The 57,671-nt window shown below is 70.5% G+C and carries 45 protein-coding genes; 27 read left to right on the top strand and 18 right to left on the bottom strand.

Annotated elements, in window-relative coordinates:
• The 4 genes from ACIGXP_RS30835 to ACIGXP_RS30820 all read left to right on the top strand — a co-directional run bounded on the left by ACIGXP_RS30835 (position 1) and on the right by ACIGXP_RS30820 (position 2,708).
• The gene (locus ACIGXP_RS30835; protein WP_363215422.1) at positions 1 to 234 is read left to right on the top strand and encodes a hypothetical protein; all 234 of its coding nucleotides are present in this window, start codon (positions 1 to 3) and stop codon (positions 232 to 234) included.
• Positions 235 to 332: 98 nt separating this feature from the next.
• The gene (locus tag ACIGXP_RS30830; RefSeq protein WP_363215421.1) at positions 333 to 551 is read left to right on the top strand and encodes an MbtH family protein; all 219 of its coding nucleotides are present in this window, start codon (positions 333 to 335) and stop codon (positions 549 to 551) included.
• 43 nt (positions 552 to 594) lie between these two features.
• Entirely contained in the window at positions 595 to 1,527 is a 933-nt protein-coding gene (locus tag ACIGXP_RS30825; RefSeq protein ID WP_363215420.1) for an ATP-binding cassette domain-containing protein, read from the top strand.
• Positions 1,528 to 1,676: 149 nt separating this feature from the next.
• Positions 1,677 to 2,708, top strand: coding sequence for an ArsR/SmtB family transcription factor (locus ACIGXP_RS30820; RefSeq protein WP_399773866.1), 1,032 nt, complete (start codon positions 1,677 to 1,679; stop codon positions 2,706 to 2,708).
• An 84-nt stretch (positions 2,709 to 2,792) separates the two neighbouring features.
• On the opposite strand, the gene ACIGXP_RS30815 is transcribed toward ACIGXP_RS30820, so the two are convergent.
• From ACIGXP_RS30815 to ACIGXP_RS30780, 8 genes are all read right to left on the bottom strand, one after another.
• Positions 2,793 to 5,342 carry an FtsX-like permease family protein gene (locus ACIGXP_RS30815; RefSeq protein WP_399773863.1) on the bottom strand — a complete coding sequence of 850 codons (2,550 nt, stop codon included), beginning with the start codon at positions 5,340 to 5,342 and terminating at the stop codon, positions 2,793 to 2,795.
• Positions 5,339 to 6,136 carry an ABC transporter ATP-binding protein gene (locus ACIGXP_RS30810; protein ID WP_399773861.1) on the bottom strand — a complete coding sequence of 266 codons (798 nt, stop codon included), beginning with the start codon at positions 6,134 to 6,136 and terminating at the stop codon, positions 5,339 to 5,341. Before ACIGXP_RS30810 ends, ACIGXP_RS30815 begins: the two co-directional genes overlap by 4 nt.
• Complete coding sequence (locus tag ACIGXP_RS30805; RefSeq protein ID WP_399773858.1) at positions 6,133 to 6,921, bottom strand: sensor domain-containing protein; 789 nt, start codon at positions 6,919 to 6,921, stop codon at positions 6,133 to 6,135. The genes ACIGXP_RS30810 and ACIGXP_RS30805 overlap by 4 nt, the downstream gene beginning before the upstream one ends.
• Positions 6,918 to 7,151 carry a hypothetical protein gene (locus ACIGXP_RS30800; protein WP_363215415.1) on the bottom strand — a complete coding sequence of 78 codons (234 nt, stop codon included), beginning with the start codon at positions 7,149 to 7,151 and terminating at the stop codon, positions 6,918 to 6,920. The genes ACIGXP_RS30805 and ACIGXP_RS30800 overlap by 4 nt, the downstream gene beginning before the upstream one ends.
• Positions 7,148 to 7,474, bottom strand: a complete 327-nt coding sequence (locus ACIGXP_RS30795) for a winged helix-turn-helix domain-containing protein (protein ID WP_363215414.1) — start codon at positions 7,472 to 7,474, stop codon at positions 7,148 to 7,150. The genes ACIGXP_RS30800 and ACIGXP_RS30795 overlap by 4 nt, the downstream gene beginning before the upstream one ends.
• A gap of 144 nt (positions 7,475 to 7,618) precedes the next feature.
• Entirely contained in the window at positions 7,619 to 8,143 is a 525-nt protein-coding gene (locus ACIGXP_RS30790) for a flavin reductase family protein (protein WP_363215413.1), read from the bottom strand.
• On the bottom strand, positions 8,140 to 9,441 hold the full coding sequence (locus ACIGXP_RS30785) for a cation:proton antiporter (protein ID WP_399773855.1): 1,302 nt from the start codon (positions 9,439 to 9,441) through the stop codon (positions 8,140 to 8,142). Before ACIGXP_RS30785 ends, ACIGXP_RS30790 begins: the two co-directional genes overlap by 4 nt.
• Positions 9,442 to 9,460: 19 nt before the next feature.
• Positions 9,461 to 11,011 (bottom strand): tryptophan halogenase family protein, encoded by a 1,551-nt coding sequence (locus ACIGXP_RS30780; RefSeq protein WP_363215411.1) that lies wholly within the window; start codon positions 11,009 to 11,011, stop codon positions 9,461 to 9,463.
• 292 nt (positions 11,012 to 11,303) lie between these two features.
• Between ACIGXP_RS30780 and sbnB the strand changes: the two genes are divergently transcribed.
• The 21 genes from sbnB (at position 11,304) to trpC (ending at position 44,604) form a co-directional block, all read left to right on the top strand.
• The gene (gene sbnB, locus ACIGXP_RS30775; RefSeq protein WP_399773852.1) at positions 11,304 to 12,368 is read left to right on the top strand and encodes a 2,3-diaminopropionate biosynthesis protein SbnB; all 1,065 of its coding nucleotides are present in this window, start codon (positions 11,304 to 11,306) and stop codon (positions 12,366 to 12,368) included.
• 15 nt (positions 12,369 to 12,383) lie between these two features.
• Positions 12,384 to 13,361, top strand: a complete 978-nt coding sequence (gene sbnA, locus ACIGXP_RS30770; RefSeq protein WP_363215409.1) for a 2,3-diaminopropionate biosynthesis protein SbnA — start codon at positions 12,384 to 12,386, stop codon at positions 13,359 to 13,361.
• A 223-nt stretch (positions 13,362 to 13,584) separates the two neighbouring features.
• The gene (locus tag ACIGXP_RS30765) at positions 13,585 to 15,801 is read left to right on the top strand and encodes an MMPL family transporter (protein ID WP_363215408.1); all 2,217 of its coding nucleotides are present in this window, start codon (positions 13,585 to 13,587) and stop codon (positions 15,799 to 15,801) included.
• A gap of 182 nt (positions 15,802 to 15,983) precedes the next feature.
• Entirely contained in the window at positions 15,984 to 16,814 is an 831-nt protein-coding gene (locus ACIGXP_RS30760) for an AfsR/SARP family transcriptional regulator (RefSeq protein ID WP_363215407.1), read from the top strand.
• A 104-nt stretch (positions 16,815 to 16,918) separates the two neighbouring features.
• Positions 16,919 to 19,489: an amino acid adenylation domain-containing protein gene (locus ACIGXP_RS30755; RefSeq protein WP_399773847.1), complete on the top strand. Its 2,571-nt coding sequence runs from the start codon at positions 16,919 to 16,921 to the stop codon at positions 19,487 to 19,489.
• 195 nt (positions 19,490 to 19,684) lie between these two features.
• The gene (locus tag ACIGXP_RS30750) at positions 19,685 to 20,575 is read left to right on the top strand and encodes a TauD/TfdA family dioxygenase (protein WP_399773845.1); all 891 of its coding nucleotides are present in this window, start codon (positions 19,685 to 19,687) and stop codon (positions 20,573 to 20,575) included.
• 132 nt (positions 20,576 to 20,707) lie between these two features.
• Positions 20,708 to 21,682, top strand: coding sequence for a LysR family transcriptional regulator (locus ACIGXP_RS30745; RefSeq protein ID WP_399773842.1), 975 nt, complete (start codon positions 20,708 to 20,710; stop codon positions 21,680 to 21,682).
• 45 nt (positions 21,683 to 21,727) lie between these two features.
• The gene (locus tag ACIGXP_RS30740; protein WP_363215403.1) at positions 21,728 to 22,000 is read left to right on the top strand and encodes an acyl carrier protein; all 273 of its coding nucleotides are present in this window, start codon (positions 21,728 to 21,730) and stop codon (positions 21,998 to 22,000) included.
• A 25-nt stretch (positions 22,001 to 22,025) separates the two neighbouring features.
• Positions 22,026 to 23,261, top strand: a complete 1,236-nt coding sequence (locus ACIGXP_RS30735) for a beta-ketoacyl-[acyl-carrier-protein] synthase family protein (RefSeq protein ID WP_399773839.1) — start codon at positions 22,026 to 22,028, stop codon at positions 23,259 to 23,261.
• A complete protein-coding gene (locus ACIGXP_RS30730) occupies positions 23,261 to 24,355 on the top strand; it encodes a beta-ketoacyl synthase N-terminal-like domain-containing protein (RefSeq protein WP_399773838.1) in 1,095 nt (364 codons plus the stop codon). The genes ACIGXP_RS30735 and ACIGXP_RS30730 overlap by 1 nt, the downstream gene beginning before the upstream one ends.
• A 105-nt stretch (positions 24,356 to 24,460) precedes the next feature.
• Complete coding sequence (gene fabG / locus ACIGXP_RS30725; RefSeq protein WP_363215400.1) at positions 24,461 to 25,207, top strand: 3-oxoacyl-[acyl-carrier-protein] reductase; 747 nt, start codon at positions 24,461 to 24,463, stop codon at positions 25,205 to 25,207.
• Between the two features lie 69 nt (positions 25,208 to 25,276).
• Positions 25,277 to 25,990 carry a 2-hydroxychromene-2-carboxylate isomerase gene (locus ACIGXP_RS30720; RefSeq protein ID WP_399773835.1) on the top strand — a complete coding sequence of 238 codons (714 nt, stop codon included), beginning with the start codon at positions 25,277 to 25,279 and terminating at the stop codon, positions 25,988 to 25,990.
• A 95-nt stretch (positions 25,991 to 26,085) separates the two neighbouring features.
• Complete coding sequence (locus tag ACIGXP_RS30715) at positions 26,086 to 37,368, top strand: amino acid adenylation domain-containing protein (RefSeq protein WP_399773833.1); 11,283 nt, start codon at positions 26,086 to 26,088, stop codon at positions 37,366 to 37,368.
• Positions 37,365 to 38,216 (top strand): ABC transporter permease, encoded by an 852-nt coding sequence (locus ACIGXP_RS30710; protein WP_363215397.1) that lies wholly within the window; start codon positions 37,365 to 37,367, stop codon positions 38,214 to 38,216. The genes ACIGXP_RS30715 and ACIGXP_RS30710 overlap by 4 nt, the downstream gene beginning before the upstream one ends.
• A gap of 24 nt (positions 38,217 to 38,240) precedes the next feature.
• The gene (locus ACIGXP_RS30705) at positions 38,241 to 39,509 is read left to right on the top strand and encodes a cytochrome P450 (RefSeq protein WP_399773830.1); all 1,269 of its coding nucleotides are present in this window, start codon (positions 38,241 to 38,243) and stop codon (positions 39,507 to 39,509) included.
• Positions 39,510 to 39,568: 59 nt separating this feature from the next.
• Entirely contained in the window at positions 39,569 to 41,320 is a 1,752-nt protein-coding gene (locus tag ACIGXP_RS30700) for a fatty acyl-AMP ligase (protein ID WP_399773827.1), read from the top strand.
• A 17-nt stretch (positions 41,321 to 41,337) separates the two neighbouring features.
• Complete coding sequence (locus tag ACIGXP_RS30695; RefSeq protein WP_363215394.1) at positions 41,338 to 41,637, top strand: acyl carrier protein; 300 nt, start codon at positions 41,338 to 41,340, stop codon at positions 41,635 to 41,637.
• Between the two features lie 31 nt (positions 41,638 to 41,668).
• Positions 41,669 to 42,328 (top strand): 4'-phosphopantetheinyl transferase, encoded by a 660-nt coding sequence (locus ACIGXP_RS30690; RefSeq protein WP_399773825.1) that lies wholly within the window; start codon positions 41,669 to 41,671, stop codon positions 42,326 to 42,328.
• Positions 42,329 to 42,388: 60 nt separating this feature from the next.
• Positions 42,389 to 42,727, top strand: coding sequence for a winged helix-turn-helix domain-containing protein (locus ACIGXP_RS30685; protein ID WP_363215392.1), 339 nt, complete (start codon positions 42,389 to 42,391; stop codon positions 42,725 to 42,727).
• Between the two features lie 168 nt (positions 42,728 to 42,895).
• Positions 42,896 to 43,726: an ArsR/SmtB family transcription factor gene (locus ACIGXP_RS30680; RefSeq protein WP_399773821.1), complete on the top strand. Its 831-nt coding sequence runs from the start codon at positions 42,896 to 42,898 to the stop codon at positions 43,724 to 43,726.
• A gap of 71 nt (positions 43,727 to 43,797) precedes the next feature.
• A complete protein-coding gene (trpC, locus tag ACIGXP_RS30675; protein ID WP_399773818.1) occupies positions 43,798 to 44,604 on the top strand; it encodes an indole-3-glycerol phosphate synthase TrpC in 807 nt (268 codons plus the stop codon).
• On the opposite strand, the gene trpD is transcribed toward trpC, so the two are convergent.
• A complete protein-coding gene (gene trpD, locus ACIGXP_RS30670; RefSeq protein WP_399773816.1) occupies positions 44,582 to 45,640 on the bottom strand; it encodes an anthranilate phosphoribosyltransferase in 1,059 nt (352 codons plus the stop codon). The genes trpC and trpD overlap by 23 nt on opposite strands.
• 132 nt (positions 45,641 to 45,772) lie before the next feature.
• Between trpD and ACIGXP_RS30665 the strand changes: the two genes are divergently transcribed.
• Entirely contained in the window at positions 45,773 to 47,149 is a 1,377-nt protein-coding gene (locus ACIGXP_RS30665) for a PLP-dependent aminotransferase family protein (RefSeq protein WP_399773812.1), read from the top strand.
• On the opposite strand, the gene ACIGXP_RS30660 is transcribed toward ACIGXP_RS30665, so the two are convergent.
• Both ACIGXP_RS30660 and ACIGXP_RS30655 read right to left on the bottom strand, forming a co-directional pair.
• Positions 47,136 to 47,732 (bottom strand): anthranilate synthase component II, encoded by a 597-nt coding sequence (locus ACIGXP_RS30660; protein WP_399773912.1) that lies wholly within the window; start codon positions 47,730 to 47,732, stop codon positions 47,136 to 47,138. The genes ACIGXP_RS30665 and ACIGXP_RS30660 overlap by 14 nt on opposite strands.
• Before the next feature lie 29 nt (positions 47,733 to 47,761).
• Positions 47,762 to 49,276 (bottom strand): anthranilate synthase component I family protein, encoded by a 1,515-nt coding sequence (locus ACIGXP_RS30655; RefSeq protein WP_399773810.1) that lies wholly within the window; start codon positions 49,274 to 49,276, stop codon positions 47,762 to 47,764.
• Positions 49,277 to 49,494: 218 nt separating this feature from the next.
• On the opposite strand from ACIGXP_RS30655, the gene ACIGXP_RS30650 reads away from it, so the two are divergent.
• Complete coding sequence (locus tag ACIGXP_RS30650; protein WP_399773807.1) at positions 49,495 to 50,868, top strand: class II 3-deoxy-7-phosphoheptulonate synthase; 1,374 nt, start codon at positions 49,495 to 49,497, stop codon at positions 50,866 to 50,868.
• Here the strand turns inward: ACIGXP_RS30650 and ACIGXP_RS30645 are convergent.
• The 7 genes from ACIGXP_RS30645 to ACIGXP_RS30615 all read right to left on the bottom strand — a co-directional run bounded on the left by ACIGXP_RS30645 (position 50,848) and on the right by ACIGXP_RS30615 (position 57,633).
• Positions 50,848 to 51,576: a thioesterase II family protein gene (locus tag ACIGXP_RS30645; RefSeq protein ID WP_399773804.1), complete on the bottom strand. Its 729-nt coding sequence runs from the start codon at positions 51,574 to 51,576 to the stop codon at positions 50,848 to 50,850. The genes ACIGXP_RS30650 and ACIGXP_RS30645 overlap by 21 nt on opposite strands.
• A gap of 103 nt (positions 51,577 to 51,679) precedes the next feature.
• On the bottom strand, positions 51,680 to 52,651 hold the full coding sequence (locus ACIGXP_RS30640) for a carbohydrate kinase family protein (protein ID WP_363218922.1): 972 nt from the start codon (positions 52,649 to 52,651) through the stop codon (positions 51,680 to 51,682).
• A gap of 31 nt (positions 52,652 to 52,682) precedes the next feature.
• Positions 52,683 to 53,846 (bottom strand): methionine adenosyltransferase, encoded by a 1,164-nt coding sequence (gene metK, locus ACIGXP_RS30635; protein WP_399773800.1) that lies wholly within the window; start codon positions 53,844 to 53,846, stop codon positions 52,683 to 52,685.
• A 101-nt stretch (positions 53,847 to 53,947) separates the two neighbouring features.
• Positions 53,948 to 54,280, bottom strand: a complete 333-nt coding sequence (locus ACIGXP_RS30630) for an antibiotic biosynthesis monooxygenase family protein (protein WP_363216354.1) — start codon at positions 54,278 to 54,280, stop codon at positions 53,948 to 53,950.
• A gap of 97 nt (positions 54,281 to 54,377) precedes the next feature.
• The gene (locus tag ACIGXP_RS30625) at positions 54,378 to 55,577 is read right to left on the bottom strand and encodes a 3-deoxy-7-phosphoheptulonate synthase (RefSeq protein WP_399773909.1); all 1,200 of its coding nucleotides are present in this window, start codon (positions 55,575 to 55,577) and stop codon (positions 54,378 to 54,380) included.
• A 154-nt stretch (positions 55,578 to 55,731) separates the two neighbouring features.
• Positions 55,732 to 56,427: an O-methyltransferase gene (locus ACIGXP_RS30620; protein ID WP_399773797.1), complete on the bottom strand. Its 696-nt coding sequence runs from the start codon at positions 56,425 to 56,427 to the stop codon at positions 55,732 to 55,734.
• Between the two features lie 468 nt (positions 56,428 to 56,895).
• Positions 56,896 to 57,633 carry a hypothetical protein gene (locus tag ACIGXP_RS30615; protein ID WP_399773795.1) on the bottom strand — a complete coding sequence of 246 codons (738 nt, stop codon included), beginning with the start codon at positions 57,631 to 57,633 and terminating at the stop codon, positions 56,896 to 56,898.
• Positions 57,634 to 57,671: the final 38 nt, after the last annotated feature.

The raw sequence follows: 57,671 nt of genomic DNA, 5'->3' as shown, positions 1-57,671 counted from the left end.
ATGACCGGCGCTGTCATCACCATCGCCATCGTCCTGATCGTCATCGGGGGCATCACGGCGAGTGTGGTCGCGTACTTCAGACTGCAGCGCCACCGTGCCGACGCCGTCGCCATGGCCGAGTACCGCAGGCTCGCCACCGAAGCGGTGGCCAACCAGCAGGAGCTGCAGGGGCAGTTGGCCCAACTGCACGACCGGGTCAAGTCCGTCGAGAGCCTGCTGCGCAGCGTCGACTGAGCCCGGGACAGTCAGCGCCGTGTCAGCGTGCGCCGGGAGCATGAGGGACCGGGCCAGGCGCCCGGACCTCATACGACTCGGACACCGGAGTGCATGACGTGTCGAACCCCTTTGATGACCAGGACGGAACCTTCCTCGTGCTGGTGAACGACGAAGGCCAGCACTCTCTCTGGCCCGCATTCGCCCAGCGGCCGCAGGGCTGGCAGGTGGCCCTCGACGAAAGCCCGCGGGACACCGCACTGGCTTTCATCGAGGAGCACTGGACCGATATGCGCCCGCGCAGTCTGCGCGAGGCCTCCGGCACACAGGTCTCTTGAGTATCCGTCGATTCGCCTGGATGTCGGAGGACCAACTGTGAGCATGGCGATTCAGGCGGACGGGCTGCGCAAGCGCTACCGGCAGCACGAGGCCCTCACGGGAGTCGACCTCGCCGTTGCCGGCGGTACGGTGCTCGGCCTGCTCGGCCCCAATGGGGCAGGCAAGACGACCACGGTGCGTACGTTGGCGACTCTGGTCGAACCGGACGAGGGGCGCGCCGAAGTGGCCGGGTTCGACGTGGTGCGCCAGCCGCACGAAGTACGTCGACGGATAGGCCTGGCCGGCCAGTACGCGGCGGTGGACGAACTCCTCACGGGCCGCGAAAACCTCGTTCTCATCGGTTCACTGCTCCATCTCGGCAGGCGCGCCGCGCGGGGGCGTGCGTCGCAGCTCCTCGACCGGTTCGATCTGGCGGATGCGGCGGACCGGCCCGTGGGGACCTACTCGGGTGGCATGCGGCGGCGCCTGGACCTGGCGGTGTGCCTGGTCACGACACCGTCGGTGCTCTTCCTCGACGAGCCCACCACAGGGCTCGACCCGGTCAGCCGGATGGCGCTGTGGAGCGCGGTCCGGGCCTTGGTGGCGGACGGGGTGACCGTGCTCCTGACGACCCAGTATCTGGACGAGGCCGATGCCCTCGCCGACCGGATCGCCGTCGTCGACTCGGGCCGGGTGATCGCCGAAGGCACCCCGGACGAGCTCAAGCGGAAGGTCGGCGAGGAACGCCTGGAGATCGTGGTGGCGCGCCCGGACGAGGTGTCCGCCGCGGTCACCGCGCTGCGCCGGATCTCGGCGGACGAACCGTCCGTGGACCCGGACAGTCGCAGCGTTTCCATCGTGCTGGGCGACGGCATGACCGGTATCGCGAACGCCGCCTCCGCGTTGCGGCAGGAGGGTGTGGAAGCGGTCGACTTCGCGCTGCGCAGACCGACCCTCGACGACGTCTTCGTGACGCTCACCGGCCAGTCCGCCTGAACACGCCTTGGTGCCGAGGTTCGCTGAATCCCCCACCGCCCCGCTCCGGGGGCGGACGAGCGACCAGGGAACCAGGCGCAGCCCTGGCCGGGTTCAGTTGATCCTCATAGCCTGAGGATCAACTGAAAACGGGTACGGGGGAGTTCTTCATGCAGAGAATTCATTTCACCGCGGCCGACATCGCCAGGACCCGGCTGGAGACGACCGCCGGGCCGCTCGTCGAAGCCGCCTTCGCGTCCGGCCTGTTCGGACGGCCGGTGGGACCGCCGTACGTCCGATGGAGCCGGCAGGTCGCTGAACAGCTGCCCTCCGGGTCACCGTTGCGCTCCAGGGGCAGGGGCGTCGAGAGTGATCCCGAGGCGCTGCTGCGGCTGATCGAGCGTGCCGAGGACCGCGCGGCCCGCGGGGCGGCACACCAGATGCCCCTGATGGCGCAGATGCCGCCCCACCGCGACACCACGGGTCTGTCGGCGGTCTGGCGCGTGGCGGTCGCGCCGTACTGGGACCGGATGCTGGCCTATCTGGAGGCCGAATGCGAAGCGCGCCGCCGGGTGGTGATGGGTGGCGGGGTGGAGCTGCTGCTGGCCACTTTGCACCCCGGGACCAAGTGGCGTTCCCAGCGGCTGGAGATTCCCGGCGGCCCGGATGAGGACGTCCATCTCGAACGACGCGGCATCGTGCTCGTCCCCTCCGTGTTCCTCAACCACCGCCCGGCCCAGCTCACCGGGAAGCATTGCGAGCGCGGGGAATTCGTTCTGGCGTTCGCCGCGCCGCCGGACGCCCGACGGGCCGCGGGCCTGTGGGACGCGCCCGACGACCGCACCCAGTCGCTGGGCGCTCTGGTCGGCCAGACCAGGGCGGCCGCCCTGCGGGTGCTGCGGACCACCTGCACGACCAGCCAGCTCGCGGACCGGCTCGGCATCTCCGCGGCCGGCGCCAGCCAGCACGCCACGGTGCTGCGCCAGACGGGCCTGATCACCACCCGCCGTATCCGCAACACCGCACTGCACACGGTGAGCCCGCTGGGCCTGGCCCTGCTGGACGGTCTGCCGTCGCGCTCCACGTCGAGGGCGGGCGCGGTGGCCGAGGCGCCCCGTCCCGCCCTGGCCGCCCGAACCGGCCGACAGGTCATCCAGCATGCCTCGTCATCCGCACGCCTGCGACGTACCTGTGGCATGTAGGGAGAAGACCACGGGGAGAAGACCACGGGGAGAAGACCACGGGGCGCTCGGCCGGGGATTCCCTGCCGAGCGCCCCGCGCCGCGTCACTCGCGGATGCCCACCATCCCGCTCGGCCGGTTGCGCAGGACGAGCATCGCCGACAGCAGCGTGGTGCTCAGCGTCAGGGCGAAGGCAGCCGTCACGACCGTGGCGAAGATCCACGGCGAGCCGTCCGGCACGGGCGAGCCCAGCACGCTGAGGCTCAGCGGCACCAGCGTCAGCACCGCGACCAGTACCCCGAGCACGATGCCGGCGACCGCGACCAGGGCCGCCTCCACGGTCATCATGCGCAGCACCTGCCGCCGGGTGGCCCCGATGAGCCGCTGCAGCATGAACTCGCGCCGTCGCTCGGTGGTCGCGAGGACCTGGGTGTTGACGAGAGCGATCGTGGAATAGGCGATCACCACACCGAGCACCATGTACGCCATCCAGGCCTGCGTGTCGTCCTCGTCCTGGTGCACCGCGCTGACCGCGGCCCGGGGAAGCACGTCCAGACCGGGGTGCGCGTCGGCCAGTGCCGACAGGGTCCGCGTCAGCCGGGCGGGATCGGTCCCGGGGGCGGCACTCACCGTGATCTGCGGAACGAGACCGGAATCGGTATGCGGAACGAGGAGGGAGGCGGGCACCAGCGCGGTCTCGTAGCCGCGGCGCGCGCCGACGGTGGCGACCAGCTCCAGACGGACCTCCGTACCGTCGCCCAGCCGCATCGGTACCTCGTCGCCGAGCTTGTGCCCGTCGGTCTTCGACGCGGGCAGCGCGACGGTGTTGCCGTGCAGCGCGGTGAGAGTGCCGGTCCTGGCACGGAAGGCCGTGGTGCCGGCCACTCCTTCGGAGGTGACACCCTGCAACGGCATCTCAGTGGGCTCGAAGTCCCCCTCGTCGATCTCGGACTGTGTGGGCGGCGTCCTCGGCTCCAGGTATCCGAGGCTGGAGACCTGGGCGGAGGCGGCCGCCACCCCGGGCTGCTTCCTGACCGTGTCCACCAGGGACAGCGGCAGGCCACCGGAGACGGAGGTGACCGCGAGATCAGCCCGCATGTTGTCGTCGAACGCCTGTTGCGCCCCCCTGGACTGGGTGGTCTGCAGGTAGATCAGCGCGGTGGCCAGGCCGGTGGCCAGCATGACCGGCATCACGGCTCCGGCCATACGGCTCGTGCGTGCCTTCGCGTTGAGTGTGGCGAGGCGGCCGGACAGTCCCGTCACCACGCGCACAGGCCAGTGGAGCACCGCTGCGATCACCTTGGCGAGGCCGGGACCGAGCAGTCCGAACCCGACCGTCCACAGCATCGCCGCCGGGGTCGCGGTGCTGCCGGCCATGGGGCCGTCCAGGTGCGCGGTGACCAGGGCGAGCGCGGTGCCACCGCCGAGGAAGAGCAGCGCGAAGACCAGTCGGGGGATGCTGAACCACCTGCGCTGCAGAGAGGCCTCGGCGAGTGCCTCGGTGGGCCGGGTACGTGTCGCGCCCCGCGCCGAGATGAAGGCTGCGCCGAGCGCGGTGAGCAGCGCTGCGCCCACGCCGGTCACCATCGGTATCCAGCCGGCCCGGTACGCCAGTGTGTCGGGCACCACGCCGCCGTCGGCGAAGGCGGTGAGCAGCCGGCGTCCGACGCGGGGACCGGGGTAGCAGGCCGGCGCGGTGGCGATGAGGGCGACGAACAGCGTCTCGCCGAGGATCATCCTGCGCAGTTGGCCGGGCGTGGTGCCGATCGCCCGGAGCAGGGCCATCTCACGCTGCCGTTGCTGGATCGACAGACCCATGGTGCTGGACACCACGAAGACGGTGACCATCGCGGACAGGCCGCCGAACACCGAGGCGAGGGTGACCAGTTTGGTGCCGTCGGTGATGATGGAGGGGTTCTCCGCCCAGCCGCGCTTGTCCCCGGTGAGTACGGTGACGGGCTTGCCCTCCACCGCCTTCTCGATGTCCTGTACGACGCGGCCGAGGTCGGCGCCGGGCTCGGTGAGCACGCCGAGGTTGTCGACCCTGCCGGGGCGTCCGCCGGCCTGTGCGGCCGCCCGGTCGGAGAGGAAGACGGCGTTGTCCGCGCCGGAGCCGCCGACCAGGCCGGTGACCTTCAACCGCTCGACGCCACCGCCGGCCAGGAGTTCGACCCGTCCGCCGGGGTTCAGACCGGCCCGCGCGGCGAACCGCGCGTCGAGCGCGATCTGGCCGGGCCCGGACGGCGCGGTGCCGTCGGTGATCCGGTACGGGGCGAGCAGGGCGGAGGACCAGCCGTGGCCCGTGACCCGGGCGGCGGACCCCTTGCCGCCGTCCCGCAGCACGGTCGCGTCGAACGACACGTCGGGCAGGACGCGGGAGACCCCGGGCACCGCACCGATCGTGCCGGCGAGTCCGGCGTCCAGGCGGAGGCGTTCGGAGAAGACGTACTCCCCGTGGGTGCCGGGGTGGCTCTGGTCGCCGGTGACCACGATCGGGGCGCCGCCCAGCCGCCGTGGGGGCGCGTCGCTGCGCAGACCGGTCTCGAACAGCCCGCCGCAGCCGATCACGATCGTGGCGCCGAAGAACAGCGCGATGAAGGAGGCGATGAATCCGCCCTTGTGGAACCGCAGGGTGCGAAGCGCGACTCCGATCACCGGGACACCCCGTGTCCGGCCCGCACCGCGGCCGAGTCCAGGCCCCAGGCGCCGAGGTGTGTCATGCGCTCGGCCACCTGGTCGGCGGTCGGGCGGTCCAGTTGGCTGACGAACTGTCCGTCGGCGAGGAACAGCACGCGGTCGGCATGCGACGCGGCCACCGGGTCGTGGGTGACCATCACGATGGTCTGCCCCGCGTGCCGGACCGCCTCCCGCAGCAGCGTCAGCACCTCGCGGGCGGCGTAGGTGTCGAGGGCGCCGGTCGGTTCGTCACCGAAGATCACCGCGGGTTTCGTGATCAGCGCCCGGGCGATGGCGACCCGCTGCTGCTGCCCGCCGGAGAGCTCGCCGGGACGGTTGGTGCGCCGCGCCGCCAGGCCGACGCGCTCCAGTACCTCGTCCACCGCGGCCTTCTTGGGCCGGCGGCCTGCGAGCCTGAGCGGCATGGTGACGTTGTCCACCACGTTCAGCGCGGGAAGCAGGTTGAACGCCTGGAAGATGAAGCCGATCCGCTCGCGACGTAACTCGGTCAACTCGCGCTCCTTGAGCGGCGAGAGGTCGATGCCGTCGAGAACCACCGACCCGGAGGTGGGGCGGTCCAGTCCGGCCGCGCAGTGCAGGAAGGTGCTCTTGCCGGACCCGGAGGGCCCCATCACCGCGGTGAAGGTGCCCCGCTTGAGGCTGATGGTCACGCCGTCGAGGGCGGCCACCTGGTTCTTCGATCTGCCGTAGATCCTGCGTACGGATTGAAGGTGTACGACGTCCTCGGTGAGCACGCTCGGCGTCGCTTTCATGGGCAGTGTCCTTCGCTCGTGGTGAGGGCGTGCCGCGGGTCGGCCGCCGCGCGCGCAAGAGGACCGGGCTCGGCGAGGATCCGCTTGATCTGTGCCAGAGGGTCGGGGGGCGGGCGGAGCAGACGGTGGGTGACGGTCAGATGCAGCCGGGCGGCGGCGACGACGAGGTAGGAGGCGCACAGGGCGAGGGCGAGGCAGATCACCGCCGTGGTCAGGGCGGCGGGCCAGCTGTCGATCCACAGGCCGGGGTCGCCGTCGTCGGGCCCGCCGATCCATACACCGTTGATCAGGCTGCCGTCCGGCTGACGGGAGGTGATGGTCCAGAACCACAGCGGCAGGGAGACACCGGCGAGGAGCGGCAGCCACACCACCAGGGTGAGGAGATCGAGGAGCAGGAGGAACGGGAACAGGACGACCAGGCAGACGCAGTCCCGGAAGAACGCGGGGTCGCCGCAGCGGGCCTTGAGCTGCTCCACCAGGCCCGGCTTCGGGGGCTCCTGATAGGCGTACGGAATCGGCCGGTCGACCAGTACCGCCCGGCCCCGCTCGACCTGGGCGCAACAGCGTACGACCCAGGCCGAGCCGACGGTCAGTGCCACGGTGAGGGTGAACTGCATGAACACCACCCCGAGGAGGACGGCGGCCGTCGCGACGGCGAACAGCGCGGGGCCGGTCACCAGATAGCTGGCCAGATAGCCCGTGGCGTGCCAGGGGGCGGCCGAGAGCAGCATCCGCAACGGGTGGCGCCGCACCGGCAGCCGCCGGCCGGGTTCCAGCGCGATCATCCGACGCTCCGCAGCAGACCCTCGACCGCCTGGATCCGCTTGTCGAGCGCCCCCAACTGCCCCTGCAGAGCCAGTTGGGCGGCGGTCACCTCCTCGGCCAGCTTCCGGTATCCGGCCATGGCGGCGGCGTCGGCACGGTGTCGCAGCAGCCTGAAGTAGGCGACGACGCTTCCTGTGATGCCACCGACGACAAGCAGAATGATGGCGATGGTGATGACAGCGCCGATCATGTGGCGGTCCCCTCTGTTCGGTCGTGCTCTGCCGTGTCCTCTGCGACGGCCCTGACGATCAGATCGATGTTCAAGTGCAGGTCGAACGATGCCAGTTCGAAGTACTTCAGCGCCTTGCCCTCCTGGGACAGCTCCAGGTTCCCGACGACGAGACCGGCCTTCTCCAGACGCTCCAGATGCATGTAGAGCAGCGGCCGGGACATCTCCAGGCGCCTGGCCAACTCGCTGACGTACAACCGGCCGTCAGCGAGTTCCGCGACGGCGCGGAGGCGTTGCCGGTGCCCGATGGCAGCGAGAACTGCCAGCAGATCCTCGCTTGTCATGGCTCACCCTCTCCGAGCGTCCGGGTGTGTAAGTCGAAACTTACACATGACGGTACGCGCCGTCAAAGGTGTGCAGCCGTACGAAAGCCCGCCCCTCGGGGGAAGGGGCGGGCCGGGCGGCGCTGTTCGTTCGGTGACGCGGTGTCAGATACGGGGCCAGGAGTGGAACTGCCGCAGCCCGTAGAGAAGCGGCGGACGGCCGTGCCGGTGGGTGATCAGGCGAGCCTCGCCGAAGACGGTGACATGATCGCCGGTCGGCTGGCTCATGACCACGTCACAGTCCGCGACGGTGTGCGAGTCGCCGACCAGATGCGGTCCTGCCGCGTCCGCCGCCTGCTCCCACGCGACCCGGTGGAATCGGTCGGGGGCGCCGGAGGCGAACAGCTCCGCCACCTCGCGTGCGCCTTCGTGCAGCAGATTCACCGCGAAGCCGCCCCGCTCGATGATCGCTTCGAGGGTGGGGCTGCCCTTGCGCAGGCACACCAGCAGGGTCGGGGGGTCGAGCGAGACGCTGCACACCGAGGAACACGTCATACCCCGCGGCGCTCCGTCGCCGCCCGTGGTGGTCACCACGCTGACGCCGCTGGGAAAGCCGCTCATCATCGTCCGGAAGCCGTCGGGTGTCGCCTTGTCGGCCTCCGCACCGAGGTTCAGGGTGCGATCGGTCATCGGACACTGCTTTCTGTTGCCACGGCAACCGTTTCGGACGTCAGGTGGACGGCTTCCCGCTGGTCGAGAAGGCTCAGCAGCGGCCCCGTCAGGGCTGTTGTCGTCAGCGCCATCACGATCAGGGCCAGGACCATCGGCGCCGTCAGAATCCCGGCGCTGAAACCCGCCTGCAGGACGATCAGCTCGGTGAGTCCTCGGGTGTTCATGAGGACGGCGATCCGGCGTGCCGCACTCCCGGGCTGGCCGCCGCGACGCGCCCCCAGATACCCGCCGAGCCCCTTGCCCAGACAGCCGAGCACGACGGCAGAGACCGGCAGCTGCCATGACATGTCGGCGAACGAGCCGGTGAGCACGGTGATCCCGGTGACCACGAAGAACGCCGGCGCGAGGGCGCTGCCCACGTGCGAGACCATGGCCACCGTCCGTTCCCAGGGGGCCTGTTCGTCCGCCGGGATCGACAGGCCGACCAGGGCGGCACCGAGAATCGCTGTCATGCCGAGGTGCTCCATCGTGAGAGCGACCCCCAGGGTCGTGGCGCCGAGCAGCACCGCCACCGTACGGGGCCGCCGCACACAGGCGCGCCGGGCGACCCGGCTGCGCAGTGTGTGACGGACGGCCAGTGCGCACACCGCACCGAACGCGAGTGCCCGGACGGAGTGCAGCGAACCCGTGAGGTTGCCGTTGCCGAGACCGATGGCCACCGTGAGCAGCAGCCAGCCCACCGCGTCGATGAGGATGGCTGCGGCCAGCGCCGTGCGGCCCGCGGCCGATTGCGTCATCCCCCGGTCGTGCAGGATCCGGGCCATGACGGGAACGGCCGTGATGGACATCGACACCGCGACCATCAGGACGAACGCGGGCAAGGGGGCGCTGCCGCGCGCCGCGGTGTCGTCGAAGAGCAGGACCAGTGCGGCCAGGACCATGCCCGTCAGCAGCGGTGGCACAAGGGCGCCGGCCGCCACCCACGCCGTGCTCCGGCGCGGAGGCCTGCCGGGACCGGATCCCAGCTTGTGGGCCAGGCCGACCAGAAAGAGCACCACCGCGGCCTTGGAGACAAGTTTGAGCAGGTCGAGCACGGAGCCCGGCAGTACCGTCCCGAAGGTGTCCCGCCCGAGCAGGGCGATCGCGGCGGGACCGGCGAGCAGCCCCGTCACGATCTCCCCGATGACCTCGGGCTGGCGCAGCATCCGGGCAGCGGCCCTGCCCGCCATGGCGATCAGCAGGATGAAGGCGAGTGCCACTGCGGCGTGGACGACGTCCGGCGCGAGGTCCAGGGCATGCCTTCCCAGCGTTTCCATTTCTCGGTCTGCCGTCCGCTCAGCGCTGGTGGGCGAAGTATTCGTACGCCTTGGGCAGCACCTCGATCAGCCGCTGCGTCTTTGCGCTGATCTCCGAGAACTCCCGCTCGGCGGCCGAGCCGTCGCACAGCGCGAGCGCCTTGGACGGCTGCAGGTCGATACCCCCCATGCCGAGCAGAATGCACATGTACGAGTACGCGGGCAGACCGTGGTAGTAAGGGAAGATCGTCTCGGAGTCCGGGAGCTGGGTCTTCCAGGTCTCGATGCGTTCGGCGAGCGCGTCGGGAATCACCCGGGTCTTGGTGTCCCGCCAGTACTGGTTGTCCGCTCGCTTCGCCGCGACGTAGTGCAGGACCAGGAACTCCCGTACGCCGTCCATGACATGGGCGACCGACTTGTTGTAGAGATCGCGCTGCGTGGGATTCCAGTCCGCGCCGGGGAAGTTCTTGACGAGCTGTTCGATGGCGTGGTGGATGAAGAAGATGCCGGTCGACTCCAGCGGTTCCACGAATCCGCTGGCAAGACCGATGGCCACACAGTTCTTGACCCACGAATTCCGGCTGCGGCCGATCCGCATCTTGATGTGGTTGGCCTCGGCGTCCGCCGCCGCGGGACCGACGAACTCCCGCAGCCTCCGCTCGGCGTCGTCGGGGGAGAGGTAGTCCTTCGCGTAGACGTACCCGGTGCCGATCCGGCCCATCAGCGGGATCGTCCAGATCCAGCCGGCGTCCTGTGCCGTGGCGGTGGTGCACGGCAGGATGCCGCGCTGCTCCATGTCCATCGGGACCTGCAGGGCCACCGCGCTGTCGTTGGGCAGCGTGTCCTTGTAGGAGACGAACGGTTCCTCCAGCGCCTTGTTCAGCAGCAGGCCGCGGAAGCCGGTGCAGTCGATGAACACGTCGCCGGTGATGTCGCCGTGCTCGGCCGTGGTGACGCCGCTGATCCAGCCGCGGTCGTCCAGGTTCACCTGCTGGACGTCGTCGACGATGTGCTGGACGCCGCGTTCCACCGAATACTTCGTCAGATACTTGGCGAGCAGCGCGGCCTCGAAGTGATAGGCGTAGGGGAATTGGGTCTTCCCCTGGTGCTCGGACATCGTCAGGCCCTGCATTTCGTCCGCGCCCTCGTCGAAGGGCTGGTCGATGAGCGTGCCGTCGAGCCGGCGCGGGCTGCGGCCGGCATCGATGACCGAGGCCATGACGAAGCAGTCCTTGTCGAACCGGTCCGTCGGTCCCTGCTGCAGCCACCAGTCCGTCAGGGGGAAGCCGTTGACGGAGCGCATCTGCTCGAAGGGGTGGTAGAAGTAGTGCCCCTGCTCGCGCCAGTTCTCGAACCTGACGGCGAGCTTGTATGTGGCGTTGCAGGCCGGCATCCAGTCCTTCTCCTTGAGCCCGAGGAACTCGAAGAAGTGACGGATGTCGCTGAAGGTGGCCTCGCCGACTCCGACGGCACCGACCTTGCCCGACTCGACGAGGGTGACCTGTATTCGCTCTCCGAACGCGGCCTTGAGGTACGAGGCCGTCATCCATCCCGCTGTTCCGCCGCCCACGATCACGACTTTGTTCAGCATTGACGACTCCTTCGATAGCTCCACGAGTTGCGGAATTCGATGGCTTTCCCGGTGCGTTGAAACACTTTGGGTGGCGCCACCAAGTACTGAGCCTAGGAGTTGGCCAAATCGCCGGGTAGATGATTAAGTGATGACTGAAGGGCGCAGGTGGGGCCCCTTGGAGGGGGTCGAGCGACCGTCGGATCCGGGTTCCCTGCAGAGACGTCAGTCCGCTGTCAGCGGCAATGGGCACCATGCGAACAGGGTTATCGGGTGGGAATCGCTCCGCCCTCCCATTGCAATGGAGTTGTGGATGACGAAGGAAGAACTTGTTCCGCCGTTCGCTGTGATCCCTGGCTCGCAGGTGCACAGCATTCTGACCGGTCATGAGCAGCGCACCATTGATCTGGTGGAGGCGGCTTATCGGGTGCACGGCGAAGGTGACACGGTGAACCCGCCGTCGTATTTCCTGCGATTCCCGGACCGCCCCTCCGCCCGCATCATTGCGCTGCCGGCCTCCCTCGGCGGTGGGACGCGGGTCGACGGGCTGAAGTGGATCTCCAGCTTCCCGGAGAACGTGAAAGCGGGGATCCCGCGGGCCTCCGCGGTACTGGTGCTGAACGACTACGACACGGGCTACCCCCTGGCGTGTCTGGAGAGCTCGATCATCAGCGCCGCTCGTACGGCGGCCTCCGCGGCGCTCGCCGCGGACCGGCTCTCCCGTGCCTCGGGGCGTGCCCGGCCGAAGAAGGTCGGGTTCATCGGTACGGGGTTCATCTCCCGCCACATACACACCTATCTCTCCGGCGCCGGCTGGCAGTTCGACGAGGTGGGTGTGCACGATCTGTCCGCCGCGTACGCGGGGGACTTCCGCGCATATCTGGAGGGCTCGGGTGAGAGCGGCCGGATCACGGTCCACGACAGCGCCGAGGATCTGATCCGCTCCTCGGACCTGGTGGTCTTCGCGACCGTCGCGGCGGCTCCGCATGTGCACGAGCCCGGCTGGTTCGCACACAACCCGCTGGTCCTCAACGTCTCGTTGCGCGATCTGGCCCCCGAGATCCTGCTGGCCTCGGCGAATGTGCTCGATGACGTCGAGCACTGCCTGAAGGCCGACACGTCGCCCCACCTGACCGAGAAGCTCACCGGGAACCGGGAGTTCATCGACGGAACGCTGTACGACGTGCTGGCCGGGAAGGTGGAGATCCCGGCGGACCGCCCGGTGATCTTCTCGCCGTTCGGGCTCGGGGTCCTCGATCTCGCGGTCGGCAAGCACGTGTACGACGAGGTGCTGAGGCGTGGCGAGGCCCAGGTGATCGAGGGCTTCTTCCACGAGGTGGACAGGTATGGGCGAGGCACGACCAGCGGTCGTTCCTGAGGGCAGGAGGCCCAAGTGCCAGTGATCTCCGTGCCTGAGGACTTCCATGTGGACGACCTCTATGTGGACCTGCGCAGTGTGTTCGACGCGCCGCTCTACCTGAAGTGCGAGGGCTTCAACTTCGCCGGATCGATCAAGCTGAAGGCGGCGTCGGAGATGATTGCCGACGCCGAACGCAAGGGCGTCCTGACACCGGACTCGATCCTCGTCGAGTCGTCGTCGGGGAACCTCGGTGTCGCCCTGAGCATGATCGCGGCGAGCCGGGGCTACCAGTTCCTGTGTGTGACGGACACCCGCTGCAACCTGAACACCAGACGGCTGATGGAAGCCATGGGCGCTCGGGTGCACATGATCACCGACCCCGACCCCGAGGGCGGGTTCCTCGGCGCCAGGATCGACTACGTCCGGCAGCTGTGCGCGTCCGACAGCCGCTGTCTGTGGCTCAACCAGTACGCCAACCCGTGCAACTGGCGCGCCCACTACCGCACCACGGCGCCGGCCATCGCCGAACGCTTCCCGGATCTCGACGTGCTGTTCGTCGGTGCGGGCACCACCGGGACGCTGATGGGCTGCGCCAGATACTTCAAGGATTCGGGGCGTCCGGTCACCGTGGTCGCCATCGATGCCGTCGGTTCCGTCACCTTCGGCGGACCGCCCGCGCCTCGGATGATCCCGGGCCTGGGGTCCGGTGTGCGGCCGCAGTTGCTGGACCTTTCGTACGTGGACGATGTGGTCCATGTGCCGGAGATCGACGCGATCCGTGTCGCCCACCGGCTGGCCGGAGGCGGCTTCCTGCTCGGTGGATCGACCGGAACCGTCATCTCGGGCGCGCTCGGCTGGCTGGCCGAGCACCGGGAGGGCAGGGCTCCCACGGCAGTGGCGATCTCTCCGGACCTCGGTGAGCGCTATCTCGATTCCCTGTACCAGAGCAACTGGGTGAGCGACATCTACGGAGCTCACGCACTGGACCTTGGTTCGATCCGGGCGCACTGATGCCCCGCGATCAGGCCCGGTCCTGCTCGCTCTTCGCGCGGCCCCTGTCGCCTGCCCCGCAGGTGACAGGGGCCGCGTCGTGTCCGGCGGACGACTCGGTGGACGACTCGGCGGGAGCTTACGGTTGACGGTCCAGAGCTGCACCTGTAATTTCTGACTTACACCCGTTGGGTAAGAGTGACTACCGCTAAGGAGTTGGGCAGTGAGGAAACGGCCACTTACCGTGAGGGTGGCGACCTGGAGTGCGCTGCACCCCTGGCGGGCCATCGTCGGATGGTTCGTCTTTGTCGCTCTCTGTCTTGTCCTGGGAGGCGCCGTCGGCACGCACAACGCCGGCGACAAGGACTTCTGGGTCGGCGAGGCCGGCAAGGCCGAAGCCATCGCGGCGGAGGGGAAGCTGCAGCACAAAGCTGCCGAACGGATCATGATCACTGATCCGTCCGGCGGGCAGGTCGGCGCAGCGGCCCGGAGCGCCGCACAGGACGTCGCAGCCCGGATGAAGCGGTTACCGCAAGTCCTCAAGGTCGCCGATCCGGTGCGGTCGAAGAACGGCCGGATGCTCATGGTCGAAGTGACCGTCAACGGCCCCCGGCTGGAGGCTCCGCAGCACATCGATCCGCTGCTGGAGCAGACCGCCGAGGTTCAGAAGGGGCACCCGGACCTGCGGGTCGAGGAGACCGGAGACGCCTCGGTCGACCGGGCCCTGGACAAGTCGCGTGACGACGACCTCGCCACCTCGGAGAAGTGGACCTTCCCGGTCACCCTGATCACCCTGCTGGTCGTGTTCGGGTCGCTGATCATGGTCGGTGTGCCGCTGCTGCTCGCGGTCTCCTCGATCGGCGCCTCCATGGGTCTGTCCCAGCTGATCTCCCATCTGGTGCCCGACGCCGGCGTCGGCAAGAGCGTCATCATGCTGATCGGCATGGCGGTCGGCGTCGACTACACGCTCTTCTATCTCAAGCGGGAACGGGAGGAGAGGGCCCTTGCCGACGGCCGGCTCACCCCGAGGGCCCTGGTGGGAATCGCCGCCGCGACCTCGGGCCGGGCGATCACGGTCTCCGGCCTCGCGGTGGCACTGTCCACCGCCACCCTCTTCCTCGCCACCGATGTCATCTTCTCGTCGCTGGCCATCGGTACGATCGTGGTCGTCCTGGTCGCGGTCCTCAGCTCGATGACCGTGCTGCCGGCCCTGCTGGTCAAGATCGGTCAGCGCCTGGACAACAAGGCCGCCCGCGCGGCCCGGCGCGGCAAGCGGGTCAAGCGGCCCAAGACCGACCAGGCCGGGCGGTTCTCGTCCGCGCTGCTGAGCCCTGCCAGGAACCATCCGGTGCGCACCCTCGTGGTGTCGGTGCTGGTCATGATCGGCCTCGCGCTGCCCGCGTTCGGCATGCATCTGCGCGTGCTGAACGTCGCCACCCACTCCCGGTCGATCCCGGAGATGAAGGTCTTCGACCGGCTCAACGCGGCATTCCCCGACCTGCTCGCCGAGCACTGGGTCGTCGTGAAGACCGACGCCGGACACACGGCGCAGGTGCGCTCGGCACTGACCGACCTGGCCGAACGGGCCAAGGCCGACCCGATGTTCTCCAAGAAGCAGCCCGAAGTGGTGTCGACCGCGGACCACCGGATCAGCGTGATGAACCTGTCCGTGCCCTTCAACCTGAGCTCCAAGCAGGCCTCGGGATCGCTGAAGGAACTGCGCGAGAACTATCTCCCGGCCACGCTCGGCAAGGTGCCGGACACCGAGTTCCACGTCAGTGGGCCCGTCGCCCAGGACGCCGACTATCTGGCACACCAGAACAGCAAGCTGCCCGTGGTCGTCGGATTCCTGCTGCTGCTGACCTTCGTGCTGACCCTGTTCGTGTTCGGCTCGGCGGCCATCGCCCTGCTCGGCGTGCTGCTCAATGTGCTGTCCGTCGGGGCGTCGTTCGGCCTGGTGGTCGCCTTCTTCCAGTGGGGCTGGGCGTCCACGGTGTTCGGTTTCGAGAGCAGCGCGACGCACGCGATCGGTTCCAGGGTGCCGCTGTTCCTGTTCGTGATCCTCTTCGGGCTCTCGATGGACTACCAGGTCTTCGTCGTCAGCCGGATCAAGGAGGCAGCGCTGCGGGGGGTGCCCACCCGGCAGGCGGTGATCGAAGGGATCAGCAAGTCCGCCAAGGTGGTCACCAGCGCTGCGGTCGTGATGGTCACGGTGTTCGCCAGCTTCATGCTCCTGCACTTGGCCGAGATGAAGCAGATCGGTTTCAGCCTCGCGGTGGCGGTCCTGCTCGACGCCTTCGTCATCCGGGTCATGATCCTGCCGAGCGCCCTGATCCTGCTCGGCAACGCGAGCTGGTGGCCTTCCCGCAAGGTGCGGCGGGCGCAGCGCAACGCCGTACCCGCACCGGCCGGCACTGCGCCGGCCACCGTCCCGACGGCTCAGATGCACCAGCAGTACTAGCCGTCGGGCCCCCGAGCGGACGCCGGACCGGAAATCCCCCGCCGGTCCGGCGTCCTGGATATGCGGTACCTCCGCCGTGGGCGGCAGAGACGGGCGCCGGCCGGCCGAGCCATACCATCCGCCTCCGTGGCGGCCGGGCAAGTGATATTTCCCCGCTGGGGTTACCTGGCGAAAACTGGTCCATGCCAGTCTCGCCGATTACGGGGGTTATCGCCGTGGACATCAACGTTCTGGGAGCGCTCACTCTGTCCTGCGGAGAACGACGGTCCGCTGTGGCGTCGAAGCGAGCGAGCACTGTTCTGACGCTCCTCGCCATGTCTCCCCGGGTTCCGGTCTCGTTCGATCAACTCGTGGACGAGCTGTGGGGTGACCAGCCGATGGTCAATTCCCGTAATGCCCTGCAGGCCGTCGTCAGCAGGCTGCGCCGGCTGCTGGGTTCGGTGACCGGCCGGACGGGCGACAGGATCGTCCGCACCGACAGCCATGGATACGTCCTGGACGTATCACCCGAGGCGGTGGACGCGCACCGGTTCCTCGTCCTTGCCGACGCCGGCGCCGACCTGTTGCAGCACCATCCCGTCGCGGCGATTGCGAAGCTGGAAGAGGGACTCGCCCTGTGGCGCGGGCCCGCGCTGATGGAGACCAGGGACTCGGCACGCTGCCGGATCCAGGCGGTTCACCTGGAGGAACGCCGTATCACCGCGTTCGAGGACCTGACCGCGGCGAAGCTGGCTGTCGACGCGGAGAGGATCTCCATGTCCGAACTGCGCCAGTTGGCCAACGAGCACTCCGAGCGGGAGCGGCTGAGCGAGCTGCTGATGCTGGCGCTCTACCGCCACGGGCGGCAGCGGGAGGCCCTGGAGGTGTTCCACGGAGCCCGCCGACGCCTCGCCGACGATCTGGCCCTGGAACCCGGCCCCGCCCTGCACTTCACCTACCAGGCGATCCTGAAGCAGGACGTGGTGCTCGGCCGCCCCAGGCGGGTCCCCGCCTCCTCCGGTCTGCCCTCCTGACGTCACGGAAGCGCACCGGGCTGAATTCTTCGGCGTACACCCGGCTCGGCCGGGCATCCACTCATGTCCGGCGGAGCCGGACTCCCACCAGGAGGGCAAGGCTCGTGACGGACAGGCAGGACGGACCCGCGGACCAGTCAGTGCGGTCGGCGGCTTCCGAGGAGCAGGCACAGGCGTTCTGGCGTGCAGTTCTCGACGGGAACCACTTCACCCCCCTGCCGCAGTGGTGCGCCGACGAACGTCCGCAGAACCGGATCGGGCAACGCCGTACCCTGCTGCCGCCCAGCACGACGGCTGCCCTGCTCGAACTCGCCCGTCGTACCGGTGTCCCCCTGGACGCGCTGCTGATCGCCGCCTGTGCCCGGGTGTTCGCTTCCGTCACCGGAGATCCGACGGTGGTCATGGGATACCTGCCGGAGGGCACCGCGGACACGGCCGCCGAGCCGCTGCCCTGTCCCGTCCACGTGGGGCAGGGGCCTTGGCGGGAACTCCTCGCCGAAGCCGCTGTCGTGCGAGCCGCCGCCGAAGAGCACCAGACGGTGTCGCTGAACCGGATACGGGCCGAACTGCGCCGTGCCGGAGCGCTGTTCGACACCGTCGTGGTGGCCGGTCGCGCGGTCGACGCGGGGGACCTCGACAGCGACACGGTCCTCGCCGTGAGCCTGGTGCTGCGAAGCGACCGGCTCGAACTGTCACTGAATCACCGTGTTCAGGCGTTGGACGCCGACGCGGCAGGCCGGATCGCCGGCTATCTGCTCTCGGCCCTGGAAGCGCTCGGCACCGGGCCGGAGACGGCTCAGCATCTGTGGCACCCCGTTCCGGAGACCGAGGAGGCCTTCCAGCGGGAGGGCCTGGCAGGCCCCCGGCGCGTGCTGCCCGACCTGCGGTTCCACGAACTCTTCGAGGAGCAGGCGCGGGTGCGCCCCGACGCGGTGGCAGCCGTGCACGAGGGCCGGTCCTGGACCTACGGGGAACTGAACCGGCGGGCCAACCGGGTCGCCCGCATGCTGCGCAGCAACGGCCTGCGTGACGAGGACGTGGTCGCGGTCGTGACCGAACGCGACCTGGAGTGGCTGACCGCGGTGCTCGCGGTCTTCAAGGCCGGCGGCGTCTATCTCCCCGTGGAGCCGCAGTTCCCGGCCGACCGGATCACCGACATGGTCTCGCGCAGCGGCTGCCGCCAGGTGCTGACCCAGAAGGGGGTGAGTCCGAGCCTGGACGTGGCCCTTTCCCAGCTGGGAGACGTCCGGTCAGAGGTACTCGCCGACCTGATCGGTCAGGACACGGGCCCGGAGTCCGGTGCGGACCTGGCCCTGCCGGTGGCCGCCGACCAGCTCGCCTACATCTACTTCACCTCCGGTTCGACGGGGCGGCCCAAGGGCGCGATGTGCGAGCACGAGGGCTTCCTCAACCACCTTCTGGCCAAGATCGAGGACCTCGGGGTCGAGGCCGGCACCGTGGTGGCGCAGACCGCCCCGCAGTGCTTCGACATCTCCTTGTGGCAGCTCGTCGCGGCTCTCGCCGTGGGGGGCCGTACGCTCATCGTCGGGCAGCGGGACGTCCTCGACGTCGCGCGCTTCGTGACGCTGATCGCCGAGAACGACGTGGAAGTGGCCCAACTCGTGCCCTCGTACGTCGAGGTGGTCCTCGATCACCTGCGCCGCCGGCCGCGGCCGCTGCCCAGCCTTCGCTGCGTCTCGGTGACCGGTGAGGCGCTCAAGAAGGAGTTGACGCAGCGGTGGTTCGACACGCTGCCCGACGTCACCCTGGTCAACGCCTACGGTCTGACCGAGACGTCGGACGACACCAATCACGAAGTGCTGCACCGTCCCCCGGCCGGAGCCTCCGTGCCGCTCGGCCGGCCGGTGCGGAATGTGCGCGTGACGGTGGTCGACGAGAGGCTGAGGCCGGTGCCCCTGGGGTCGCCGGGAGAGCTGGTCTTCTCCGGGGTCTGCGTCGGCCGGGGCTACATCAACGACGAGGAGCGCACGCGGGCCGCCTACCTTCCCGATCCGCACCGCCCCGGCGGGCGCCGTTACCGCTCGGGGGACTTCGGGAGGTGGCTGCCCGACGGCCGCCTGGAGTTCCTCGGCCGCCGTGACGCGCAGGTGAAGATCCGGGGGTTCCGGATCGAGATCGGCGAGGTGGAGAACCAGCTGCTGCGGGTCGACGGCGTCCGCGATGCCGCCGTCGTGGTCGCGGGCAGCCACGGCGCCCAGCGCCTGATCGCCTTCTACGCGGCGGCGGAGGGCATCTCGCCCGAGGAGGTGCGCGCGGTCCTCGCCCGTTCCCTGCCGGCCTACATGCTGCCGAGCCGGTTCGACCGGTTGGAGACGCTGCCGCTCACACCCAACGGCAAGGTCGACCGCAAGCTGCTCACCCTGCAGGCCGACGCCGGTTCCGACCCGGCGGACGAGACGGCCGGCGGACCGCTGGAACCCTTGCGCACTCCCACCGAGCACCGGCTCGCCGAACTGTGGGCCAAGGCCCTCAAGGTTCCCGTCGGGAGCATCGGCCGCGCGACGCACTTCTTCGAGGCCGGGGGGACCTCGCTCGCCCTGCTGCGGGTGGTGATCGCTCTGGACAACACGGTGAGTGCGGCGGAGCTGGCCAAGGCCCCGGTCCTCAGCGAGGCCGCGAACCTGCTGGATCTCAGAACACATCAGATGGCCTGACCTCGGCGGTCGAGCCGGACGCCCCGCGCCCGGCTCGTCGTCGCCGCGGCCGGCCCGTACATCACTGGAGGCATCGGGATGACAATCACCAGCGGACCGGCAGCCGTCGAGGCCGGTCCGGAGGGATGGCACCTTACGCTGGCAGAGGGGCGCATACCGACGCTCCGGCTGCCCGGCCTTGAGGACCTGGGATTCATGGCTGCCTCGGATCTGCCGGGGGCCGAGATCCGGGCCCTGGTCGCCCGGCACGGGGCACTCCTGATACGTGGCCTGGACATGGCATCGCCGGCCGATCTGGCCGCGGCGGCGCGAGCGATCGGCGTGACGGGTGTGGCCGAGCGCGAGGGGTTCACCAGCAGGGTCGCCCACCCCGACTTCGTCTACTCCGCATCGGAGTGGCCGTCCGAGGACCAGCTCTGCATGCACCATGAACTGAGCTACGCCGCCGTGGTGCCCTCGATCGCCCTGTTCGGCTGCCTCGTCGCACCGAAGCAGGGCGGCGGATGGTCCGTGGCCGACGGGGAACGCGTCCTGGAGCTCCTGCCGGACGCCCTGGTCGCGCGCTTCGAGCGCGAGGGCTGGCAACTGGCCCGTCACTACCTGGAGTTCGGCCATACCTGGAACGAAGCCTTCGGCACCGACGACAGGGAGGCGGTGTCGGGCTACTGCGCCGGCAACGCCATCGACCACACCTGGACCGAGGGCGGTGGCCTGCGGACCCGCCAGCGTCGCGCGGCGATCCTCCGCCATCCCGTGACCGGACGGCGAGTCTGGTTCAACCAGGCGGCCTTCCTGCACGAGTCGGCTCTCGACCCGGTCGTCCGGGAGCACCTGGAGGAGATCTACGGAGTGGAGGGCCTGCCGTTCCGGACGACGTACGGAGAGGGAGGGAGCATCCCCGTCGAGGTGGTCGACACCATCAACGAGGTCTACCGGATCGCCTGTATGAAGGAACCGTGGCAGGACGGAGACCTGCTGATGCTCGACAACCTGCGGATGGCGCACGGCCGCGACGCCTATGAGGGCGAGCGTCACATGGCCGCCTTGTTCGGTGAGCCGGTGCGGTTGGTCGAGTCGACTGCGTGATCGCGAGCGGCGTTCATATTCAGCCGCCCCATGTCTGGATTTCAGACAAGCGGTATGACTTCCTCCGCTCATCGTTTCCCGACTTGTATCTCTGTGCCTGCGGCATCGATCAAGTCATGAGATAACAGGGGTATGGAACTCGAACTGAGGCACGCCCGGATCGTGTCCACAATCGCCGAAACCGGCAGTATATCCCGGGCTGCTGGATGGTTGAATCTTCCACAGCCCAGCCTCACCACCCAGTTACGGCGGATCGAGAAGATGCTCGGCGGCGACCTCTTCGTCCGTTCAAGGGCCGGCGTCGTTCCGACCTCTCTGGGCAACGTCCTGATTCCCATGATGGCGCGGCTCGTCGAGCAGGCGGACGAGGTGAGGGGGGCGGCCGCTACATACGCCGAGAGCACGTTGCGTTTCGGGAACACCGAATGGACTCCGCCGACCCTGCTCGGGGCGATCCGGGACGCCGTACCGTCGGCGGACGTGGAGACCGAGACCCTTGCGCCTGCCGCCGCCGTGGAAGCGATACGCCGCGGGTCACTCACCGTTGCGATGATCGCGTGCTCGAAGACGGTCACGCCGGAACTGGTCCAGCAGCCGGAACTGGACTCCACCGTCATTGTGCAGGAACCGATTTTGCTCGCGGTGTCGATGCGGCACTCGCTGGCCGGTCGACCGTTCGTGGAAACGGCCCAATTGGCCGATCTCGACTGGGTCCGTTATTCGGGGAACCACTGGTTCCACGAGGTGGAGCGGCATGTGCTGGCTCAGTTGGGCCAGGGGGATCTCAAGGCGCTCCATTATGTCGATGGTTATCAGGAAGCGATGAGCTGGGTCAAGGACGCGAACGCCGTCGCTCTGACGCCTCCCACCGGTGCCACACGCGAGGTGAAATTGGTACCCATCCGTGAGCCGCACAGCATAGAGATGATGCTCGTGTGGCGCCGGGGTGCGCTTGCCAAGGACACCCTGCACCGACTGGTGGAAGCGGTGCGGCGGTACCACTACAAATACGTCAGAACCCTCTCCGGATACTGGCGTTGGATCAAAGAATATCCCGTTGTAAACGAGCCGGGACGCTTTCTGCCGTTGCCGTCACCCGCCGCATGAGGATCTGTCAGTTCGCTGTCAGGGCAGTCCGCCAGCATCGTCGTCATGACTACAGCGAACCAGGTGGACGCCGACAGCCGCGCCACGATCAAGGGAATCATCTGCGACATCCTTGAGATCGAACCGGACGACATGACCGGCACCAGCCGCTTCAAGGAGGACCACGAGGCCGACTCGATGGGCGCCATCGAGATTCTCTCGCAGCTGGAGCGAGAGTTCGGGATCGATATCGACCAGGCCGAACTGGCCCGCATGGTCAATCTGGACAGCGTCGTCGCTGTCGTGGGCGAAGCCCTGACGGCGAAGGCGTCCCAGTAGGTATCGGCCCGGACGACTGGAGCACATGGTGTACGACAGCGACCAGCGGTCTCGCCGCGTAGTGATCACCGGGCTCGGTACGGTCACCAGCATCGGGCTCGGTGTCACGGACTTCCTGGCCGGGCTGCGGTCCGGACGCAGTGGGGTCAAGCCGATCACGGCCTTCGACACCACGGGTTTCGCGCACGCCAACGGATGCGAGGTGACCGACTTCGACCCGGCGCAGTGGATCCACCGCGTCGACCCCGAAGAGCTCGGCCGGGCCTCCCAGTTCTCCGTCGCCGCGGCTCGGATGGCGGTCGAGGACTCGGGCATGGACCTGGAGGAATTCAGGCGGCGCAGGTCGCTGGTCTCTGTCGGTACCACCGACGCGGAATCCCGGGACCTCGACACGCTCGTCGGAATCCAGCTGGAGGACGGCCCCGAACACCTGCCGGCCACCGTCGTACGCAGGGCGCAGGCCGGGGGACTGTCCAGCGGCATCGTCCGCGAGCTCGGCCTGACGGACGTCGAGGCGCTCACCATCCCCACCGCATGCGCGGCCGGCAACTACGCCATCGGCAGCGGTTACGACGCGATCCGTGAAGGCGACGTCGACGTGGCACTGTGCGGCGGTGCCGACGCCGTGTGCCGCAAGACCTTCACCGGGTTCTACCGGCTCGGCACGATCGCCCCCGAGGTCTGCCAGCCCTTCGACAAGGACCGCAAGGGCATCCTGACCGGTGAGGGCGCCGGGATCCTGCTGATGGAGAGCCTGGATTCGGCGCTGGCGCGGGACGCCCGGATCTACGCCGAGGTCCTCGGCTACGGGCTCAACTGCGATGCGCACCACCCCGTCGCACCCGACCAGGACAGCCTGGCCCGGTGCATGGAGGTCGCGCACCGCAACGCCGGGGTGAAGCCCCAGGACATCGACTTCATCTCCGCGCACGGTACCGGCACCCGCGCCAACGACGTCACCGAGGCAGGGGCCATCCGGCAGGTCTTCACCACGCCCCCGCCCACGATCTCCATCAAGTCCATGATCGGCCATTCCATGGGCGCCGCGAGTGCGCTCGCCTCGGCCGCCTGCGCGCTCGCCCTCACCGAGGGCTTCATTCCGCCCACGATCAATCACCGGGAGACCGACCCGGAGTGCGGCCTGGACTGCGTACCCAACGAGGCGCGGGCCGCGGAACTGAACGTGGTCCAGAACAACGCGCTCGCCTTCGCGGGCAACAACGCCGTGCTCATCCTCGGCCGGTACCGGGAGGCTGTGTGATGTCCGAACTGGTTCTCTCCGCCTGGTCGGCCGTTTCTCCCTACGGCGTGGGCAGCGATCCCTTCACCGAAGGCATCGGCGCCGGGCGCAGCGCCGTCGATGCGCTCGACCGCGACGCCTGGCCCGGCCCGTTCGACCGGTGCGGTCTGGTGCCCGGCTTCACCGCGACGGAGTACGTGGGCAAGAAGGGCACCCGCACCATGGACCGGGTGACCGCGATCGCCGTCACCGCGGTCGGCCGTCTCCTCGCGTCCTGCGGTGCCGAACTCACCGAGCGGCCCGAGCAGATCGGCCTGGTGCTCGGCACCGGCTCGGGCAGCGTCCAGAGCATCATGGACTTCACCCGGGACTCCCTGGCCGGCGAGCGTCCCTACCATGTCGACCCGGCTCGCTTCCCGAACACCGTGATGAACCGGGCAGCCGGCCAGAGCGCCATCTGGCATGGCATCAAGGGCCCCAACACCACCGTCGCGGGCGGCTGGCTGACGGGGCTGCTGGCCCTGAGCTACGCGGTACGGCTGCACCGCGGCAACCACTGCACGCGGGTACTGTGCGGCGCGGCCGAGGAATACTCCGCCCAGCGCGCCTGGCTGGAGTGGCACGGCCGCGCGGCCGAGGAGCGCTCGACCCCGCTCGGCGAGGGCGGCGCCGTCTTCCTCATGGAGACGGCGGCAGATGCGCGTGGCGCGGGCCGTGTGCCGCTCGCCCGGGTGCTGGCGACACGTTTCCGGGCGTACGGCGAACGCGCCGATGCCGGAAAGGCGCTGGCCGACTGCGTACGGGACGCGCTGGCGCGGGCCGCCGTGGCTCCCGAGGACATCCGGCTGGTCGCGCCGCTCGGTGCGGGCGGTGAACTCGCCCTTGCGGAGGAGGCGGCGATCAATGACGCGCTCGGTGCGGTGAAACCGGAGTGGGTCCGCTGCCGGCCGCTGCTCGGGGACACCTCCGCCGCCTCGACCAGCCTGCAGCTGGCCGCGGTGCTCGCCACCGCCGGCGCCTCCGGGCTCGGTACCGGTGAAGCGGCCCTCGTCACCGGAATCGACCGGGACGGCACCGTCGGCTGCGCGGTGCTCGGCGGCGCGGAGCGCGGCTGAGGGACCGATGTGGAGGGGAGGCGGCAGGCAGGCCTCCCCTCGGACCGGCTCCGGCGTGCTGCGCGCCGGCATCCCACGAGCCGTACCCATGGAGAGGAAACACGTATGTCCGCAACTGAACGACGCGTCGCGCTGGTCACCGGCGGTTCCCGAGGCATCGGGCGTCATGTGGTGACCCGGCTCGCCGCGGAGGGCTACGACGTGGCCTTCTGTTACCAGGCGAACAAGGAGGCCGCCGACGCCGTGGCCGCCGAGGCGACCGCCGCAGGGGCCCGTGTGTTCCCGGCACAGGTGGACGTGAGCAGCCACGACGACGTACGCGCCTTCGTCGGCGCCAGTGAGAAGGCGCTCGGTCCGCTGCACGCCGTGGTCTCCTGCGCGGGCATCGTGCGCGACAACCCGCTGGTGATGATGGCGGAAGCGGACTGGGACGCCGTACTGCGGGTCAACCTCGACGGCACGTACAACCTGTGCAAGGCGGCCGTCTTCGCGATGATGAAGCGCCGGGCCGGCTCGGTGATCACACTGTCCTCGGTCGCGGGCGTGTACGGGAATGCCACGCAGGCCAACTACTCGGCGACCAAGGCCGGGATCATCGGTTTCACCAAGGCGCTGGCCAAGGAGTCCGGACGCTACGGCATCCGTGCCAACGCCGTCGCGCCGGGCTACATCGCCACCGACATGCTCTCCGAACTCAGCGAAGAACACATGCGCAGGATGACGGAACGCATTCCGCTCGGGCGTCTCGGCCGTCCCGAGGAGGTGGCCGAGCTGGTGACCTTCCTGGCGTCCGACCGCGCCTCGTACATCACCGGGCAGGTGTTCGGAATCGACGGTGGCCTCGTCGTCTGAGCGCACGGCTCTTGAGGCCCGGCTTCCGGCCTGCACGTTCCCCATCCCACGACCAGGAGTGAATTCGCCATGGCCTCAGCAGCCAAGAACAAGACGCCTCGGTTCTATTTCAACCTGCGCAGCCCGTACTCCTGGCTCGCCCACCGCGAGATGACGAGCCGGCACGCGGATCTCGTCGACCGGTTGGAGTGGCTCCCGTTCTTCGAGCCGGATCCGCACAGCGCCCGGCGACTCGCCGAGCAGGGCGGCAGTTTCCCCTACTCGGAGATGTCCCGCGAGAAGAACCGGTACGTCCTGCAGGACGTCGGGCGGCTCACCAGGGCCAGGGGCCTGAAGGTGACCTGGCCGGTCGATCGCGACCCGGTGTGGGAGGTGCCGCACCTCGGCTACCTGGTCGCCCGCGACCGGGGACTCGGGCATGCGTACATCGAGGCCGTGTACCAGGCCCGGTTCGGCGAGGGGCGCGACATCTGCGACCGCGCGACCATCGCGGACATCGGTTCCCGCCTCGGTATCGACCAGCGGCTGATCGCCGATGCGAGCGACGATCCCCAGCTGCGTGCCGAGGGGGTCCGGATCCTGATGGAAGTCTGCAACGACGGTGTGTTCGGCGTGCCGTTCTTCGTGCACGGATACACCCGGTTCTGGGGGATCGACCGGCTCGACGCCTTCGTCGGGCATCTGCGGTCCAGGGCCGTCCCGGACTCCGCCGTCCCGGAACCCGCCAGTGCGGTGGCCCTCGGCCGGTCGGTCGAGGACGCGCACGCGGGCGGCTGCGGCTGACCGCTCCGGCCGGCGACGACACAAGTCAGCCCACTGTCAGCGCCTTCTCGAATGATCGACCGTGCGCACCAGGTGACCTTCGCTAGGGGATTGCTATGACTCATGATCAGACGGGCGGCCTGCCCCTGACTGCCGGCCAGAAGGACATCTGGTTCGACGAGAAGCTCTCGGGCGGCGGGGCCACGTACAACACCGCGATCTACTGGGACATCCGCGGACCACTGGACCAGGACGTCTTCCGGGCCGCGCTCGCGCGCCTGGCGGAGGAGTCGGAGTGTCTGCGTGCCCGGTTCGCCGAAGTGGACGGCGAACCCTGGCAGTTCATCGAGCCGCCGGCCGAGCTCCCGCTGACCGTCACGGACGTCAGCACGGCCGAGGACCCGGCCGCGGCGGCACACGCGGCGATCCAGGACGACCTGCGTGTCCCCCTGCCGCTGGCGGCCGAGCCTCATGTGCCGCTGTTCCGGATGAGTGTCTTCACCCTCGCTGAGGACCGCACCTTCTTCTGCCTTCTCAACCACCACCTCGTCTCCGACGGGTTCAGCTATGTCATCTACTGGCAGCGGCTCTCCGCGATCTACGAGGCGATGCTCGCCGGCACCTCGCTCGACGAGGGACGCTTCCCGCCGCTGCGCACGCTGATCGAGGCCGAGGCGGCCTACGCCGGCTCGCCGCGCAGCGAACGCGACCGTGACTACTGGGAGAAGACGCTCGCCGACCGCCCCGAGCCGATCAGCCTCGCCACCCGCGACGCGGAACCGGCGCAGACCTTCCTGCGCGAGGCGGCAGTACTGCCCGAACCGACGGCGGAGCGGCTGCGCGCCGTGGCCTGGGAGTCCCGGGTCACCTGGCAGACCGTTCTGGTCGCGGCCCTCGGCTCGTACACCGGGCGCCTGACCGGCACGCACGATGTGCTGCTCTCCCTGCCCGTCACGGGCCGGGTGGGCGGCACCATGCAGCAGATCCCCGGCATGGTGGTCAACTACCTGCCGCTGCGGCTCACCCTGGAGCCCGCGACGACCCGCGACGGCCTGCTCGCCACGACGTACCGGGCGTTCTCCCAGGGACTCAAGCACCAGCGGTACCGGGTGAGCCGGATCCGTCGCGCGATGGGACTGCCGAGCGACGACCGCAGGCCGTTCGGCCCCTTCATCAACATGATGCCGCAGGTCGAGGCGCTGAGCATCGGCCCCTGCGCGGCCACCATCCACAGCCCCTCCACCGGCCTCGTCGACGACCTCGAACTCACCGTCGCGGACAAGGGAGACGCCGGGATCGGCATCGACCTCAGCGGCAACGAAGCCCGCTACACCCCTGACGACGTACGCGGTCACCTGGCCCGGTTCATCGCCTTCCTCGACCGCTTCCTGACCGCCGACGCGGACGCTCCGCTGACCGCTCTCGACGTGCTGTCCCCCGGCGAGGCGGAGGAACTGGCCACCGCGCTGACCGGCCCGCGCGGCCAGGAGCCCTACCAGGGCGTCGTGGAGAGGGTGCGGGTGAACGCCGCCGAGCGGCCCGACGCGACGGCGGTCACCGACGACCGCGGAAGCCTGACCTACGCCGAGCTCGTCGGCCGGGCCAGCGCCGCCTCCCGGCAGCTGACGGCAGGCGGACCGGTGGCCGTACTGACGGACCCCGGACGGGACTTCGTCACCGCGGAGCTCGCCGTGCTCGGCGCCGGAGGAGCCTTCCTGCCACTGGACCCGCGCGCACCGCTGGCCCGGCTGACGGAGCTCCTGAAGGACAGCGGAGCAGTCCAGGTCGTCACCGACACCGCACACCGTGCCCTCGCCGAACAGGTGGCGGCCGGACGCGGGACCGAGGACGGGATCCCCGTCCTGGTGCTGGACGGATCGCAGGACGGGGCCGAGGCCCTGGCACCCGTCACCGGCGGTCCCCTCGACCTGGCGTACGTGATCTACACATCGGGCTCCACCGGCAGGCCCAAGGGCGCGATGGTGCAGCGCGGCGGACTCGTCAACCACCTGCTCGCCAAGGTGGAGGAACTCTCCCTGGACCGCTCCGACGCGCTCGTCCACAACGCGCCCGTCACCTTCGACGTGTCCGTCTGGCAGTCCCTCGCCACGCTCCTGGTCGGCGGCCGGGTCCGTGCCGTCTCCCGTGCGGACGCGGCGGACCCGCAGGCGCTGTTCGGCATCATCGCGACCGAGCGCCTCACCGTGCTCGAAGTGGTGCCCTCGCTGCTGCGGGCGACGCTGGACGTGTGGGACACCACGGGTGGCGCGCCCTCCCTCCCCGCGCTGCGCTGGCTGATCTCCAACGGTGAGGCGCTGCCGACGGAGTTGTGCGCTCGCTGGTTCGCGCGTCATCCCGCCGTTCCCCTGGCGAACGTGTACGGCCCCACGGAGTGCTCGGACGATGTCACGCACGGATACGCGCGTTCGGCGGCCGAGATGTCCGGCGCCTCCATGCCGATCGGCCGGCCGCTGCGCGACACCCGCCTCTACGTTCTCGGCGACGACCTGCGACCGGTCCCTCGCGGTGTGCCGGGTGAGCTGTACGTGGCCGGCGCCGGTGTCGGCCGCGGCTACCTGGGTGACCCGGCCCGCACCGCCGGCACCTTCGTGTCCGACCCGTTCGCGGACGACGGCACCCGGATGTACCGCACCGGAGACCAGGTGGTGCTGCTCGCCGACGGGCAACTCGTCTTCACCGGCCGCCGTGACCACCAGGTCAAGATCCGAGGCCAGCGCATCGAGCTGGGCGAGGTCGAGTCGGTCCTGCGGAACCTGCCCGGGGTCGCGGACGCGGCTGCCGCTGCCGTGGCGGACCCGACGGGCCATCAGCGCCTGATCGGCTATGTGGTGGCAGAGGCCGATGCCCGGGGCCTGGTCGACACCGAGGCACTGCGCGACCGGATCGCCGCGGTGCTGCCCGACCACATGGTCCCCGCGGTGCTGCTGCCCCTGGAGCGGATGCCGCTCACCGCGCACGGCAAGGTGGACCGCAAGGCCCTGCCCGCACCGCAGTTCGCCGTCACGACCACCGGCCGTACCGCGGCGAGGACCCCGCAGGAGGAGATCCTCTGCCAGGTGCTCGCCGAGGTCCTCGGTGTGCCCGGCATCGGCGTGGACGACAACTTCTTCGCCCTCGGCGGCGACAGCATCAGCTCCATACAGGTGGTCGGCAAGGCTCGCAGGGCCGGGCTCGTCATCACCTCCCGCGATGTCTTCCAGTACCGCACCCCGGCAGCCATCGCCGCGGTGGCGAAGCGCACGGACCGGGTCGAGGAAGCGGAGACGGACGGCATCGGCGAGCTCGAACTGACCCCGATCGTCGACCAGTTGCGTGCCGATCTGGCCGGACTGCCCACTGCCGTCCGGGAGTTCGCCCAGTACGTCACGATCACGCTGCCCGCGGGCGCAGGTGCCGACCCCGCCCGGCTCCAGCGCGCGCTGCAGGCGGTCCTCGACCGGCACGACGCGCTGCGCACGAAACTCACCGTCCCGGTGCCGGGTCTGTGGTCCCTGGAGACGCTGCCGCACGGCGCGGTGTCCGCCACCGAGGTGCTGAGCAGGATCGAGACCGAAGGAACAGGCGCCGACCAGGACGCGCTGCTCGACGAGCAGATCGCGGCGGCCCGGGCGCGGCTCCGCCCCGAGGACGGCCTGCTGGTCCAGGCGGTGCTGCTCGACGAGGGCGAGGAGCGCGCGGCCCGACTGCTCCTGGTGATCCACCACCTCGCCGTGGACGGAGTCTCCTGGCGGATCCTGCTGCCCGATCTGCGGGCTGCCTGGGACGGCACACCGCTGAGCCCGGTCGGCACCTCCTACCGGCGCTGGGCGAAGGTGCTGTCCGAACAGGCCCGGACCACCCGTCGTACGGCGGAACTCCCGCTGTGGGACGAGGTGCTGGGCGCGGCGACGACCGAACTCGCCGACCGCCCCCTCGACCCGGCCCGGGACGTGCACGGCAGCGCGGGCCGGTTCCGCCTCGAACTGTCCCCCGCACAGACGGCCGCGGTCCTGGGCCGGGTGCCGGCCGCCTTCCACGCCGAGGTCAACGAAGTACTGCTGACCGGCTTCGCGCTGGCTCTCGCCCACCGCGGCGCGGGATCACGCGCACTCGTGGAGCTGGAGGGGCACGGCCGCGAGCCGATCGCCGACGGTCTCGATCTGTCCCGTACCGTCGGCTGGTTCACCAGCGTCTACCCGGTCGGCCTCGACGTCGGCGAGCCGGACTGGGCCGAGGTGTGGAACGGCGGGGCCTCGTGCGGCGAAGCGCTCAAGCGCGTCAAGGAGAGCCTGCGGGCCCTGCCGGACCACGGCATCGGCCACGGCCTGCTGCGCCACCTCAACCCCCAGACCGCCGCGGTGCTCGCCCGTTGCGCCGCTCCCCGGATCGGCTTCAACTACCTGGGCCGGTTCGCCACGGACAGCGGCAGCGGCGACTGGTCCATGGTGGCCGGCGCCTCCGGCCTCACCGCCGCACCGGAGACCCCGCTGCGGCATGCGCTGGAACTGGTCGCGATGACCGAGGACCGCGCGGACGGCCCCGTGCTGGTCGCCGACTGGACCTGGGCGGGCGAACTGCTGGCCGAACAAGAGGTGCACCGGCTGGCCGAGGACTGGTTCCGTGCACTGGAGGCGCTGGCCGCGCATGCCGAGCGGCCCGGGACGGGCGGCCGGACTCCCTCCGACTTCCCGCTGGTGACGCTCACCCAGTCGGAGATCGAGGCGTACGAGCGCGACATCCCGCAGCTCGACGACATCCTGCCGCTCTCCCCGCTCCAGCGCGGTCTGCTTTTCCAGGCGGAGTTCGACCGCCAGGGCATGGACGCGTACACCCTTCAGGTGATCATGGACGTGGCCGGTCCCCTGGACCGCTCCGCGTTGCGCGCCGCCGCCGAGGCGCTGCTCGACCGCAACCCGAGTCTGCGGGCCTGCTTCCGTGAACGGGACGCGGGTGACCCGGTCCAGCTGGTCGCCGGTTCCGTGGAGCCGGCCTGGACCGAAGTGGACCTCACGGACTTCTCCGGGACGGATCCGGACGCCGAGGTCCAGCGGCTGACCGACGCGGAATGGCTGGACCGTTTCGACGTCACCCGGGCGCCGCTGACCCGTTTCACGGTCTACCGGCTCGACGAACACCGGCACCGTGTGGTGTGGACCGCGCACCACATGCTGGTGGACGGCTGGTCGCTGTCCGCGGTCCTCGCCGAGGAACTCGTCACCCTGTGGGCCAATGGCGCCGACACCTCGGCACTGCCGCCGGTGGTCCCCCTGAGCGGCTATCTGCAGTGGTCGGCCGCTCAGGACAAGGCGGCCGCGCGCGAGGCCTGGCAGAAGGAGCTGGCCGGCATCGACGAGCCGACCCGGCTCGGTCCGGTCGACCGGCCGCGGGCCTCGGTGCTGCCCGGGTCCGTGGACATGGAGCTGCCCGAGGAGCTGACCTCGGCGGTGACGGCCTGGGCGACCACGCGCGGCCTGACCATGAGCACGGTCATGCAGGGCTGCTGGTCGGTCATCCTCGGCCGGCTGACCGGCAGGCAGGACGTGACGTTCGGCACGGTGGTCTCCGGGCGGGCCGAAGAAGTGCCCGGCATCGAGCGGACGGTCGGCTCCTTCCTGAGCACCCTGCCGGTACGGGTCGGTCTCGACCCCTCCCTGCCCTTCGAGGAGATGCTGGCATCGCTCCAGCAGCGCCAGCTCGACCTGGAACCCCACCACCACCTGGGTCTCGCCGAGGTGCAGCAGGGCGCCGGGATCGGTGAACTCTTCGACACCGTGGTGTCCTTCCACAACTATCCGACCGGTGTCCTCGACCGCATCGGCGAGCACATCCCCGACCTCAGCATGCTCGCCTGGGAAGCCCGGGTCATCGCCGAATACCCCTTCGCGCTCAATGTGTTCCCGGGAAGCCGGATGCGCCTGGAAGCGCAGTACCGGCCCGACATCTTCACCCCGGACGAGGCCGACGAGATCCTGCACCGCTTCGTCCGCGTGCTGGAGCAACTCGCCGCGGCGCCGGACGTCCTGCTCGGCAGGCTGGACGCGCTCAGCGGAGACGAGCACAGCCGGCTGGTCGAGGACTGGTCGGGCACTGGCGACGTCAGGTCACCGTCCGGAGAGTCGGCCACCGGGGTCTTCGAGGCACGCGCGGACCGGGCGCCGGACAAGACGGCCGTCCTGTCCGGTGCCGAAGAGGTGACCTACGCCGAACTGAACGCGCGGGCCAACCGGTTGGCCCGGCTGCTCGTCGAGCACGGCATCGGCCCCGAGCGGACCGTCGCGCTGATGCTGCCGCGCTCGCCCGAGGTGGTCGTGGCGGTGCTCGCCGTGCTGAAGGCCGGCGCCGCGTACCTGCCGGTGGACCCCGCGTACCCCGTGGACCGCATCTCCTACATGCTCGCGGACGCCCGTCCGGCGCTGCTGCTCACCGATGAGGCCACCCGGGCACGACTGGAGGAGCTGCCCGAGCCGGCGACCGAGACACTGGTCCTGGACGCGCCCGCCCGTGCGGAGCGGCTGGCCGCACTGCCCGGTTCCGATCTCACCGACGCCGACCGGACCGCCCCGCTGCGGCCGGAGAACGCGGCGTACATGATCTACACCTCCGGTTCCACAGGCCGGCCCAAGGGCGTCGTCGTGGCCCACACCGGGCTGCTCTCGATGGTCGACAGCCTCGTCGAACGCTTCGGCCTCGACGAGGACACCCGGGTGCTGCAGTTCGCCTCCATCAGCTTCGACGCCTCGGTCTGGGAGATCACGCTCGCGCTGCTCAACGGCGGCACGCTGGTGATCGCGGACGAGGAGTGCCGGGCACCCGGACAACCGCTGGTCGACCTGATCAACAACGCCCGCGTCAACCTGGCCGGACTGCCGCCCGCCGTGGTGGGCGGCCTGCCGGAGGGCAGCACGCTCCCCGCCGGCCTGCGTCTCGCGGTGGCCGGTGAGGAGGTCCCCGCCCACGTCGTCCAGCGCTGGTCCTCGAAGGTCAGGCTCTACAACGGCTACGGTCCGACCGAGGCCGTGGTGAGCTCGACCGTCGGTGGTCCGCTGGAGGGCTCCGGCCGGCCGCCGATCGGCCGGCCGACCGCCGCGCACCGGGTGTACGTCCTCGACCACCAGCTGCGGCCGGCACCGCACGGGGTCGTCGGGGAGCTGTACGTCAGCGGCGGTCTGGCCCGCGGCTACCTGGGCCGCCCCGGGCTCACCGCCCAGCGCTTCGTGGCCGACCCGTTCGGCCCCGCGGGTGCCCGGATGTACCGCACCGGTGATCTGGTGCGGTGGCTGCCGGACGGCCAGCTCGACTACGTCGGCCGCGCCGACGACCAGGTTCAGCTGCGCGGGTTCCGCATCGAGCTCGGCGAGATCTCCTCCGCGCTGCTCGCCCAGCCCGGCGTCGAGCAGGCCGCGGTGATCGTGTCGGAGGACGAGGAGGGCGACCGCCGGCTGGTGGCGTATGTCGTGGCCGCCGAGCCCGCCGTCGCGGACGGCCTGCGTGCACAGCTCGCCCGGTCGCTGCCCGACTACATGGTGCCCTCCGCGGTCGTCCCCCTGGAGGCGCTGCCGCTGACCGCGCAGGGCAAGCTCGACCGCAAGGCGCTGCCCGCACCCGGGTTCGACGACCGTCCCCGCGGCCGGGCGCCGCGCACCCCGGTCGAGGAGATCCTCTGCGGTCTGTTCGCCGACATCCTCGGGGCGTCCCAGGTCTCCGTCGACGACGACTTCTTCGACATCGGCGGCCACTCGCTCCTCGCGACCAGGCTCGTCAGCCGCGTCCGCAGCGCACTCGGCGTCGAACTGCCGATCCGCGCGCTGTTCGAGGCGCGGACGGTGGCCGCCCTGGCCGGTCACGTGGAGGCGGCGGGCCGGGCCAGGCCCCCGCTGACCCCGGCACCGAAGGACGCGCCGCTGCCGCTGTCCTTCGCGCAGCAGCAGCAGTGGTTCATCAACAGGAGCCAGGGACACACCGACGGCACGTACAACACGCCGATGGCCTTCCGGCTCTCCGGCCGTCTGAACGAAGCCGCCCTGCAGGGGGCGCTGACGGATCTGGCCGAACGCCACGAGGTACTGCGGACGGTCATCCCGGAGACCGATGGTGTGCCGTCGCTGAAGGTGCTCGACCCGGTGACGGGCGGCCCCGTGCTGCGGACCCGGACCGTCTCGGAGGCGAAGCTGGAGGCCGCCCTGACCGCCGAGGCCGACCTGGGCTTCGATCTGACCACCGAACCACCGCTGAGGGCCCGGCTGTACGCGGTCGCCGTGGACGAGTGGGTGCTGATGCTGGTCTTCCACCACATCGCCTTCGACGGCTGGTCGATCGCACCGATGCTGGACGACCTGGCGGCCTTCTACCGGGCCCGTTGCGAGGGGCGGACGGCGCGTCGGGACCCGCTGCCGGTGCAGTACGCGGACTTCGCGGCCTGGCAGCGCGATCTGCTCGGTTCGCCGGACGAGCCGGACAGCGTGGCCGCCGAGCAGCTGGCCTTCTGGCAGGACGTGCTCGCGGGGTCTCCCGAGGAACTCCGCCTGCCGGCCGACTTCCCGCGCCCCGAGACGAGCTCGTCCTCCGGCGACATGGTGATGTTCGAGCTGGAGCCCGGGCTGCACGCGGCCTTGATCGAGCTGGCCCGGCAGACCGGAACCACCGAGTTCATCGTCTACCAGGCAGCGCTGTGCACCCTGCTGACGAAACTGGGGGCCGGCACCGACATCCCGCTGGGTTCCCCGATCGCCGGACGCACCGACGAGGCGCTCGACGATCTGGTCGGTATGTTCGTCAACTCCCTGGTGCTCCGCGCGGACACCAGCGGAGACCCGAGCTTCAGGGAACTGCTCGACCGGATCCGGGAGACCGACCTGGCAGCCTTCTCCCACCAGGACGTCCCGTTCGACCAGGTGGTGGACGCGGTCAAGGCGACCCGCTCGGCGAACAGGCACCCGCTGTTCCAGGTGATGCTGAGCGTCCAGAGCCACGAGAACGCGGAGCTGGACCTCCCCGGTCTCACCGTCGAGCCCGTGTACGCCGGGTCCGACCGGGCCAAGCTCGACCTGATGCTGGAGCTGCTGCCGTGGCCGGGCGGGGGCGGTATCCGGGGACTGCTGAGCTTCAGCACCGATCTGTTCACCCGGGCCACCGCGGAACGGCTCGCAGCGCATTTCACGCAGGTGCTGCGCTCGGTGGCGGACGACCCCGACATCCGCCCGAGCGGTCTTCAGCTGCTCACCGGCGATGAGCGCGAGCGGCTGCTGCACGCCTGGCACGACCATGCCCACGAGCTGCCGGCGACGACGCTGCCCGAGCTGTTCGCCGCACGGGTGGCGAGCACCCCGGACGCGGTGGCCGTCGGATCCGGGGCCAGGGCACTCACCTACGCGGAACTGGACGCGCGGGCCAACCAGCTGGCACGCCGGCTGCTGGCCGTCGGTGCCGGTCCCGACCGGATCGTGGCGCTGGCCGTGCCGCGTGCCGTGGAGCAGACCGTCGCGGTGCTCGCGGCCCTCAAGGCCGGTACGGCTTATGTGACGGTCGCCGCGGACGAGCCGATCGGACGGATCAAGACGCTCTTCGCCGACACCGCTCCGCTGTGCGTGGTGACGACTGCCGGGCTGGCGAGCAGGCTGCGGAGCACCGGCGTCACCGCGGTGGTGCTCGACGGCTCACCGGTGCGCGGCGAGCGGACCGAACCGATCACCGACGCGGACCGCGGCACCCCGCTCCGCCCCGGACACGCCGCCTATGTGATCCGGGAGGACGACGCGGCGGGACGCCCCCGCGGCACGGTCGTCGAGCACCGTGCGGTGGTCAACCGTCTCGCGTGGGCGCTGGAACGCGAGGAGACCTCCGGCACCGGCCTCTTCGGGCCGCTGCTGTCCGGCGCCGGAGTGAGCGCGGAGGAACCCCTGCCGCAGGACTGGGCGACACCGAGGACGTACACGCCGGGCAAGGGGGTGTGGAACACCGAGGCCTATGTCCTGGACGAGTGGCTGGCCCCCGTTCCGCCGGGGCTGGTGGGCGAGTTGTACATCGGCGGAGCCGGGACGGCGCGTGGCTACGCGGGCCTGCCCCGGCAGACGGCGGAGCGGTTCGTCGCCAACCCGTACGGGCCGGCCGGCTCCCGGCTCTACCGGACCGGAGAGCGGTCCAAATGGGATGAGTCGGGCAATCTGCTGGCCCTTGACGTGCGACCGGCACCGGACCCTTCCGACGCCGGGCAGGCGACGGCGCACGAAGGACCCGATGAGCTGAGCGCGGCCGAGGAGACACTGCGCGGGATCGTCGCCGGCATCCTGGGCCTGGACGAGATCGGTGTCGACGAGAACTTCTTCGAGACGTCCGGCATGAACAGTCTGAAGTCGCTCCGGCTCGTGGCGCTGGCCCGCAAGGCCGGCCTTGAGATCACCGGCGCGGATGTCTTTGCGCACCAGACGGTCCGTTCCCTGGCCGGCACCGTCAAGGCCACCTGGGCGAACCGGCCGGACCCGGCCGCGCGGCCGGAGCCCGCAGCCGCCACCCGCCGGCAGAGCACGCAGATCATGGCGGAGGCGATCGACGAGACGAGCGGCCTGGACTTCGCCGACCCGTTCGCCACGATGCTGTGCATGAAGCCCACGGGCAGCCGCCCCCCGGTCTTCTGTGTGCACAGCGGGGTCGGATTCGCCCTGTCGTACATGCCGCTCACCCGGTACCTCGGCGCCGAGTACCCCGTCTACGGCATTCAGGCGCCGTACGTGGTGGCGGCCGGGCCGTTGCCCACGAGCATCGAGGAGAGCGCGGCCGAGTACATCCGGCTGATCAAGAAGGTCCGGCCGGAAGGGCCCTACCACCTGCTCGGCTGGTCGCTCGGTGGCCTGCTGGCCTACGAGATGGCCGTCCAGCTGCGCGCGGCAGGGGACGAGGTCGGCCTCCTGGCCAACTTCGACTCCTACCCGCGCACCGGTGCGGCGGACGAACAGCAGGAGCCGGACGAACAGGCCATGCTCGCCTGGCTGCTGGAGGGCATCGGGCACGACCGTTCGGAATTCGGGGAGCGGCCGCTGGAGGCCGGGGACGTCATCGAGGCGCTGCGCAGCGACGGCAGCCCGCTGGCCCAGATGGGGGAGGAACGCATGGCGCGCATGGTGGACCTGATGGCCAACCACCAGGTCCTGCACGCCCGTTACACACCACAGGACTACGACGGGGTGATGCGGCTCTACGCCGCCGGGCGGTCGGACTCGGGCGAGGCCGCGCCGGACCTGGCGCCGCGGTGGCGGCCGTACTTCAGCGGCACGCTCGACGTCCGCAGGATCGACTGCAACCACGACGACCTCCTCAACCCCGGCCCGCTGGCCGAGATCGGCCCGGCAATCGCCGCCGAGCTGGACCGGCTCCACCAGGACCAGGACGGGCGTGACGGGCGATGACGACGGCTACGAATACCGCTGCCGCCGGCCTCGGCCAGGGCCCGCCGAGCGCTCCGGGCGGTCTGCGGTCGGCGTTCACCGAGATGTTCGCGGTCACCGGCCGGCGGCTGCTGCACCTGCGGCGGGCTCCGGGCCGAGTGCTCGGGGTCGCGATGAGCCCCCTGGTGTCGATGGTGATGGTCGGCTACCTCTTCCGGGACGCCATCACGTTGCCTGCGGGAGGCAGTTACAGCGAGTACGTCTTCGCCGGCGGCGCGGTCCAGGTGGCGCTCGCCTGCGTCGGGCCGACCGCCGTGTCGGTGGCGATGGACCTCCAGGGCGGGCTTGTCGACCGGTTCCGATCGCTGCCCATCAGCCGCTCCGCCGTGCTCTTCGCGCACACCCTCGCCGACCTGCTGGTGGGCATGCTCGGGCTGGCCGTCGTCACCGCGGCCGGGCTGGTGCTCGGCTGGCGGCCGCACACCGGAGTCCTGCCCGTGCTGGCCGGGTTCGCGCTGATCGTGCTCCTGACCTATGTGATGCTCTGGCTCGGTGTGGCGTTCGCGATGACGCTCGGCAACGTGGAGACCATCAGCGTGGTCACGCCCTTCATCGTCATCGTGCTGCCCTTCGTGTCCAGTGCCTTCCTCGCCCCGGACACCATGCCGGCTCTGGTCCGCCCCGTCGCGGAGTGGAATCCGATCAGTGCCGTCATCGCGTCCTGCCGTGATCTGTGGGGGAACCCGGCCACGACCAGCGGCAGCTTCCCTTCCGAGCACCCCGCAGTGGTGATCGCGGTGACGCTGGGCGTGCTGTTCACGCTCTGCTTCACCGTGAGTCTGCGCCGCTACCGCACCGCGGGCTCCTGACCCAACGCCTGGTGGAGACCACCCATGACAACGCACACGCACGACCGCACGCAGTCCTCCGGGCCGGATCCGGCCGGCCTGGATCTCACCGATCCGCAGACCTTCCTCGACCACGACCCGCATGACATGTGGCGCTGGTTCAGGGAGCAGAGCCCCGTCCACTGGCAGCGGGTCAGCGGCAGCCCCATGCCCGGATTCTGGGCCATTTCCAAGTACGCCGACGTGGTCGGCATCTACCGGGACAACAAGCAGTTCACCTCGGAACGCGGCAATGTGCTGACCACCCTGCTCCAGGGGGAGGACTCGGCCTCACGCAAGATGCTGGCCGTCACCGACGGACAGCGTCACCGAGAGATCCGCAATCTGATGCTGAAGTCCTTCTCGCCGCGGGTCCTGGAACCGGTGGTGGCAGGCGTGCACCGCCGCACCCGGGAACTCGTCGGGCAGGCCCTGGAACGCGGACGGCTCGACTTCGTCACCGACGTCGCCGACCACATTCCCATCAACACCATCGGTGATCTGATGGATGTGCCGGCCGCCGACCGTGAGCGCCTCGTCGAGTGGAACACCCAGACGCTGTCCCGGCACAGCTCGGAGGACAGCGCGCTCGACGAACTGATGGCCCGCAACGAGATCCTGCTCTATTTCTCCGAGCTCGCCGCCGAGCGGCGCAAGAACCCCGGTGAGGACGTCATCAGCGTCCTGGCCACGGCCACGGTGGGCGGCAAGCCGCTGTCCGAGGACGAGATCGTCTTCAACTGCTACTCCCTCATCCTCGGCGGTGACGAATCCAGCCGGATGTCGTCCATCGGCGGTCTCATCGCGTTCAGTGAACACCCCGAGGAATGGCGGAAGCTGAAGGACGGCTCGGTCGGAGCCGACAGCGCGACCGAGGAGGTGATGCGCTGGACCACCCCCGCCATGCACTTCGGGCGCCGGGCACTGGTGGACGTTCCGCTGCGCGACGAGGTGATCAAGGCGGGTGACGTGGTCACCCTGTGGAACAGCTCCGCCAACTTCGACGAGGACGTCTTTTCGGACCCGTACGTCTTCGACATCGCGCGCAACCCCAACAAGCACGTGGCCTTCGGGCACGGTCCGCACTTCTGCCTCGGTGCCTTCCTCGGCAGGGTTCATGTCAACGCCATGGTCGAAGCGCTCCGCACGATGGTGTCCGAGATCCGGCTCGACGGGCCGCCGCAGCGGCTCTACTCCAACTTCGTCCACGGGTACAGCGGCCTGCCCGTCACGCTCACGGCTGAAGGCGCCCCGGCACCGGGCGCCCGGGGCTGACCCACGGCGCCCGGCTCCTGATGACGCCCAGCGCCCCGTCAACCGAGGAGAGTGAAGCTGTGAACCGTACGACCTCGCAGCCTCGGGCTGCCACCGTCGTCGACGCGCTGCTGGCGCGCGCGGACGGACCGGACGCCGGCAGACCGGTCTTCACCGCGCTGGACGCCGACGGGGAGCCGGCCGAGCAGCTGACAGCAGGAGCTCTCCTGGACCGGGTCCGTGCCCTGGCCGCCGCGCTGCGCGCAGTGGGCCGGGCCGGCGACCGGGTGATCGTGCCCGCGCTGCCCGGGCTCGACTTCCACGTGGGTCTGCTCGGCTGCTTCTACGCGGGGATGATCGCCGTGCCGGTTCCTCAGCTGCGTACCGGCGCCCGGCAGCGCACGACCGTCCGTGCGGAACGGCTCACGGCGATCAGCCGGGACTGCGCGCCGGTCGCGGTACTGGTGTCCACCGCCGAGGAAGCCGACGAAGCGGAAGAAGCCGAGGACACCGAGGACGCGGTGACCTGGATACCCGTACGGCAGCCGGCACGCGACGCGGCCGCGCCGGCGGGGCCTGCGGCGCTCGCACCCGCGGACACGGCCCTGCTCCAGTACACCTCGGGGTCGACCGGATCCCCTCGGGGAGTGCTCGTCAGCCATGGCAACCTCGTCGCCAGCCAGGTGGCGCTGCGCGACCGTTGCGAGATCGACTCCGAGACCACCGTGGTCAACTGGCTCCCGCTCTTCCACGACATGGGCCTGTGCACCGGGGTGGTCCTGCCCCTGGTGTCCGGGGCGGCCGCCGTCACCATGGAACCCGCCACCTTCGTCCGGGATCCGCGGATCTGGCTGCGTGCCATCGAGGCGGAGGAGGATGTGTTCGCCGCCGCTCCGGACTTCGCGTACAACCTGTGCGTACGACGCATTCCGGAGGACGAGCGGGCCCGGATCGACCTGTCCACGTGGCGGGTGGCCGCCAACGGCTCGGAGCCCGTACGCGCCTCGACGCTGCGGCGTTTCGCGCGGGCGTTCCGCCGCAGCTTCTTCCGCGAGGAGGTGTTCACCCCCGGATACGGCCTCGCCGAGTGCACCCTCACCGTCACCATGGACCGGCCGCTGTATCCGACACCGGTCCGGCACTACGAGCGGGACGCCCTCGCGGCGGGCAGGGCGACGCCGGCGTCCCCCGGCGCGGACGCGGTCGAACTGGTCGGCTGCGGCACCGCCGTCTCCGGTGTCCACGTGCGTGTCGTCGACCCGGACACCCGTCGTCCGCTGGCCGAGCGCGTCGTGGGCGAGATCTGGGTGGACGCCCCCGGGAACTGCGCCGGGTACTGGGGCCGCGACGCCGAGTCGGCCGAGGTGTTCGCGGCACGTACCGAAGGCGACCCCGCGGACGCCGACACGAGGTACGTACGCACCGGCGACCTGGGATTCCTCGACGGTGACGAACTGTTCGTCACGGGACGGCTCAAGGACGTACTGATCATCGGCGGCGAGAACTACTTCCCCCAGGACGTCGAGGCGGTGGCCGGTGCCGCCCACGCCGCCTTCGAGCACCAGCGTGCCGCCGCATGGCCGCTGGACGAGGCGCACCCCGGTGTCGCGGTCGTCGTCGAGACGAGGGAACGGGATCCGCGGGAGCTGGCCGATGCCGTACGGGCGGCCGGTATCGCGGTCGCCCGGGTGCTGCCCGCTCCGGTGAGCGTCTACGCGGTGGCCCCGAACAAGGTGCCCCGCACCACCAGCGGCAAGATCCGCCGCCGGGCCTGCGCCCAGCAGATGGCAGCGGGGCGGCTGCCGCTGCTCGCCCACTGGTCCAGCCGCTGACGGAGTGGAGAGGACGGATGGAGACGAACGGCCGGCCGATGGCCCCGCACGAAGTGTCCGAGCACGAGGTGGCCGACCACCTGATCCGGATCCTGGCGAAGCTGCTGGACCTGGCGCCCGACACCATCGACCCCGATGTGCCGCTCAGCGGCTTCGGGATCGACTCGTTGACCAGCACCCGGCTCGCAGCGGAACTGGAACGCCGGTGCGGCTTCCCGGTGGAACGCGAACTGCTGCTCGGCCGGCCGAGTGTCGCCGAGGTGGCCGAGGACGTGGTGGCAGCGCTGCGCTCCCGGCCGGCGACGGGGCGGAGTTGAGCCGGCTGCCGGCCCACGTGGTGCGGTTCGGATGATCGAGCACGTCCTGCCCCGCTCCGTCGTCGCCGTGGAACGTCGGGAAGACGTCCCGGACACAGAGCTCCTCCCCGAGGAACGGGCCGTCGTGGCCGAGGTGGGCCGGGCGCGGCGCCGGGAGTTCAGCACCGTCCGGCACTGCGCCCGCGCCGCGCTGACCCATCTGGGCGCGTCCCCCGTACCCTTGGTGCCGGACGAGTGGGGTGCCCCGCGCTGGCCGGCCGGCATCGTCGGCAGCATGACCCACTGCCGCGGATACCGGGCCGCCGCCGTGGCCCGCAGCGGCGATGTGCGCGCCCTGGGCATCGACGCCGAGCCCAACCGCCCGCTGCGCGACGGAGTCCTCGCCGCCGTGGCGCGGCCCGAGGAACGCGAACAGCTGGCCGACCTGGTACGCGCCGATGCGACGGTCTGCTGGGACCGGCTCTTCTTCTGCACCAAGGAAGCCGTGTACAAGGCATGGTTTCCCGTCGCACGCACCCCGCTGGGCGGCTTCCATGACGTCGCTGTCACCCTTCACCCGTCGAGCGGTACCTTCCACGCCCGGACCTCGGCGGGCGGTATCTGGAACGCGGCGTCCTTCCGGGGCCGTTGGTGGGCCGGTGAGGACTTGCTGCTCACCGCCGTCGCGGTGGCCTGCGGGGGCGCGGTTTGACAGTCATTCCTGACATGGCAAAGTCTCGGGTTACACATTCCGGGACGTTAGAGGTGGGCCATGACCAGCGAGGAGCTTCTGGCTGTGCTGGCTGCGGTCGGCCATGCCCAGCGCCTCCGTGTGGTCGCCGAACTCGCCGAGGGGCGGATGTACGTCAGTGAGCTGGCCCGGCGGCTCGGCATGTCACGCCCCCTGCTCTACATGCACCTGGACCGCCTGGAGAAGGCCGGCATCGTCATCGGGAGCCTGGAGCTGTCCGACGACGGCAAGGCGCTGAAGTACTTCGAACTGGCGCCGTTCGAGCTGCGCTTGAACGTCGACACGATCCTGGCGGCGCTCCGGGAGGACGCGGCCCGGGAGCAGGGCGGGGCGGACCCCGAGGACTCCGCGGACTCCTAGCGGTCCGACGGCATCACCCGGGGAGCCTGTCACCGCTTTCCGGGGGTCAGCGCCGTGTCAGCGGGGGTTCCGATGATGGCCGGGCGCCAGCCGGTCGTAGGCCACTGGCCGGCCCGAGCTGATGGGAAGGGCCGGAAGGCGCTCCTTCACATGAGTAACGGGGGCCCGATGCAGAGAATCCACTTCACCGCTGCCGACTTCGCCCGCACACGGCTGAGGACGACGGCCGGTCCGCTGACCGAGACAGCCTTCGCCCACGGCATGCTGACCCGGGGAGTCGGCACACCCTTCGCCCGGTGGCGCAGACAGGTCGCGCCGCAGCTCTCCGGCCATCGTGATGGCATGCTCCTGCCACACGTGTGGCGTGCGGCCGTCGCCCCGTACTGGCCGCGCATCGTCACCTATCTGGAATCCGAGTGCGATGTGCGTGGCAGGGTCCTCGTCGCCGGGGGAGTGGACCTGCTCCTGGGCACCCTGCACCCCAGGATCAGGTGGTGCTCCCCGGTCCTTGAGATTCCTGGCGGGCCGGACGAGGACATCCACCTCGCCGGGCGCGGACTCGTGCTCACTCCCTCCGTCTTTCTGCATCACCGGCCGGCCCAGCTGACCGAGAACCGGCAGGGAGACGGTGAGGCGACGCTCGTGTTCGCCGCGCCGCCGGACGCTCAGCGGGCGGCGGAGCTGTGGGACGAGCCCGCCGACGGACCCCAGTCGCTGGAGGCCCTGGTCGGCCCGACCAGGGCGGCCGCACTGCGGGCATTACGGACCACCTGCACCACCAGCCAGCTCGCGGACCGGCTCGGCATCTCCGCGGCCGGCGCCAGCCAGCACACCGCCGTGCTCCGCAGGACCGGCCTGATCACCACCCGTCGTATCCGCAACACCGTTCTGCACACGTTGACCTCACTGGGCGTGGCCCTCCTGGAAGGCCTGGCCGTGAGCCCGCAGCGACGGCACTGCGAGGCCGTCCCGCAGCAGATCGCCCCGAGTCCCTTCTGAACTCCGGCAGTGCACAAGCCGCAGCCGTCACTTCTCCAGGCGCCTCGAACGGGAAAGGAACGAACGCAGCCATGAACGCACTCGACGAACTCATCGAGGGAGCCCGCGCCGATCTGTCCGTACGCCGACGGCGCGTCTCCCAGGCCGAACTCGCCGACCGGGCAGCGGACGCGGGCCCCGGTCCGGACTGTGTCGCGCTCCTGCGTGGTACCGACGGTGTGAAGGTGATCGCGGAGGTCAAGCGGGCCAGCCCGTCCAAGGGCGAGCTGGCCGAGATCGCCGACCCCGCGGCACTGGCCGCCGCATACCAGGCCGGCGGTGCCGACGCGATCAGCGTCCTCACCGAGGGACGGCGGTTCGGCGGCTCGCTCGGGGACCTGGACGCGGTACGGGCCGCCGTCGACGTCCCCGTGCTGCGCAAGGACTTCATCGTCGACCCCTACCAGCTCTGGGAGGCGCGGGCACACGGCGCGAGTCTGGCGCTGCTGATCGTCGCGGCACTGGAGCCGTCCCAGCTGGGCGAACTGCTGGCGCTGGCGGTCGGGATCGGGCTGACACCGCTGGTGGAGGTGCACGACGAGGAAGAGGCGGAGCGGGCGGTGCTGGCCGGCGCTCGTCTCGTCGGGGTCAACGCGCGGGATCTGCGGACCCTGGAGGTGGACCGCACGACGTTCGCCCGGGTCGCACCCGTGCTCCCGGATGGCGTGGTACGGGTCGCGGAGTCCGGCGTTCGAGGACCTGAGGACGTGAGGGAGTGTGCGACTCACGGGGCGGACGCCGTCCTGGTCGGAGAAGCGCTGGTCACGGGCGGCACTCCCCGGCGATCGGTTGCCGCGCTGGTGGCCGCCGGCCGGCTCAGCCGCCCTGCGCGTGCTTGACGCTGACCGCCGTCCAGTGTTCCAGCACGCCGGCCGCCGCACCCGAGTCCACGGCCTCGGCCGCCAGCTCGACGCCCGCCGAAAGCCGCTCGGCGACCGGGCGCCGACTGGGCCGGAGGGCCGCGAGGCCGGCCGCGGCCGACAGCAGTACGGCATCGCGCACCGGCCCCCGCGCCCCCGCGAACACCTCGCGTGCGACGCGGGCGTTGTGGGCCCGGTCCCCGCCGCGCAGCGCGGCTGCCGGCGCGTGGTCGATCCCGATGTCACGCGGGTCGAAGGTCTCGGCACGGACCTCGGCTCCGACGACCGACCAGACGGTGGAGGTGGTGGTGACGGTCAGCTCGTCCATTCCGTCATCGCCGCGGAAGACCAGCGCGGACACCCCGCGGCGGGCCAGTACTCCGGCCAGCAGTGGTGCCAGTCGCCGGTCCGCAACACCCACCGCCTGGGCCGTGGGCGCCGCCGGATTGGTCAGCGGGCCGAGGACGTTGAAGACGGTGCGGACACCGAGCTCGCGGCGCGGCCCGGCCGCATGCCGCATCGCCGGATGGAAGACCGGCGCGAAACAGAAGGTGATGCCGGTCTCCGTGGCGACCGACGCGACCTCCTGCGGCGTCAGCGTCAGCGCCACCCCCAGCTCCTCCAGCACATCGGCCGACCCGCAGGCCGAGGACGCCGAGCGGTTGCCGTGTTTGACCACCCGCGCACCCGCCGCGGCGGCGACGATCGCCGACATCGTTGACACATTGACGCTGTTCGATCCGTCACCACCGGTTCCGACGATGTCCAGCGTGGGGCCCGGCACATCGAGTGGCACGGCGTGCCGGTACATGGCGCGCACCATGCCCTCGATCTCGTCGACGGTCTCTCCCTTGGCACGCAGCGCCACCAGAAGACCGGCCAGCCTGGCCGCCCCGGCTTTCCCCGACATCACGTCGTCCAGGGCCCAGGCCATGTCGTGAACAGTCAGATTCCTGCGTTCCAGCAGTGCGTTGAGCAGTTCCGGCCAGGTTCGGCCCTGCGGTTCGGCAGTCACGGAAATTCTCCTTGAACGGCGCCAGCGGACGTTTCCTCGTCCAGTCTGCGAAGGGCGCCGAACTCGTTCCAGACCAATGTCCGGCGACCTGTACGGTCCATTCAGTAAGGGGTGGGGCTGGTGGCCCTGCACATGGCAGTAGAGGTGGTCAGGAATTCCAAGCATTCCCTGACCTCGCAGATCCAGGAATTCATCAAGAGAGAGATAGCCGCCGGAATTCTCCATCCGGGCACCCGGCTGCCGTCCAGCCGCCGGCTCGCCGACGACCTCGACGTCTCGCGCAGCGTGGTGGTGGAGGCGTACGGGCAACTCGTCGCCGAGGGCTACCTGGAGGCGACACAGGGCGCCGGCACCAAGGTCGTCGGACATCTCGCGGGGGAGCCTGTCGTCCCCGCCCTGCTGGACGAAGGGCAGGTGCCGCGGGTCGACTGGGACCTCCGCCCCGGCGGCCGCAACACTCCGGCCTTCCCGCGGGGCGAATGGCTGCGCTGCTACCAGCGGGCCGTGCAGGCCGCGGACCCGTCGCACCACGACTACCCGCCGCTGGCCGGCGAACCCTCGCTGCGTCGCGAACTCACCCACTACCTGGGGCGGACGAGGGGAGTGCGCACCTCGCCCGAGGAGCTCATGGTGGTGGCCGGGTTCGCCCAGACGCTCAGTCTGCTCTGTGCCGTGCTGCCGAGCCTGGGCATCGACACCCTCGCGATCGAGGACCCGGGCCATCCGGGCCAGCGCCAGTTCGTCCGCGAGAGCGGGCTGCGGGTGGCGCCGATTCCCGTCGACGGCGAGGGCATCGACGTCGAGGCGCTGGCCGCGTCCGGCGCGCGTGCCGTTCTGGTCACCCCCACCCACCAGTTCCCGACCGGTGTCACCCTGTCCGAGGAGCGCCGCGACGCCCTGGCCCGCTGGGCCCGGGACGTCGGCGGATGGGTGGTCGAGGACGACTACGACGGCGGCTTGTGGTACGAGCGAGGCGCCCGGCCCCTCGCGTTGCAGCGCACGATGCCCGACCGGGTCGTCTACGCCGGTACGGCCAGCAAGGCCCTCTCCCCGGGGCTTCGCCTGGGCTGGCTCGCGGCCCCCGGGAAGATGCTCGACCGGTTGCTCCGGGCACGGGCCCGGCAGGACCTGGGCACCGAGACCCTCACCCAGCTGGCCTTCGCCGAACTCCTGCGCACCGGTCTGTTCGACCGCCACCTGCGACGGTTGAACTCCCTGGCCCGCAACCGCCGTGACGCTCTGGACGAAGCGGTGCGCAGACACCTGGCCGGCGCGGCGGTGCTCGGTCAGAGCGCCGGGCTGCACGCCTACGTACGGCTGCCCCGGCACGTCGACGAGGCGGCACTGGTGGCCGGGGCGCTGCGGCGCTCCGTCCTGGTGCGCGGGGCCGCGGCGTTCCACGCCCGGCCGGGCAGGTCCGCGCCGGCCCTGGTGGTGGGCCACGCGCACCTGCCGCGTTCCGGGGTGGCCGAGGCCGTCCGCGCGATCGGGGAGGTCAGGCGTTGCTGAGTTCCTCCTGCGCGTCCGCCGCCATGGCAAGGAAGTTGCGCATCATGGCGACCCCTCCCGTGGTGGTGATGCTCTCGGGGTGGAACTGCACCGACTCGATGGGCAGCGTGCGGTGCCGCAGCCCCATGACATAGCCGTGATCGGTGGCGACGGCGGTCGTGACGAGCTCTTCGGGTAGCGGCTCGGCGACTATCAGCGAGTGGTAGCGCGTGACTTCGAGGGTGTTGCCGAGCCCTTGGAACAAGCCTTCCCCGTCGTGTCTCACCGTGCTCGTACGCCCGTGCATCACCTGGCCGGCCACCTCGATCCGGGCCCCGTGGGCCAGTGCGACCGCCTGGTGCCCGAGGCAGACGCCGAGCAGCGGTACCTCTCCGGCGAACCGGCGTACGAGTTCGACATGGCCGGACTCGGCGGGATGGCCGGGCCCGGGGCCGAGCACCACCGCGTCCGGACGCGAGGCGGCCAGTTCGTCGGGGGAGCGGGTCAGGGACCGCACGACCTCGGTACGCGCCCCCAGGGTGCGCAGGTACTGGTCGATGATGTGCACGAAGCTGTCGTACGCGTCGATCAGCAGGACCTTCATGCCCGGTACGCCCTTCGGCTCGGCAGTGTTCACGACAGCAACTCCTCGCCGGTCAGGGCCCAGTAGGCGGCCCCCATCTTGGCCAGTGTCTCCCGCCACTCCGCCTCGGGGTCCGACTGCGCGACCATCCCCGCCGAGGCCTGGGTGGAGTACCGGGTTCCGTCGAACTCGACGGTGCGGATGCACAGCGCCAGTTCGCTCCAGCCGCGTACGTCCACCAGGCCGACGGCACCGGCGTAACTGCCGCGCCGCTGCTCCTCCAGGCCGTCGATGATCTCCATGGCCCGGACCTTGGGCGCGCCGGTCATCGTGCCGGCGGGGAACGTCGCGCGTACGGCCTGCCAGGTGTCCACGCCGTCCTCCAGGCGGCCGGTGACGGTGGAGACGAGATGGAAGACGTGCGAGAAGCTCTCCACTGCCATCAGCCGCTCGACCGGCTGGGTGCTGGGGCGGGTCACCCGGCCGATGTCGTTGCGGCACAGGTCGACCAGCATGATGTGCTCGGCCTGCTCCTTGGAGCTCTCCCGCATGTCCTTGATGCGCCGCTGGTTCTCCTCCTCGTCGGGGCCGCGCCGCGCGGTGCCCGCGATGGGGCGCATCACGATCGTGTCGCCCTCGATACGGAAGAACAACTCGGGACTCGCGCCGATCAGCGTGCTGTCCGCGCGAGGCATCAGGTACATGTGCGGAGAGGGGTTGCGGCTGCGCAGCCGGCGGTAGACCTCAAGGGGTGTCAGGGCGGAGCGGACGTCGATGCGATGGCCGATCTGTATCTGGTAGATGTCGCCGACCCTGATGTGCTCCAGACACCGGCCGGCCCACTCCAGGAAGAGTTCCCGGGGCACGGTGTCGTGCACCGACAGGGGGCTGGGCGCCTCGGGGACAGCGGCGGCGGTTCCCGGAACCAGGGCGTCACAGGCCTGCCGGGCCAATGCGACGACATCCACCGGGGGCGGTGCGTCCGCGAAGGCGTCGCTCTCGGCACTCAGCAGGCGAACCCGTCCGGATGCCGGGTCGTACCAGACGGTGTCACGGAAGAGCGTGAGCGTGATGTCCGGTCCCCGAGGCTGCTCGGAGCGGTCCGGCAACTCCTCCATGTGCCAGGCGGACTCGTAGGCGAGGCTGGTCAGGAAGCCGAAGGAGTACGCGGTGGCCGGGACGCCGGTGTCCACGGTGAACAACTCCTGTGCGCGCGACAGCAGACCCCACATCTGGTGGGGGTCGGTGAAGCGCACCGTGTGCACACCGGAGACGGCCGGCAGGGCCGCGGTCATCCCGAGCGAGCCGGCCTCCCGCGCCAGGGCGAGCGCGATCGGCTCCACCCCGTCCAGCTCGACGTACCCGTCGAACACTCTGATCTCGGCCAGCCGGCCGAAGCCGACAACGGCCGAGCGGCGATCCTGGTCGGCGCCGTCCACGCTCTCGAACAGGAACACGTCACGGGCCGGGAGTACCTGCCGTATGAGCGCATACAGATCGAGCGGGTCGTGGCGCGGCAGCCCGGTATCGGCGACCCGGACACCGATCGTGCTGATTTCCGGCATGGTGAACTCCTCGTGAATTCGGTGCCGTTCGACTGGCGTCAGCAAATCAGCGGGCGCGCCGCCGGCACCAGACCAATTCGATTCCCCGGATGCGGGCCATTCCCGATTCGCTTGACCCGGGCAGTCCCGTTGGTTTGAGCTGTTCGACAACCAGCTCGGCCGGCATGCGAGCCATCTTCTGTTCGTCACTCGCACGGAAGGCAGCAATGAGAACTCCGATGGAACCCGAAACGAAGAATCACGGCAGCGAGTCCTGGCGCCGTTTCCCCGCGGCCCAGCAGCCGGAATGGCCCGACGAGGCCGCATTGCGTGCTGTGCTGAAACAGTTGACGCTGGCGCCGCCCCTGGTTTTCGCCGCCGAATGCGATCTGCTGCGTCGCAGGCTGGGCGCGGTCGCCCGGGGCGAGGCCGTTCTGCTCCAGGGGGGCGACTGCGCGGAGACCTTCGGGCGGACGACGTCCGAGGCGATTCACGGAAAGCTCAGGACTCTCCTGCAGATGGCCGTCGTGCTCACCCATGCCACGGCCCTGCCGGTCGTCAAGATCGGCCGGATGGCCGGCCAGTACGCCAAGCCGCGCTCCAGCGCGACGGAGTGCCGGGACGGGGTGGAACTGCCCTCCTACCGGGGCGACGCGGTGAACGGACTGGAGTTCACCGCCGAGGCCAGGCGGCCCGACCCCGCCCGCCTGCGGATGATGTACGAGTCGTCGGCCACCACGCTCAATCTCGTTCGTGCCCTGACCACCGGCGGATTCGCCGACCTGCGCCAGGTGCACGCCTGGAACCAGGGCTTCGTGGCGACCTCACAGGTCGGCGAGCGCTACGAACGGCTGGCCGACGAGATCGACCGCACCCTGGCCTTCATGCACGCCTGCGGGGTCGACACCCGGGAGCTCGGCACCGCCGAGTTCTTCGTCGGCCACGAGGGGCTGCTGCTCGACTACGAGTCCGCCCTGACCCGCGTCGACGCCGCCACCGGCCGCTCGTACGCCACCAGTGGTCACCTGCTCTGGATCGGGGAGCGAACCCGGGACCTGAACGGGGCGCACGTCGAGTACTTCTCCCGGGTGGCCAACCCCATCGCGGTGAAGCTGGGCCCCACGGCCGATGCCGACGCGGTCATGGGTCTGCTCGACCGGCTCGACCCGGACCGGGAGCCCGGCAGGCTGACGTTCGTGGTGCGGGCCGGCGCCGAACGGGTCCGCGACCTGCTGCCCACCTTGGTGGAGAAGGTCAAGGCGGAGGGCGCACAGGTCTGCTGGATCAGCGATCCGATGCACGGCAACACCATCACCGCGGCGAGCGGCCACAAGACCCGCAGGTTCGACGCGATCGTGGACGAGGTCCGTGGCTTCGTCGAGGTCCATCACGCACTGGGGACCCACCCCGGCGGCATCCACGTGGAACTCACCGGAGACGACGTCACCGAGTGCGTCGGGGGCGGCAACGCGATACTCCCCGAGCACCTGCACCACCGCTACGAAACCGCCTGCGACCCCCGCCTCAACCACACCCAGTCCCTGGACCTGGCCTTCCTGCTGTCCGAGATGTACCGCGAACGACCGGCCGGCTCAGGAGGAACCGCTCGCTGACGCCGTGAGCACGGCGAAGGGAGGGCGCTCGGCCAGATAGAAGTGGCCTCCGGGCAGTGTCCGCATCCGGAACGGCCCCCGGGTCGCGTCCCGCCAGGCGGCTGCCTGACGGGAGTCGACCCGGGGGTCCATGTCACCGACGATCGCTGTGACGGCGGTCGACAGCCGGGCTCGTTTCGGCGCCCGGTACGAAGCGAGCATCCGGAAGTCGGCCCTGATGTACGGCATCACCAGATCGACGAACGCCGGATTCGCCAGGAGCTCGGCGTCCGTGCCGCCCAGCTCGACCAGTGTCGCGGTGATCGAGGCGTCGTCCCAGGTGTCGGCGCGATCGGGGCGCATCAGGTGCGGCGCCCGGGCGCTGGAGGCGAACACATGACCGGGCGCACATCCCGCTTCCTCCAGAGCCGCGGCCACCTCGTACGCGACGATGGCACCCATACTGTGTCCGAAGAGAACGGTGGGCCGTCCGTCGCGCATCAATTCCCGCACGGCGCCGGCGATGTCGGCGGCCATGCCGAGAAGGTCGGTGGGGGGAGGTTCGGCCATCCGCTCGGCGCGCCCGGGGTAGCAGACCGTGTGCACCTCGAAATCCCGGAGCGCCTTGCCCCACCCCCGGAAGAAGTAGGGCGACCCTCCGGCGTGCGGGAAACAGATCAGCCGCCGCGCTGCAAACGGTTGCGGCTCGACCAACTGCGTCCACACCATCCTGCCCCCCAAGATCGGTTGCTCCGGCGTCCTGTGCGTGCGCACCGAGGATCCAGCCTATGGCTGACAGAGCCCTGACAGAGACGCGGCAGCTGCCGGCACCTCAGCCCGGTGTCAGCGCGCCCCGTGTGGCCGACGCGCCGTAGGCCGTGGTGAGCAGGGACTGCACGGTGGCCGGGTCGGCGTCGTAGGTCTGGGTGCCGACCGTCGCGAGGGCCAGGGAGGCCAGCACGGAGCCCGTCTGTGCGCAGCGCACCGGGTCCAGGCCCGCCGCCAGGGAGGACAGGTAGCCGGCGCGGTAGGCGTCGCCCACCCCGGTGGGGTCGGCGACCGCGGTCGCCGGGGCCGCCGCCACCTCCGCCGCGGGCTGCCCGGCCCGTTCGACCCGGCTGCCCCGGCCGCCCAGGGTGGTCACCCAGGTGCCCACCCGGCTGAGGACCTCGGCGTGCGACCAGCCGGTCTTGCGGAGCAGCAGCCCGTGCTCGTACTCATTGGTGAACAAGTGGTCGGCGCCGTCCACGAGTTCCCGCACGTCGGGGCCCTCCAGCCGGGCCAGCTGCTGGGAGGGGTCGGCCAGGAACGGGATCCCGAGGGTGCGGCAGGCGCGGGTGTGCCGGACCATCGCCGCCGGGTCGTCCGCGCCGATCAGGACGACGTCCACGCCGTCCCGGGACCGGACGGTCTCGGCGAGGTCGATCGCGGCGGCCTCGGTCATCGCACCCGGGTAGAAGGAGGCGAGCTGGTTGCCGTCCGGGTCCGTGGTGCACAGGAACCGGGCCGTGTGGCGGGTGGCGGACACCAGGACGGCACCGGTGTCCACGCCCAGGGCCGCCAGCCGGGCGCCGTAGCCCTCGAAGTCGGCGCCGACCGCCCCGACCAGCAGCGGACGGTGGCCCAGCCGGGCCAGCCCGTAGGCGATGTTGGCCGCCACACCGCCCTCCCGGATCTCCAGGGTGTCCACCAGGAACGACAGCGACACCCGGTCCAGGCGGTCGGCCAGCAACTGGTCGGTGATGCGGGCCGGGAACGTCATCAGATGGTCGGTGGCGACGGACCCGGTGACGGCGATCCTCATCTCACCCTCCCGCACCTCACCCGTCCGCATCTCACCCTCCCACCGCGGCCCGCAGTGCCTCCGCCCGGTCCGTGCGCTCCCAGGTGAAGTCGGGCAGCTCGCGGCCGAAGTGGCCGTAGGCCGCCGTCCGGGCGTAGATCGGGCGGAGCAGGTCCAGGTCGCGGATGATCGCGGCCGGACGGAGGTCGAACACCTCGGTGACGGCCGACTGGATCCGCTCCACGGGTACGGTCTCGGTGCCGAAGGTCTCGACGAAGAGGCCGACGGGCTCCGCCCTGCCGATCGCGTACGCCACCTGCACCTCGCAGCGGGAGGCGAGGCCGGCCGCCACCGCGTTCTTGGCGACCCAGCGCATCGCGTACGCGGCGGAGCGGTCCACCTTGGAGGGGTCCTTGCCGGAGAAGGCGCCGCCGCCGTGCCGGGCCATGCCGCCGTAGGTGTCGATGATGATCTTGCGGCCGGTCAGGCCCGCGTCGCCCATCGGGCCGCCGATCTCGAACCGGCCGGTCGGGTTGACCAGCAGCCGGTAGCCCTCGGTGTCCAGCTTGATGTCCCCCTCGCCGAGCGCCCTCAGCTCCGGCTCCACGACGAACTCGCGGATGTCGGGGGCGAGCAGCGACTCCAGGTCGATGTCGGAGGCGTGCTGCGAGGAGACGACGACCGTGTCGAGGCGTACGGCCTTGTCGCCGTCGTACTCGATGGTGACCTGCGTCTTGCCGTCCGGACGCAGGTAGGGGATCGTGCCGTTCTTGCGGACCCGGGTCAGACGCTCCGCCAGGCGGTGGGCGAGCCGGATCGGCAACGGCATCAGCTCCGGCGTCTCGTCGGTCGCGTAGCCGAACATCAGGCCCTGGTCCCCGGCGCCGCCGGTGTCGACACCCTGCGCGATGTCCGGGGACTGCGCCCCGATCGACACCGACACTCCGCAGGAGGCACCGTCGAAGCCCTTCTTGGAGGAGTCGTAGCCGATCTCCAGGATCTTGTCGCGGACCAGGGTCGCGATGTCCGCGTAGGCCGTGGTCGTCACCTCGCCGGCCATGTGCACCAGGCCGGTGGTGATGAGCGTCTCCACGGCGACCCGGGAGGCCGGGTCCTCGCGCAGCAGCGCGTCGAGAACGGTGTCGCTGATCTGGTCGGCGATCTTGTCGGGATGACCCTCGGTCACGGACTCCGAGGTGAACAGACGACGGGTCATGGTGCGGGCGTCTCCTTACCCGGGCGAGTGGGGGGCGGTGCGGGGGCACCGCGCCGCCCCGGCGGACGGGGAGGCGCGGTGCCGGACTGGGGAAGCGGCCGTCAGCTCTCCGGGTGGTGCACGGCGAACACCGTGTACGCGTGCGGGTCGGGCTTGCCCAGCGCGGCGGCCCGGTCCCGGTACACCTGGACGTCCGGGTCGGCCATGGTGGCCTTGATGTCGCCCTTGCTGCGCCACTGCGCGTAGTAGACCAGGCGCTTGCCGTCCAGGCTGGTCATGATGTTGACGGAGATGCAGCCGGGCCGGTGCCGGATGAACTTCTCGGCGCCCTCGCTGAGCACCTCGGCCAGCTCCTGCTGCTTCTCCGGCTCCACCTCGAAGACGTTGATCATGGCGAAGGTGCCGTCGTCGGTGCGGATGATCGTTTCTGACATGGGTCGTATTCCTTTCGTGAACAGGTGGTTGAACGGTCGACCGCCCGGCGGGCGCCGGTCGGCGACGGCTCGGGGGACGGGAAGCGGCCGGCGGCCGTCAGGGGGCAGGTGCGGCCCATGCGCGGGCCACCTCGACCGCCTGCGCCGGATTGAGCCGCGGGTCGCACAGGGACGCGGGGACGGCCCGGCACGCGGTCCGCGCGGCCTCGGTGTCGAGTTCCGCCGGATCCGCCCAGACGCACTCGGCGACCTCGTGCGGCGTGGTCTCCAGGTGCAGCCCGGCGGGCGTGCCGCCGGACTTGGCGACGACCTCCAGAAACGCCCGGACCTCCGCCACCACCGTCCGCACCGAACGGACCTTGACGCCCGACGGCGACTTGACGGTGTTGCCGTGCAGCGGGTCGCACAGCCACGCCACCCGGTGTCCCGCCTCGCGTACGGCGGTGACCAGCGGCGGCAGCGCGTCGCGGACCGCCGCCGCGCCCATCCGGGAGATCAGCGTCAGCCGGCCCGGCTCGCGGCCCGGGTCCAGCCGGGCGCACAGCGCGAGCAGATCCTCCGGCCGGGTCGCCAGCCCGACCTTGCACGCCACCGGGTTGGTCACATGCGCCAGCATCCGGGCGTGCGGGCCGTCCGGGTGGCGGGTGCGCTCGCCGATCCACGGCAGGTGTGTGGAGGCCAGCAGGATGTGGCCCGCGGTGGTACGCCGCAGCAGCGGCAGCTCGTAGTCCAGCACCAGCGCCTCGTGGCTCGTCCACACCGGCGCCCCGGTCGGCAGCGCCCAGTCGCTGGTGCGCTGCCGCAGATACGTCACCGCACGGTGGGCGGCGTAGTAGCACTCCAGCATGCGCCGGGGGTCCGGGCGGCGGGCCGCGGCGGTGGGCTCGGGGCCGTTGACCAGATGGCCGCGGTAGACCGGCAGTTCCACACCGCCGACCTGCTCCGTGCCGGCGCTGCGCGGCTTGGCGAACTGACCGGCGATCCGGCCGATGCGGACCACCGGCTGCCCGGTGCCCGCCACCATCACCCCGGCCAGGGCGTCCAGCAGGCCCGCCTTGCGCATCACCGTCGCCGGTGCGCACTCGGCGGGGTCCTCGGCACAGTCGCCTGCCTGGATCACCAGATAGTGGCCGGTGGCGGCCTCGGCGAGCAGGGTCCGCAGCAGACGGACCTCCTCCCAGGTCACCAGGCCGGGCAGCCGGGCCAGTTCGGCGCGGGCCGCCGCGACCTGGACGGGGTCGGCCCAGTCCGGCTGCTGTTCGGCGGCGCCCAGGTCGCGTGGGAAGTCCTCGTCCAGGTCGTCGAGGGGCACCTCGACGCCGAGCGAGTGCAGTGGATATCCGGGGCGGGAGAGCCCGATCACGCTCGTCCTCCTGCGGTTCGGGGCGGGGGCGGACGGTGGCCCCCGGCGGTACGCCCGCGTCGGGGCGCGTACGGCGATCCGGTGGGCGTCATCGGAGCGTCGACTCCTCGGTGGGCAGCCGCCGTGCCAGCGTCAGGCCGTCGGCGACCGCGAGTATGACCAGCTCCACGCGTTCGTCCTTGCGGGCGTGCTCGTTGAACGCGTGCACGGCGGCCGGCTTCTCGCCGGGGAAGGGGTCGACCACCTGACCGCTGAAGAGCGTGTTGTCGACGAGGATCAGCCCGCCCGGCCGTATGCGCGGGACCAGCTGCTCCCAGTAGTCGATGTAGCCCGGCTTGTCGGCGTCGATGAAGGCGAGGTCGAGGTGCGGTTCGGCGGGCAGGGCGCGCAGGGTGTCCGAGGCCGGGCCGAGGCGCAGCTCGATACGGTCGGCGACACCGGCCCGGTCCCAGAACTCCTCGGCCAGCGCGGTCCATTCGGCGGAGACGTCGCAGGTGATCAGGGAACCGCCCGGGGGCAGGCCGCGGGCCAGGCAGAGCGAGGAGGATCCGGTGAAGGTGCCCACCTCGACGATGGTCCGGGCGTCCAGCAGCCGCACCAGGAAGGTCAGCAGCGCGGCCTCCTCCGGGGCGACCACCATGTGCGCCTGGTCGGGTATCGCCGCCCGGGTCCGCTCCTCCAGTTCCACCAGGAGCGGGTCGGGACTCATCCTGCCCTGGGTGAGCAGGTAGTCGTGCAGCTCGGGTGTGAGCGGGATGTTCCTGAGCGTGTCGTTCCGCAGCACGAGTACTCCCGGTGGTTGTAGGGGGTTGGGTGCGTGGGCGAAGAAGGCGGGGCAGAAGAGGGGACACGCGGGTCGGAGCAGGTCGAAGCGGGCGGAGCGGGCCGGGCGGCTCCGCGGGGTCGCCGGGTCCGGCGGTCGGGGCCGGTGGTGGAGGCTGTGGGGTCCGGCGGGTGGTGCGGTCGGGTGTGGCGGTCGGGCCGTGGAGCCCGGTGGCCGGGGTGGTCCGGTCCGGCACTTCGGACCGTGGGTCCGGCGGTGGAGGCTGCCGGCCCGGCCGTTCGGGCTGTGCGCGCCTGCCGGTCGGTGGCGCCCGGTCCGGCGGTTGACGCTGCCGGGCCCGCCGGTTCCGGCCACCGGCCGCTGGTCGGGCTTCCCGGGCTCGCCGGGTCCGGCTGCGGCTTCGGCGGTCGGGCCTGCCGGGGTGAGTCGTTTCGGCTGTGACCCCGCCGGGTTGGGGCTGCCCGTGGTTCAGGTGGGTGTGCCGGTCGTGGTCGGCCAGGTGGCGTAGGCGTGGCGGACCGCCTCCGTCGGTCGGGGGAGGTCGGCGATGGCGCCGCGCAGGTCGCCGGCGCAGTGCAGTTCGAAGCGGCGGCGGCCGGGCCGCCGGGGCTCGCGGACGAAGTACGTGACGGTGGAGCCGTCCCGGCCGCCCTCGTGCGGATTGTGTCCGCCGCCCTCCCACAGCAGCCCGGCCTCGGTGTGCCAGGCGGTGACGAGCCGGCGCAGCAGCGGACCGGAGGGCCGGGGCATGACGAATGCGGTGTGGTTCTCGAAGCCGTACGCGGCCTCGTGCACCGCGATCCGGTCCTCGAACGCGGCGCTGTCGCGCGGGAAGAGGAAGACCTCCACCGCGGGGTGCCGCCGCCCGTCCGGTAAGTCCAGCCGCAGCCGGGTGATGTGCACCTCGCATGCCGCGGGGTCCAGCCCGTGACGCTCCGCCAGGCGGGCGCGCACCACGGTGCTGGGCACGGTCGGCAGGGGATCCAGCCCCCGCGCCCGCAGGTCACGCAGGCCCGCCGCGAGGGTGGTGGGGAACAGCAGGACGGCGCAGTGGTCGAAGACGCACTCCCGCTCGGTCAGCGCCGCCCCGGTGCCGTGCGGCGCCGGCGCGACGAGTTCGGACGCCGACGCCGTGGCGGCGAACCGGGCGTCACGGATCACAGCGTCCAGGCGGCGCAGGTCTGCCGCCCGGAAAGCCTCTTCCACGGCCGGTCCGTCGGTCGGACGGGATTGCCGGTCGGTGG

The sequence above is a fragment of the Streptomyces sp. NPDC053069 genome (assembly GCF_044546895.1).
Lineage (GTDB): Bacteria > Actinomycetota > Actinomycetes > Streptomycetales > Streptomycetaceae > Streptomyces.
Note: the sequence above shows the minus strand (reverse complement) of the source record. Positions and strands in the feature narration are given on the sequence as shown.

Coding starts and splice junctions, on each gene's coding strand:
- ACIGXP_RS30835 (WP_363215422.1), top strand. CDS start 1: ATGACCGGCGCTGTCATCACCATCGCCATCGTCCTGATCGTCATCGGG.
- ACIGXP_RS30790 (WP_363215413.1), bottom strand. CDS start 8,143: ATGACCGATCGCACCCTGAACCTCGGTGCGGAGGCCGACAAGGCGACA.
- ACIGXP_RS30785 (WP_399773855.1), bottom strand. CDS start 9,441: ATGGAAACGCTGGGAAGGCATGCCCTGGACCTCGCGCCGGACGTCGTC.
- ACIGXP_RS30685 (WP_363215392.1), top strand. CDS start 42,389: ATGACCAGCGAGGAGCTTCTGGCTGTGCTGGCTGCGGTCGGCCATGCC.
- ACIGXP_RS30730 (WP_399773838.1), top strand. CDS start 23,261: ATGTCCGAACTGGTTCTCTCCGCCTGGTCGGCCGTTTCTCCCTACGGC.
- fabG (WP_363215400.1), top strand. CDS start 24,461: ATGTCCGCAACTGAACGACGCGTCGCGCTGGTCACCGGCGGTTCCCGA.
- ACIGXP_RS30680 (WP_399773821.1), top strand. CDS start 42,896: ATGCAGAGAATCCACTTCACCGCTGCCGACTTCGCCCGCACACGGCTG.
- ACIGXP_RS30695 (WP_363215394.1), top strand. CDS start 41,338: ATGGAGACGAACGGCCGGCCGATGGCCCCGCACGAAGTGTCCGAGCAC.
- ACIGXP_RS30665 (WP_399773812.1), top strand. CDS start 45,773: ATGGCAGTAGAGGTGGTCAGGAATTCCAAGCATTCCCTGACCTCGCAG.
- ACIGXP_RS30820 (WP_399773866.1), top strand. CDS start 1,677: ATGCAGAGAATTCATTTCACCGCGGCCGACATCGCCAGGACCCGGCTG.
- ACIGXP_RS30750 (WP_399773845.1), top strand. CDS start 19,685: ATGGCTGCCTCGGATCTGCCGGGGGCCGAGATCCGGGCCCTGGTCGCC.
- ACIGXP_RS30795 (WP_363215414.1), bottom strand. CDS start 7,474: ATGACAAGCGAGGATCTGCTGGCAGTTCTCGCTGCCATCGGGCACCGG.
- ACIGXP_RS30710 (WP_363215397.1), top strand. CDS start 37,365: ATGACGACGGCTACGAATACCGCTGCCGCCGGCCTCGGCCAGGGCCCG.
- ACIGXP_RS30655 (WP_399773810.1), bottom strand. CDS start 49,276: ATGCCGGAAATCAGCACGATCGGTGTCCGGGTCGCCGATACCGGGCTG.
- ACIGXP_RS30630 (WP_363216354.1), bottom strand. CDS start 54,280: ATGTCAGAAACGATCATCCGCACCGACGACGGCACCTTCGCCATGATC.
- ACIGXP_RS30705 (WP_399773830.1), top strand. CDS start 38,241: ATGACAACGCACACGCACGACCGCACGCAGTCCTCCGGGCCGGATCCG.
- ACIGXP_RS30810 (WP_399773861.1), bottom strand. CDS start 6,136: ATGAAAGCGACGCCGAGCGTGCTCACCGAGGACGTCGTACACCTTCAA.
- ACIGXP_RS30640 (WP_363218922.1), bottom strand. CDS start 52,651: ATGAGGATCGCCGTCACCGGGTCCGTCGCCACCGACCATCTGATGACG.
- ACIGXP_RS30690 (WP_399773825.1), top strand. CDS start 41,669: ATGATCGAGCACGTCCTGCCCCGCTCCGTCGTCGCCGTGGAACGTCGG.
- ACIGXP_RS30745 (WP_399773842.1), top strand. CDS start 20,708: ATGGAACTCGAACTGAGGCACGCCCGGATCGTGTCCACAATCGCCGAA.
- trpC (WP_399773818.1), top strand. CDS start 43,798: ATGAACGCACTCGACGAACTCATCGAGGGAGCCCGCGCCGATCTGTCC.
- ACIGXP_RS30735 (WP_399773839.1), top strand. CDS start 22,026: ATGGTGTACGACAGCGACCAGCGGTCTCGCCGCGTAGTGATCACCGGG.
- ACIGXP_RS30740 (WP_363215403.1), top strand. CDS start 21,728: ATGACTACAGCGAACCAGGTGGACGCCGACAGCCGCGCCACGATCAAG.
- ACIGXP_RS30780 (WP_363215411.1), bottom strand. CDS start 11,011: ATGCTGAACAAAGTCGTGATCGTGGGCGGCGGAACAGCGGGATGGATG.
- sbnB (WP_399773852.1), top strand. CDS start 11,304: ATGACGAAGGAAGAACTTGTTCCGCCGTTCGCTGTGATCCCTGGCTCG.
- ACIGXP_RS30800 (WP_363215415.1), bottom strand. CDS start 7,151: ATGATCGGCGCTGTCATCACCATCGCCATCATTCTGCTTGTCGTCGGT.
- ACIGXP_RS30650 (WP_399773807.1), top strand. CDS start 49,495: ATGGAACCCGAAACGAAGAATCACGGCAGCGAGTCCTGGCGCCGTTTC.
- ACIGXP_RS30715 (WP_399773833.1), top strand. CDS start 26,086: ATGACTCATGATCAGACGGGCGGCCTGCCCCTGACTGCCGGCCAGAAG.
- ACIGXP_RS30805 (WP_399773858.1), bottom strand. CDS start 6,921: ATGATCGCGCTGGAACCCGGCCGGCGGCTGCCGGTGCGGCGCCACCCG.
- ACIGXP_RS30760 (WP_363215407.1), top strand. CDS start 15,984: ATGCCAGTCTCGCCGATTACGGGGGTTATCGCCGTGGACATCAACGTT.
- ACIGXP_RS30720 (WP_399773835.1), top strand. CDS start 25,277: ATGGCCTCAGCAGCCAAGAACAAGACGCCTCGGTTCTATTTCAACCTG.
- ACIGXP_RS30825 (WP_363215420.1), top strand. CDS start 595: ATGGCGATTCAGGCGGACGGGCTGCGCAAGCGCTACCGGCAGCACGAG.
- metK (WP_399773800.1), bottom strand. CDS start 53,846: ATGACCCGTCGTCTGTTCACCTCGGAGTCCGTGACCGAGGGTCATCCC.
- ACIGXP_RS30660 (WP_399773912.1), bottom strand. CDS start 47,732: ATGAAGGTCCTGCTGATCGACGCGTACGACAGCTTCGTGCACATCATC.
- ACIGXP_RS30645 (WP_399773804.1), bottom strand. CDS start 51,576: ATGGTGTGGACGCAGTTGGTCGAGCCGCAACCGTTTGCAGCGCGGCGG.